Raw genomic sequence first — 56297 nt, 5'->3', positions numbered from 1 at the left:
CCCCCGGACCGGCCGCCGCCCCTACCAGGTGCCGGCCGCGAGCCATGTGGACGCGGTCTCCGTGGACACCACCGGCCGGGCGAGCGCCGTCTCCGTACGCGGCAGCCTGTACTGGCTGACCCACCGCGACGGCCCGGCGCGCACCATCGCGGACACGCCGGGGGTACGGGTGCGGCTGCCGGTGATGCTCGGGACGGGCGGGCAGGTGGCGTATGTGACGGACGCGGAGGGCGAGGACGCGGTCGAGATCGCCTATCTGCCCCGGGCGAGCGGGGACCGCGAGCCCCGGCGGCTGGCGTCGGGGCTGCTGGGCCGGGTGCAGGAGCTGGTCTCGGACCCGGAGGGCGAGCTGCTGGCCGCCGCCTCCCACGACGGACGGCTGCTGCTGCTGGACGCCCGCGAGGAGGACGCCACGCCGGAAGGCACGGCGGACGGCACGGCGGACGGCACGGCGGAGGGGACGGCGGAGGGGACGGCGGACGGCACGGGAGATACGGGAGATACGGGAGACACCGGCGGGACAGGAGGCGCGGGGGGCCCGGGCGGGCGGGTGGTCGAGCTGATCCGCTCGGCGAACGGCCCGGTCCGCGATCTCGCCTTCTCCCCCGACGGCTCCTGGCTCGCCTGGTCCCAGCCGGGCGTCGGCCGCTCGCTGCGCCAGATCAAGCTGGCCCGGATCGCGGACCGGACCACCGTCGACGTCACCGACGGCCGCTTCGAGGACGAGAACCCGGTCTTCACCGGCGACGGCCGCTATCTCGCCTTCCTCTCCTGGCGGGGCTTCGACCCGGTGTACGACGTCCACACCGGCGATCTGTCCTTCCCGCTGGGCTGCCGCCCCTATCTCGTACCGCTGTCGTCGGCGACCCCGTCCCCCTTCGCGCTGTCGCCGGACGGGCGGCCCGCGGCGGGCGGTCTCGATCCGCTGGAGGAGCCCGACGCGTCGCCCGAGGAGGGCGCGGCCCCGCCGGTGATGGTGGAGATCGAGGGCCTGGAGAGCCGGGTGACGCCGTTCCCGGTGGCGGCGTCCAAGTATTCGGCGATGTGCCCGGTCGGCGGCGGCGGGCTGGTCTGGCTGCGCTGGCCGATCTCCGGCGCGCTCGGGGAGACGTTCGCCAATCCGGCGGACATGTCCGGCCGCCCCACCCTGGAGCACTTCGACATCTCCAAGGCGAGCCGGACCGAACTCGTCGCCCATCTGGACTGGTTCGCGGTGAGCGGGGACGGCACCCGGCTGGTGGTCGTCGACGAGGACGAGCTGAGCGCCGTCCCGGCGACCGAGCCCGGCGACGGCGACTCGACGGTCCTGCTCGATCTCCGGCGCATCCTGCACGAGGTGGACCCGGCGTCCGAGTGGCGTCAGTCGTACGCCGAGGCGGGCCGGCTGATCCGGGCCTACTTCTGGGACCCGGGGCTGAGCGGCGTCGACTGGGACGCGGTGCTCGACCAGTACCGGCCGCTGGTGGAACGGGTGGCGTCGCCCGACGAGTTCGCGGATCTGCTCCGGGAGGTGCTGGGCGAGCTGGGCACCTCGCACGCCTATGTCTCCCCGGCCCGCCGGAACGAGGGCCCGCCGCACTACCAGCGGCCGATGGGCATGCTGGGCGCCAATCTGGTCTGCCGGGACGGGGAGTGGCTGGTGAGAAGGATCCTGCCGGGCGAGTCCTCGGACTCCAAGGCGCGCTCGCCGCTGGCGGGCGCGGGCATCCGCGAGGGCGCCGCGATCACCCATGTGGACGGCCGCCCGGTCGACCCGGTGGCGGGTCCCTTCCCGATGCTGTCGGCGGCGGGCGGCACCACGGTCGAGCTGACGTTCCGGCCCGCCGAGGGCGGCCCCGGCTCGCGGCGGGTCGCGGTGGTCCCGCTGGTGGACGAGCGCCCGCTGCGCTATCAGGACTGGGTGGCGAAACGGCGCGCGGTGGTGCGGGAGCTGAGCGGCGGCGCCTGCGGCTATCTCCACATCCCGGACCTGGGCGGCTCCGGCTGGGCGCAGTTCAACCGGGATCTGCGGCTGGAGGTGGACCGCCCGGCGCTGATCGTGGACGTCCGGGGCAACGCGGGCGGGCACATCAGCGAGCTGGTGGTGGAGAAGCTGAGCCGGCGGATCCTGGGCTGGGACCTGACCCGGGACGCCCAGCCGGTCTCGTACGCCTCCAACGCGCCGCGCGGCCCGGTCGTCGCGCTGGCGGACGAGGCGACCTCGTCCGACGGCGACATGATCACGGCGGCGTTCAAGCTGCTGGGGCTCGGGCCCGTGGTGGGGTGCCGGACCTGGGGCGGGGTGGTGGGGATGACCGGGCGGCACCGGCTGGGCGACGGCACGGTGATCACCGTGCCGATGAACGCGGCCTGGTTCGACGCCTACGGCTGGTCGGTGGAGAACCACGGCGTGGAGCCGGATCTGTACGCCCTGCGGACCCCGCTCGACTGGGCCGAGGGCCGCCACGCGGGACTGGACGACGCGGTGCGCCTCGCGCTGGAGATGCTCGCCGAGCGGCCCGCGGCGAGCCCTCCGGGGTACGACCGCGTACCGGACCGGCGACGGCCGGCACTGCCGCCCCGCTGACGGCGAACGGGCGGCGGCGGGCGGGAGACAGCGGGAGACGGCAGGCGGGCGATACCCGGCGCGCGTCCGCCCGAGCCGCGCGCCGGGTGCGCGAGCCGGGCACGCGAGCCGGGGCAGGGGCCGGGGCACGCGCCGGGTCCACACAGAGCCGCGCGCCGGGCGCACGCGCCGCCCGCCCGTCCCCCGTCCCCGTCCCCGGCCCCGGGTCAGCCGGACGACGCCCTGGACGCCTCGTCCGCCGCGCCGCCCGCGCCCACCAGACCGGTGTCCACGGCCTTGAGACGCGGCTCGTAGCGGGCCATCTCCCGGCGGCCCACCGCGGCGATCAGCGCCGGCAGGATCCCGCGCACCGACTGCGTCCCGCGCAGCCACCGCTGCGCGTACACATGCGCCGAACGGCGCTCGATCCCCGCCACGATCCGGTCGACGGCCGGGCCGAGCGGATAGGTGCGGCCGGCCGGCCAGGGCAGCCGTGCGCGCAGCTCGCGCATCACCTCGTCGCGGTCGGCCCCCCGGACCATGTCGGTGTCCGTCCAGGACAGATACGCCACACCGACCCGTACGCCCCGGTGGGCGACCTCGGCGCGCAGACTGTGCGCGAAGGCCTCGGCCCCGGACTTCGAGGCGCAGTACGCGGTCATCATCGGCGCGGGGCTGATCGCGGCGAGCGAGGCGATCTGGAGGAAGTAGCCCCGGCTCTCGGTCAGCACGGGCAGAAAGGCGCGTCCGGTGACGGCGCTCCCGATCAGATTGACCTCGATCACCCGCCGCCAGGCCGCCGGGTCGGAGTCGGCGAACGGGCCGCCCGCCGCCACCCCCGCGTTGGCCACGACGATGTCGACCTTGCCGAATCGCTCCTTGACCTCCGCCGCCACCCGGTCCATCGCCGCGTGGTCGGTCACATCGGCCGGCCACCAGTGGCTCTCGGAGTGCAGCCGGCCGCAGACCCGCTCCAGCTCCTCGGGCTCCAGGCCCACCAGCGCCACCCGGGCCCCGCGCGCGGAGAGCTTGCGGGCGAGGAGTTCGCCCACGCCCCGGGCCGCGCCGGTGACCACCGCGACCTGTCCGTCGAGTCCGCCTCCGCTCATACGGCGCCCTCCCGCGTCGAAGCGGACTCGGAGGCGGCCCCGGCGGCGGCGGGCGCGCGGAGGACGTCGTACTCCGCCAGATTCACTTCCCGGGTCACCCGCCGGAACTCGCCGGTCGTCCCCGGCCAGACCGTGGTGTTGCGCCCGGCCGCGTCCAGGTACCAGCTGGTGCAGCCGCCGGTGTTCCACACGGTCCGCCTCATCCGCTCCTGCACCCGGTGGTTCCAGGCGGCGACGGCCGCCGGGCGGGGGGTGAGCGCGGTGCGGCCCCCGAGGACGGTGAGCTGGCGCAGATAGTCGGCCATGTAGTTCAGCTGGGACTCGATCATGAGGATCATCGAGGAGTTCCCGAGGCCGGTGTTGGGTCCGATGATCGTCATCCAGTTGGGGAAGCCCTCGGCGGTCGCGCCGCGCAGCGACCGCATCCCGTCCTTCCACGCCTCGGCGAGGGTGATCCCGTCCGCGCCGACGACCCGGTCGGCGATCGGCATGTCGGTGACCCGGAATCCGGTGCCGAAGACGATCGCGTCGGCCTCGGTCTCGGTGCCGTCGGCGGCGACCAGCGTCGAGCCGCGGACCTCCGCGAGCCCGGAGGCCACCACCTTCACATTGGGCCGGGCGAGCGCCGGGTAGTAGTCGCTGGAGAGCAGGATCCGCTTGCAGCCGATGCGGTACGAGGGCGTCAGCGCGGCCCGCAGCGCCGGGTCCTTGATCGACTTGGCGAGATTGGCCCTGGCCAGCGCCTCCACCGGGCCGAGCCGCCCGGGCTGCTTGGTGAAGGCGGAGACCTGGAGTTCGCGCAGGCCCCAGAGCGCGCCGCGCCGCAGCGATCCGGTGAAGGGCAGCCGCCGGTGCAGCCAGCGCTCGGCCCCGGTGATCCGCCGGTCCATCCGGGCCATCACCCACGGCGGGGTCCGCTGGAAGAGGGTCAGCTCGGCCGCCTGGGGCTGGATGGCGGGCACGATCTGGATCGCGGAGGCCCCGGTGCCGATCATCGCGATCCGCTTGCCGCGCAGCTCGTAGTCGTGGTCCCAGCGGGCGGTGTGGAAGACCTTGCCGGGGAAGGAGGCGAGCCCCGGGATCTCGGGGATTCTCGGGTCGGAGAGCGGTCCGGTGGCGGAGACGACGACATCGGCCGTGTAGTCGCCCGCGCCGGTCTCGATCGTCCAGCGCAGCGCGTCGGCGTCCCAGGTCATCATCCGCACCTCGTGGCCCAGGCGCAGATGCGGGCGGAGCCCGAAGACGTCGGCGACGTGCTCCAGATAGGCGCGTATGTGGCGCTGGCCGGAGAAGGTGCGGGGCCAGTCGGGGTTGGGGGCGAAGGAGAACGAGTAGAGGTGCGAGGGCACGTCGCAGGCGCACCCCGGGTAGCTGTTGTCGCGCCAGGTCCCGCCGACGGAGTCGGCGCGCTCCAGGACGACGAAGTCGGTGATCCCCTCGCGGCGGAGCCGGACGGCGGCTCCGAGGCCGCCGAATCCGGATCCGATGACCGCGACTCGTACATGCTGTCGGTGCTCCTGCTTCCGTCGGCTCACGCCGCCTCCCACTGAACGCCACAACCTTGCCAGCGATCACTGGCACAGTTCGGAGCGTAGAGCAGCCGCACCGCCGAGCGGTAGAGGCAGGACCCGCCAAGTCACTGGCGGTACAACATAGGCTTCCCCCGTGGCAGAAGGACGCGAGTACCGCATGGAGGAGCTGGCCCGGGAGGCCGGCATCACGGTGCGCACCCTGCGCTTCTACCGCGAGCGCGGGCTGCTCCCGCCGCCCCGCCGCGAGGGCCGTATCGCCTGGTACGACGATCACCATCTGGCCCGGCTGCGCACCATCGCGGCGCTGCTGGAGCGCGGGCACACCCTGAACGGCATCGCCGATCTGGCGGCGGTGTTCGAGAGCGGCCGGGACGCGGGCGAGGCGCTGGGCCTGGGGCTGGGCGAGCCGACCGAGGAGACCCCGGTCCGGCTCACCCCCGAGCAGCTCGCGGACCGCTTCGCGGGCGAGGTCACCCCGGAGAATCTGGCGACCGCGCTGGAGCTGGGCTATCTCGCGACGGACGGCGACGAGATCGTGCACATCAGCCGCCGGCTGCTGGAGGTGTCGGCCGCGCTGGTACGGGAGGGGGTGCCGCTCTCGGCCGTGCTGGAGGCGGGCCGCAGGGTGCGGGTCCACGCGGACGCGCTGGCCGAGCTGTTCGTGGCGGTCGTCGGCGAGCACGGACCGGGGACGGCCGCCGAGCGGCTGCGCCCGCTGGCCAAAAGCGTGGTGGACGCGGAGCTGTCCATGGCCCTGGACCGCGCCCTCCGCCGGGACCCGCCCGAAGCGCCCGGAGCGCCCGCACCGGCGGGTCCGGCGGGACCCGCCGAACCTGTCTGACCGGCCGGATCCACCGAGCCGCCTGCCTGCCCCGCCGAGCCCGCGCCGGACCTCCGGGACCCGCCGGCCCTCCCGGCCCCGGCGGCCCCGAAGCCCCCCGGCCCCCGGCGCTACGGCTGCTCGTACACCACCGTCACCGGCGCGTGGTCGCTCCATCGCTCCGCGTGCGTCGCAGCCCGCTCGACCGTCGCCTTGAGCGCCCGCCCGGCGAGACCCGGCGAGGCGATCTGGTAGTCGATGCGCCAGCCCGTGTCGTTGTCGAAGGCGCGCCCCCGGTAGGACCACCAGCTGTAGGGGCCCTCCTGCTCGGGGTGGAGCGCCCGGACGACGTCCACGTACTCCGCCTCGCCGACCACGCGCGAGAACCAGGCGCGCTCCTCGGGGAGGAAGCCGGAGTTCTTCTTGTTGCCGCGCCAGTTCTTCAGATCGGCCTCCTGGTGGGCGATGTTCCAGTCGCCGCAGACCACGACCTCCCGGCCGGCCGCCGCCGAGCGCGCGGTCAGCTCGCGCAGATACGGCAGGAACTCGTCCATGAACCGGATCTTCTCGTCCTGGCGCTCGGTGCCCACCTCGCCGGAGGGCAGATAGAGGCTGGCGACGGTGACGCCCGGCAGATCCGCCTCGATGTACCGCCCGCTGCCGTCGAACTCGGCCGAGCCGAAGCCGACCCGCACCTCGTCGGGCTCGCGCCGGGTGTAGAGCGAGACGCCCGCGCGCCCCTTCGTCCCGGCCGGGGCGTGCGCCGTGAACCAGCCCTCCGGCCGCCGCACCCCCTCCGGCAGCTGCTCCGGTTCGGCGCGCACCTCCTGGAGACAGATCACATCGGCGTCGGTCCCGGCCAGCCACTCCACGAAGCCCTTCTTCGCGGCGGCGCGGAGACCATTCACATTCACGGATGTCACGGTGAGCATCCCGGCACGATACCCACGACCGACGCGAAGGCCCGCATTTCGCCGACCCGTACGATCGACCGCATGGATGTACGACCCACCCCGTTCGACCACCCCGACGCCGTCAAGCTCAACGACCAGGTACTGCTCGAATACATCGAGCGGTACGGGGACGGAGAGGGCGACGAGACCCCGCTCTCCCCGGCGATGTTCGCTCCGCCGAGTGGCCTGTATCTCATCGCCTACGACGACGAGGACCATCCGGTGGCGACCGGCGGCTGGCGCGCCCTGGACGAGAACCCCGAGGGGTACGCGGACGGCGACGCCGAGCTGAAGCGCATGTACGTGATCCCCGAGGCGCGCGGCCTCGGCCTCGCCCGCCGGATCCTCACCGCGCTGGAGCACGACGCCCGCTCGGCGGGCCGCACCCGGATGGTGCTGGAGACCGGCGATCAGCAGCCCGAGGCGATAGCGCTCTACACCTCGACCGGCTACGCCCCCGCCGAGAGGAAGTTCGGCCACTACCGCGAGTACGAGAACAGCCGCTGCTACGTCAAGCCGCTGGCCTGACGCCGTTCGGGCCCCGGCCGGGGCCCGTCGGGACAGCACCCTACGGCACAGGACGAACAGCCCCTGAAACGACGGAATCCCGCCCGATCTCTACGATCGGACGGGATTTCGTCAGCGATCCCCGGAGCTACCGGGAACCGTTGCAGGGTGGACCTGTGGGGATTTGAACCCCAGACCCCCTCGATGCGAACGAGGTGCGCTACCAGACTGCGCCACAGGCCCTTGCAACGAGTGAAACTCTAGCATCCCCTCCGGGGTGCTTGGAAATCCGTTCCTTCGCTGGTCACAAGAGCCGCCGGGGCCGGCGGAGCGCGTCACTCATTGGCGGCGCGCGGACGGTCGTCGCCGTCCGCGTACTGATCGAACAGCGGGGTGCGGCCCCGGTCCCGGGAGGAGCGGCGCTGGGGCGGCGTACGGCGGCCCTGGGCGGGCGGCTCGGCGGACTCCGGCTGCGCCCCGGACGGGTCGGCCGTGGAGGACCGGGCCGAACTCCAGGTCTCCGGGTCGTTCATGTCCACGCCGCCCGTCGCGCGCGGGGCGACCGGCGCGGTGACATAGGTCGGCAGCGGCACCGGCACCGGCTCCCAGCTGTCGCCCGAGGCGGGGCCCCGGTCGCGCTGCTGGTCGACCCACTCCGCGTGGTCCGTCTGCTCGACCAGCGCACGGCGGTCGGCGGCCTGCGGGGAGAGCTTCACCGGCTGCGGCTCGGGGAGCGGCTCCGGCTCGCCGGACGCCTCGGGGGTCCCGGCCGCCGGGTCCTGATGGCGGCGCGGGCGGTTCTCGCGCAGCCGCTGGGCCGCCTGCTCCGCGCGGCGGCGGTCCATCACCACCACGAAGCGCCGGCGCTCCTGGCCCCGCAGATGCACGATGTACACGCTCAGCAGCACGGCGGGCAGCGCGGGGGCCCAGAGGAATCCGAGACCGCCGACGGCCGCCACGACCGAGCCGAGGGTGAACGCCACGAAGAGCAACGTGGTCGTACGGCGGCGGCGGGCCAGCACCTTGCCGCGCCGGGCCCGCTCACCGGCCGCGCCGCCGGGGCGCGGACGGCGGCGCCGGGGCTCGGGACCGCTCTGCTGCGCCGGGACGGACGCCTGCGCCGGGACCTGCGGGCGGACCGGGGGACGGTCGCCCGCGGGCCGGACATCGGTCCGGGGCGCGGCGAAGGCCCGGACGTCCACGGTACTCAGGCGGTCCGTGGCGGCGTCCGGGTCGACGTCGGGTCCTGGCTGCTCCCCGGCGCGCTCGCGCAACTCCTTGGCGTACCGGCGCTCCATCGCCCCGCGTCCGGACAGCAGCCGGATGGCGGTGGAGAAGCGTTCCGTCGGACGAGCCTCGTTCAACTCGTCCTGCCTGCGGAGCCACATCGGCACCAGGTAGGCGGCCCAGGCCCCGACGATGACTGCGTAGATGAGGCCGCTGCTGCTCACGGTCACACCGTAGAGGGATTCCGGCGGCAGGATCCGCCAATTGGCCCGGTGTGTCGCACGATCCCGCTGATATCACTGACTTTTTTTCTGATTGTTCTGATCGGAGTATGGCCAGAATCACGCTCGATCGAACAAACATTTCATTTTACGGTGCCGGGCCCCTGGGCCCGGGGCGCGATCCGCTGCCAGCGGCGGAGCAGTCCCTCCGGGACCTCCTCGGCGGTGAGCGCGAAGACCAGATGGTCCCGCCACGCGCCGTCGATGTGGAGATAGCGGGGGCGCAGCCCCTCCTCGCGGAAGCCGAGCTTCTCCGCCACCCGGCGGCTGGGGACGTTCTCCGGGCGGATGCAGACCTCCATCCGGTGCAGTCCGACCGAGCGGAAGCAGTGGTCCACGGCGAGCGCGACGGCCGTGGGCATGACGCCCCGGCCGGCCACCTCCCGGTCGACCCAGTAGCCGACATGGCCCGAGCACATCGAGCCCCAGGTGATGCCGGCCACGGTCAGCTGGCCCACCAGCCGGCCCTCGTACTCGATGACGAAGGGCAGCATCCGGCCGGCGTTGGCCTCGGCGCGCAGATGACGGACCATCTGGCGGTAGGTGGGCCGCTGCGCGACGGGCGAGCCGGGGGCGGGCGGCGGGACGGTCGCCTCCCAGGGGCGCAGCCAGTCGCGGTTGCGGCGGTTGACCTCGCGCCAGGCGCGCTGGTCGCGGAGTTTTATCGGACGGAGGAGGATCTCGCCGTCGGTCAGCACCACCGGCCAGGGCGCGTTCAGCTCGGGCTCCCGGCGGCTCCTGGCAGCTCCTCGGCGGGCTCCGGGGCGTCGGCGGGGGCGGCTCCGCCGTCCGGGGCCGGGCGGCGGGCGGCCGGGGCGTCGGCGGCCGGGGCCGGGTGGTCGCCGCCGTGGATCTGGTCGACCGCGTGGAGCAGCAGCGGCTCCAGGACGGCGAGTCCGTCCCGTACCCCGCCGGTCGAGCCGGGCAGATTGACGATCAGGGTGCGGCCCGCGACGCCGGCCAGGCCCCGGGAGAGCGCGGCGGCGGGCACCTTGGCCAGGCCGTGGGCGCGGATCGCCTCGGGGATGCCGGGGATCTCGCGGTCCAGCACGGCCGAGGTCGCCTCGGGGGTGCGGTCGGTGGGCGAGAGCCCGGTGCCGCCGGTGGTGAGGATCACGTCGTACGCCGCCGCCACGCCCGCGCGCAGGGCGTGTTCGACGGGATCGCCGTCGGGGACGATCTGCGGCCCCTCGACGGCGAAGCCGAGGGCGGCGAGCCCCCGGGCCAGGATCGGGCCGCCCCGGTCCTCGTAGAGCCCCGCGGAGGCCCGGTTGGAGGCGGTGATCACCAGCGCGCGGCGGTCGGCGGTCATGACCGGCTCCAGCCGCCGGACCTGCCGCCCGTCTTCTCCTCGACGCGGACGTCGGTGATCACGGCCGCCTTGTCCACGGCCTTCACCATGTCCACGACGGTGAGCGCGGCGACGGTGACGGCGGTGAGCGCCTCCATCTCCACCCCGGTGCGGTCGGAGGTCTTCACGACGGCGGCGATCTCCACGGCGTCGTCGGCGACCGAGAGGTCGACCGTGACGCCGGAGACCGCCAGCGGATGGCAGAGCGGGATCAGCTCGGGGGTGCGCTTGGCGCCCATGATCCCGGCGATCCGGGCGGTGGCGAGCGCGTCCCCCTTGGGCACTCCGTCGCCGCGCAGCAGCTCCACCACCCGGGGCGAGACCAGGACCCGCCCGGTGGCCCGCGCGGTGCGTGCGGTGACGTCCTTCCCGGAGACATCGACCATACGGGCCGCCCCCGCATCGTCGATGTGCGTCAGCCTGCCGTCGGTGCTCATGTGGTGGTCGCCGCTCCCGGTCCGGGCCCTCGGGGCCCGAAGGGCCCGTGTGGGCAGACACGGTACCTTCCCGGCGACCCGGTCACCCGAGGAGGACCACTTCGACCTCCGCGCCGGGCTCGGCCGAGGTGTCCGGCTCCGGCAGCACGATCAGGCAGTCGGCGTGGGCGAGCGCCGCGACCAGATGGGAGCCCGCGCCGCCCACCGGGGTGACGGAGCCGGCGTCCGGGTCGTACGCCCCGCGGAGGAACTGCCGCCGGCCCGGGATCGAGCTGAGCGGCGCGTCGGTCTTGAGCACGGCCCGCACCCGGGGGCGGTGGATGTCGGCGTCCGCGAGGGCCATCAGGGTCCGGATCGCGGGGCGGACGAACAGCTCGAAGGAGACGTAGGACGAGACCGGATTGCCCGGCAGGGCGAGCAGCGGGGTGTGGTCGGGGCCGATGGTGCCGAAGCCCTGGGGCTTGCCGGGCTGCATGGCCACGGTGCGGAAGTCGATGCCGGGGCCCTCGGACTCCTCGTCGCCCGAGGGCGTCAGGGCCTCTTTGACGACGTCGTACGCGCCGACGCTCACCCCGCCCGTGGTGACCAGCAGATCGGCGCGGATCAGCTGGTCCTCGATGGTGGCGCGCAGGCTGTCGGCGTCGTCGGTGACCGCGCCGACCCGGTAGGCGATCGCGCCCGCGTCGCGCGCGGCGGCGGCCAGGGCGTAGCTGTTGGAGTCGTAGATCTGGCCCTCGCCGAGGCTCTCGCCGGGCTGCACCAGCTCGCTGCCGGTGGAGAGCACGACGACTCTCGGCCGGGGGCGCACCCGGACCGTGCCGCGGCCGATCGCCGCCAGCAGTCCGATCTGCGGCGGGCCGAGCACCGTGCCCCGGGCGAGGGCCAGCTCACCGGCCTTCACATCGCTGCCGCGCGAGCGGATGTGCGCGCCCTCGGCGACGGGCCGGTGGATCCGGACCTCGCCGCTCGCGCCCTCGGGGGACCGGCCGGCCGGGAGCATCGCGGTGGCCGCCCCGCCGCCGGAGCCGCCGTCGGTCCACTCGACGGGGACGACGGCGTCCGCGCCGGGCGGCAGCGGCGCGCCGGTCATGATCCGGGCGGTGTGGCCGGGGGCGACCGCGGGCGGCGGTCCGCCGCCCGCCGCCACATCGCCGATCACGGTGAGGACGGCGGGGAACTCCTCGCTCGCGCCCACGACATCGGCGACCCGGACCGCGTAGCCGTCCATGGAGCTGTTGTCGAAGGGCGGCAGGGCGACCGGGACGGTGACGTCCTCGACCAGGACGCAGCCCTGCGCGTCCAGCAGCTGCAGCTCGATCGGATCCAGCGGGCGGATCGCCGCGAGGATGTCCTCCAGGTGGTCGTCCACCGACCAGATCGCGCTGCTCACCGTTGCGGCATCTCCTCGGTCACATACGTCTGGAGCCAGCTCCGGAACTCGGGGCCCAGGTCCCCACGTTCGCACGCCAGCCGGACGATGGCCCGCAGATAGTCGCCCCGGTCGCCGGTGTCGTAGCGGCGGCCCTTGAAGACGACGCCGTGCACCGGGCCGCCGATCGACTCGTCGGCGGCGAGCTTCTCCAGGGCGTCGGTGAGCTGGATCTCGTTGCCCCGGCCGGGCTCGGTCTCGCGGAGTATGGCGAAGACGGCCGGGTCCAGCACATAGCGGCCGATGATCGCGAGATTGCTCGGCGCGTCGGCCGCGTCCGGCTTCTCGACCAGCTCGGTCACCCGGACCACGTCGGCCTCGCCGGTGGGCGCGACGGCGGCGCAGCCGTAGAGATGGATCTGCTCGGGCTCGACCTCCATGAGGGCGATGACGCTGCCGCCCTCGCGCTCCTGGATCTCCACCATGCGGGCCAGCAGCGGGTCGCGCGGGTCGATCAGGTCGTCGCCGAGGAGGACGGCGAAGGGCTGGTCGCCGACGTGCGGGGCGGCGCAGAGGACGGCGTGGCCGAGGCCGCGCGGGTCGCCCTGGCGCACATAGTGCATGGTGGCGAGGTCGCTGGACTCCTGGACCTTCTTGAGGCGCTCCTCGTCGCCCTTGCGGGTCAGCGCCTCCTCCAGCTCGTAGTTGCGGTCGAAGTGGTCCTCGAGGGGGCGCTTGTTGCGGCCCGTGACCATGAGGACGTCGGAGAGTCCGGCGGCGACCGCCTCCTCCACGACGTACTGGATCGCGGGCTTGTCGACGACAGGCAGCATCTCCTTGGGAGTGGCTTTGGTGGCAGGCAGGAAGCGCGTGCCGAGGCCGGCGGCGGGAATGACCGCCTTGCTGATCCTGGTGTTCGACTGATTCATGTTCAGCACAATATCCGGTGACCGGGGGTGCGGAACGGGCATCGGACCGCCCCGCGCCCCGAACCGCCGAGGAGAGGCACGCCGCCCGCCATGACCGAGGAAACGCCCGACAAACGGACCGTCCGCCGCCGGCTGCTCGACGCGCGCGCACGACTGACCGCCGCGGAGCTGCGGGCGGCCGCCGAGGCCCTCGCCCGGCAGTCGCTGCGGCTCCCGGAGCTGTCCGGGGCGGCCGTCGTCGCCGCCTATGTGTCGGTGGGGAGCGAGCCGGGCACCCGCGCGCTGCTCGACGCGCTGCGCGAGCGGGGCGTACGCGTCCTGCTGCCGGTTCTGATGGCCGACGACGATCTGGACTGGGGCGAGTACCGGGGCGCGGAGGGGCTGGCTCCGGCCCGGCGCGGGCTGCTGGAGCCGGACGGACCGCGACTGGGCCCCGCCGGGGTGCTCGCCGCCGACGCCGTGCTGCTGCCCGGGCTCGCGGTGGACGCCCGCGGGCTGCGGCTGGGCCGGGGCGGCGGCTCGTACGACCGGGTGCTCGCCCGGCTCGCCGCGCACGGCGCGCATCCGGCGCTGGTGGTGCTCCTGTACGCGAACGAGGTGGTCGCCCGGCTCCCGGAGGAGCCGCACGACCACCCCGTACAGGCTGTGGTCACACCCGAGGGGGTGCGCCGGTTTACGGCTTCGTGAGCGTGAGGGTGTCGACGGTGTTGGTCTCGACCGCCTTGTCGGTGAAGGACCAGTCGAGCAGTTCGCCCTTGGCCCACTTGTCGGTCTGATCCGTGTAGTGCGCGCTGTAGGCGTGGCCGGAGGCGCCGGTGAGATTGATCCAGTTGGACTTGTCCCAGTCGCCGACGTTCACCACCATGCGCATCGACGGCACCCAGACGACGTCGTAGCCCGCCGCCGCGTTCCATCCGGTGGCGTTGACGGTGGCCTCGCCGCCGCCCAGGTCCCAGGGACCGCGGTTGAGCAGGAACTGGAGCGCGCCGGGGCCCTCCGTGCCGAGGGTCTGGTTCTTCAGCTTCAGCTGGTGCAGCCGGCCCCAGCTCCAGCTGTCGATGTCCTTGCCCAGCTCGGCCGTCAGCTCCCAGCGGGCGTCCTCCATGGCCCGGGCGAACAGCTCGTCACGGGTGTCGGCGGCCTTGTCGGAGCGGCTGGCGGGCGCGCGCCACCAGGCGTTCTTCTCGTCCTTGAGGATGCCGCGCACCACCTCGAACCAGCGGTCGCCGCCGTCCGGCTGCGCCGAGTCCGCGTCGCGCTCGCCGCATTCGACGATCCGCTCGATCAGCTCGTCGTCGGGGCCGGTGCTGTCGGCCGGGCGGACGTTCAGGCACTCGCCCTCCACCCGCAGCTCCTTGGGCAGCTTGTTCCCGAAGGCCAGCTTGAGGATGTTGCGCCACACACCGTTGAAGTAGGCGGCGGCGGCCGAGTCCGGCTCCTGGGTGTAGTCCCAGGTCTCCAGCAGCTTCTGGGCCTCGCGGACATACGGGTCGTCGATGTCGATCTTCAGCAGATACGGGGTCAGCAGCTGCGCGATCTCGCTCGCGTTGTCCGTCTGCATGCTCCGCATGTCCTCGGTGGAGATCTTGCCGCCACCCTTGATCTTGGACTCGATCAGATTGTTGATCCGCTGGCTGCGCGCGCCGTATCCGTAGTCCTCGGTCAGCGGGTACGGGTAGGCGTCCTCGTCCACGACGGCCTGGTTGGCGGTGACGATGTAGCCGCGCTCGGGGTCCAGCTCGTAGGGCATCTCGTCGAAGGGGATGTACCCCTCCCACCGGTACTTCGGGTTCCAGCCGGGCACCGGGGCGGCGCCGTCGCCGGTCGCGCGCTTCGGGATCTTGCCGGGGGCCTGGTAGCCGATGTGGCCCTTGCTGTCCGCGTAGATCAGGTTCTGCGAGGGGACCTCGAAGTCCTTGGCCGCCTTACGGAAGGAGGTGAAGTCGTTCGCGCGGTTCAGCGCGAAGACGGCGTCCATCGACTTGCCGGGCTGGAGGGCGGTCCACTGGAGCGCGACGGCGTAGCCGGTGGCGCGGTCCGGGGCCGCGTTGGTGACGGGGGCCTTCTGGCCGACCTGCTCCAGCTCGGTGCTGCGGTCGGAGACCAGCGGGCCGTGCTCGGTGGCGCGGACCGTGATCGGCTTCGGCTTGCCGCCCGCGACCTCGATGACCTCCTTGCGGGTGATGAGCTTCTTCTGCTCGCCGCCGACCTGGTAGGTGTCGCCGGTGAGCTTCTCCAGATAGAGATCGGTCACATCGGCGCCGAGGTTGGTGAAGCCCCAGGCGATGTCCTGGTTGTGGCCGATGACCACGCCGGGCATTCCAGAGAAGGTGAAACCGGCGGTCCGGTACTGGCAGGACTCGCTGACCTTCCGGCAGTGCAGGCCCATCTGGTACCAGAGGGAGGGGAGCTGGGGGGCGAGGTGCGGGTCGTTCGCGAGCAGCGGCTTGCCGGTGGTCGTGTACTTGCCGGAGACGACCCAGGAGTTGGAGCCGATGCCGTTGCCGTTCGGGCCGAGCAGCGCGGGGATGGTGTCGAGGGTTTCGGAGAGCGCGGAGAGCTGGGTGCTGAGGCCCTGGGCGGCGTCGGCGGGGGTGCCGGTGGCTGTGCCTGTGCCGGTGCCTGTGCTCTGGCCGGTGCTCTGACCTGTGCCCTGGCCCGTGCCCTGGGCGGTGCCTGTGCCGGTTCCCGTGCCCGTGCCCGTGCCTGTGCCCGTACCGGTGCCTGTGCCCTGGCCGCCGATGTTGCCCGAGGGCTCGGCGTCGGGGTCGAACTTCCCGGTGACGGGGTCGATCCCGCCCCGCTCCATGATCGGCTTGTTCCGGTCGTACGGATACGGCGGGTACAGCTCCTTGATCTGCTTCGCGCTCAGCCTGCTGGTGAGCAGCGAGCGGTCGATCTCCTCCTGCATATTGCCGCGCAGGTCCCACGCCATGGCCTTGAGCCAGGCCACCGAGTCCACCGGCGTCCACGGCTCGGGCTTGTAGTCGTTGGTGAAGGCGAGCGCGGCGTACTCGACGGAGATCTCCTCCGCGCCCTTGCCCTCCAGATACGCGTTGACGCCCGCCGCGTACGCCTTGAGATACGTCTTCGTCTCGGGCGCGAGCTTCTCCTCGTACTCCTTCTGCGCGACCCCGCGCCAGTCGAGCGTGCGCAGGAACGCGTCCGTCTCGACCTGCCCCTCGCCGAACATCTCGGAGAGCCGGCCGGAGGTCATATGACGGCGTACGTCCATCTCCCAGAATCGGTCCTGGGCGTGGACGAAGCCCTGGGCGCGGAAGAGGTCCTCGTCGGTGTCGGCGTAGATCTGCGGAATTCCGTAGTCGTCGCGTTTCACCTCGACCTCGCCGCTGAGGCCCTCGATCTCTATCGTGCCGGTGGTCTGCGGGAAGGAGGCGCGTACGGTGCTGACACCCCAGTACCCGCCGTACCCGATGCCGCCGAGCAGCGCCAGCACCAGGAGGATCACGAGCAGGCGGGCGCGTCGCCCCTTCTTCTTCTTGGGGGAAGAGGCGGTTCTGTTGGAGGGCATCGCTGTCCTTCGAGGCGCAGGCTGGTCCAGAGTGCTGGAGCCAACCATAGGCGCAGCGCCCCGCCCTCCCTGACGCGGTATCCGAAAGCCGACTGCCGGACCGGGGGGCGGGACCGCCGCTCGCGGGGCGGACGCGGTGAAGATCCATGAGCCGCTCGGCGTCAAGGAAACGTTAAAGATTAGGTAAGGTAACGAAGTGTCGCCGCCCGGATCAGCGATCCGGCACGTAGAGGCGCGAGGGGAAGGATCGGCCACTGACTGTCCACCAGCTCAATGAACTCCTGCTCATCTGCTCGCTCGTGCTGCTCGTCGCCGTCGCGGCGGTGCGCATCTCCTCACGCAGCGGGCTCCCCAGCCTGCTGCTGTATCTCGGCATCGGGATCGCGATAGGGCAGGACGGGTTCTTCGACGTCGAGTTCAACAACGCCGAACTGACCCAGGTGATCGGCTATGCCGCGCTCGTGGTGATCCTCGCCGAGGGCGGGCTGGGCACCAAGTGGCAGGAGGTCAGGCCCGCGCTGCCCGCGGCGGTCGCGCTGTCGACCGCCGGTGTGGCGATCAGCGTGGGCATCACCGCCGCCGCCGCGCACTATCTGGTCGGCCTGGAGTGGCGGCAGGCGCTCATCATCGGCGCGGTGGTCTCCTCGACGGACGCGGCCGCGGTCTTCTCCGTGCTGCGCAAGGTGCCGCTGCCGTCCCGGGTGACCGGTGTGCTGGAGGCGGAGTCGGGCTTCAACGACGCCCCGGTGGTGATCCTCGTGGTGGCCTTCTCGGCGGCCGGACCGGTGGACCACTGGTACGTGCTGATCGGCACGATCGCCCTGGAGCTGGCCATCGGCGCGGCCGTGGGACTGGCGGCCGGATTCGTCGGCGCGTTCGGGCTGCGGCGTGTGGCGCTGCCCGCCTCGGGTCTGTACCCGATCGCCGTGATGGCGATCGCGGTGGTGGCGTACGCCGCGGGCGCCATGGCCCACGGCAGCGGGTTCCTTGCGGTCTACCTCGCCTCGATGGTGCTCGGGAACGCCAAGCTGCCGCACGCTCCCGCCAACCAGGGCTTCGCCGAGGGGCTGGGCTGGCTGGCGCAGATCGGGATGTTCGTCCTGCTCGGTCTGCTGGTGACCCCGCACGAGCTGCTCGACGACTTCTGGCCCGCGGTGACCGTGGGGCTGGTGCTGACCGTGGTGGCGAGACCACTGTCGGTGATCATCAGTCTGCTGCCGTTCCGCATCCCCCGGCGGGAGCAGGTGCTGCTCTCCTGGGCGGGTCTGCGCGGGGCCGTGCCCATCATTCTGGCCACCATTCCCATGGTGGGCGGGGTCGAGGGCAGCGGCCGGATCTTCAACATCGTCTTCGTCCTGGTCGTCGTCTACACCCTGATCCAGGGGCCGACGCTGCCCTGGCTGGCGAAGGCCCTGAAGATCGGTCCGGGGGATCCCTCCGACCTGGGGGTGGAATCCGCTCCGCTGGAGCGGCTGCGCGGGCATCTGCTGTCGGTCTCCATCCCCGACGAGTCCAAGATGCACGGGGTCGAGGTCGCCGAGCTGCGGCTGCCGCCGGGGGCCGCCGTGACCCTCGTCGTCCGCGACGAACGCAGCTTCGTCCCCCTGCCCTCCACCGTCCTCCGCCGGGGTGACGAACTCCTCGTCGTCGCCACCGACCCCGTCCGCGACTCCGCCGAGAAACGCCTCCGCGCCGTGGCCCAGGGCGGCAAACTCGCCACCTGGCTCGGCACCGGCTGACCCCGCGGGGGGCCACCCTCTCCGGGCCCCCCGCACCACCGCCGTGCGGCAGGCTGATGATCCAGCCCCTCCGGCGATTGAGAAGCGGGAGCCCGGGCCGCATATTTCAACCCCTCCGGCAGGCTGAAAACCCAGCCCCTCCGGCGATTGAGAAGCGGGAGCCCGGGCCGCATATTTCAGCCCCTCCGGCGATTGAGGAGCGGGGGCTCGGGGGCCGGCCCCCGACAACGGCCCGCACCCTCCAACCCTCCGGCACCCCGAAAATCCACCCCCTCCGGCGCTTGAGGAGCAGGAGCCCGGAGCCGGCGCCCCCGACCACGGCCCCGCCCCTGCCCAGGGGCCCCAGCCCCAACCCCCCTGTAACATGAACACGCACTTCATCGACCACCTCTGCCTGACGCAGAGCTGGCGCGACCGTATGGCGGCCGACTCGTCCCCCCGAGGACCCGGTATCTACCGCACCCGCGCGTAGAGGACAGCTCTCGGCCGCCCCCGTACCCCCGGGGTCCGCCACCAGGCGGCAGAAAGGCACGGACCGTGGAATCCACGGTCACGAAGGACCTCCGCCCCGGTTACGGACAACTGCTCCGCACCCCCGGCGCCTGGACCTTCCTCCTCCCGGGCTTCGCCGCCCGCCAGCCCTTCGCGATGCTCACCATCGGCATCGTCCTGCTGGTCCAGCACACCACCGGCTCCTACGGCAGCGCCGGCGCCGTCGCCGCCGCCACGGGCGTATCGATGGCCCTGTTCGCCCCCCAGAGCGGCAAGCTCGCCGACCGCTTCGGCCAGCGCGCCGTCCTGCTCCCGGGCGTCCTGATCCACACCGCCTCCGTATCGGCGCTGACCGCCCTCGCCCTCGCGGACGCCCCCCTGTGGGCCCTGTTCGCCGCGGCCGTGCCGACCGGCGCTTCCGTACCGCAGGTCGGCCCGATGGTGCGGGCCCGCTGGGCGGCGAAGCTGGACGGCTCGCCGCTGATGCAGACGGCCGCGGCCTTCGAATCGGTGACCGACGAGTTCACCTTCGTCGTCGGCCCCGTCCTCGCCACCGCCCTCTGCACCGGCGTCCACCCGGCCGCCGGTCTGATCGCCGAGGCCGCGCTGACCCTCGTCGGCGGACTGCTCTTCGCCGCCCAGAAGCGCACCCAGCCCCCCGTGATCCGCCACAGCGCGGCCGACGGCTCCGGCCCGCGCGTCTCCGCGCTCTCCATCCCGGGCGTACGCGTCCTGGTGGTCGCGTTCCTCGGCATCGGCTCGGTCTTCGGCGGCATGCAGGTCTCGCTGACCGCCTTCACCGAGGAGATCGGCAACCCGGGCGCCAACGGACTGCTGTACGGGATCTTCGCGGCGGGCAACATGCTCGCGGGCGTCGCCTGCGGCGCCATCGCCTGGAAGAGCAGCCCCCGCCGCCGCGTGATCATCGGCTATGTGGGACTGACCCTGGCCGCGTCCGGACTCTGGGCGGCGCACTCCGTCGCCCTGCTCGCGGCGCTCGGACTGCTCGTGGGCCTCTGCATCGCCCCCGCGCTGATCGGCGGCTACACCCTGGTGGAGCCGCTGGTGCCGGCCTCGGCCCGCACCGAGGCGTTCACCTGGCTGACGGGCGCGGTGGCGCTCGGCCAGGCCGGCGCGGTCACGGCGGCCGGACAGCTCGCCGACGCCAAGGGCGCGAGCGCCGGTTTCGTGGTCCCTCTGGTGGGTACCGCACTCGCCCTGATCACGCTGCTGACCTTGCGTTCTCGTCTCTCCCCACAGGGCGGCGGGGGCACGGGCGGGGGCCGGATCGCGGCCCGGGGCCCGAGTGGGATGGATCACCGAGCGCGGGTGACGGTGGACTGAAGCAGCGGAATACGTCACTATGGACCGTCGTTAGCACTCATTGAGTGAGAGTGCCAGGAGGAAGACACAGTGCCGACCTACCAGTATCAGTGCACCGAATGCGGCGAGGGCCTCGAGGCGGTGCAGAAGTTCACCGATGACGCCCTGACCGTATGCCCGAATTGCGAGGGACGCCTGAAGAAGGTGTTCTCGGCCGTCGGCATTGTCTTCAAGGGCTCCGGCTTCTACCGCAACGACAGCAGGGGCTCCTCTTCGAGCAGCACCCCGGCCGGGTCGTCCGCGTCGAAGTCGTCGGACGCGAAGTCCTCGTCGTCCGACGCGAAGACGTCCTCGTCGTCGTCCGCATCGTCCTCGACGTCGTCGTCCTCATCGTCTTCGTCGTCTTCTTCGTCGTCGTCGTCGAGTTCCAGCGGCAGCTCCGCCGCCTGACGCCGTCCAGCGTTCCCTTCTCCACCTCTTCACCTTCTTGACTTCTCGACCTGCTTCACCGAGGACCCCGCCGTGCCCGCGGCGGGGTCCTCGGCGTTTCCCCGGCGGCCCCTTCCCTCCGGCCCCGCCCCGCCGTGCGGGCGCGTCGATAGTGTGCTCGGCATGGCTAACGCGAACGCAGAAATCGGTGTGATCGGCGGCTCGGGCTTCTACTCCTTCCTGGAGGATGTGACCGAGGTCGAGGTCGACACCCCCTATGGCAGCCCCAGCGACTCTCTCTTCCTCGGCGAGGTGGCGGGCCGGAAGGTCGCCTTCCTCCCCCGGCACGGCCGCTCCCACCGCATCCCGCCGCACGGCATCAACTACCGCGCCAATCTCTGGGCCCTGCGCTCGGCAGGCGTCCGGCAGGTCCTCGCGCCGTGCGCCGTGGGCGGGCTGCGCCCCGAGTACGGGCCGGGGACGCTGCTCGTACCCGACCAGCTGGTGGACCGTACGAAGTCACGGGCCCAGACCTACTTCGACGGGGAGGCCCGGGCCGACGGGGTGATCCCCAATGTCGTGCACACCACCTTCGCCGATCCCTACTGCCCGGCCGGGCGGGCCGTCGCGCTGAAGGCGGCGCGCGGGCGGGCCTGGGAGGCGGTGGACGGCGGAACGATGGTCGTCATAGAGGGACCGAGGTTCTCCACCCGGGCGGAGTCGCGCTGGCACGCGGCGGCGGGCTGGTCGGTGGTCGGGATGACCGGGCACCCGGAGGCGGTGCTCGCCCGTGAGCTGGCGCTCTGCTACACCTCGCTCGCGCTGGTCACCGACCTGGACGCGGGGACGGAGACCGGCGAGGGGGTCTCGCACACCGAGGTGATGCGGGTCTTCGGCGAGAAGGTGGGACAGCTGCGGGAGGTGCTCTTCGACGCGGTGGGGGCGCTGCCGTCGAACGACGAGCGGGGCTGCCTGTGCACCAACGCCCACGACGGCTGGGACCTGGGGCTGGAACTGCCCTGACCTCACCCGCCGGGGTGAGGGAGTTGTCCACAGGTCGTGGGGTGTCCACAGGGCCCGGCGGGATCGGGGCCGGGAGCGCATCGTGAGAGACGTGCGGCGGGCCGGCCGAGCGGGACCGGCCCGCCGGGACGGCTTCTCGACGACAGGCGGTGTGCGGACAGATGTCTCTTCCTCCCTCGTGGTCCTCTCCTCCCTGCTGGTCCTCCCGGGGCTCGGGCCCGCCCGAGCCGGCGGGGGTGCCGCAGTTCGCCCCGGTCAGGGTGCGCGGCGGGGCGCACCGGCTGCGGCGGGCGGTCGGGCGCCGGCGGCGGGCGCTGGCCGCCGGGGTGGCCCTGACGGCGGCCGCGCTGGCCGCCGCCGCTCCCCGGGGCGCGGACGACCGGACGCGCCCGGGCGGACAGCGCGAGGGCGGCTCGTCCTCCGCGGGGCCGCCCTCAGCCCGACCGTCCGCCACCGGGTCTTCCTCCGCCGGGCCGCGGGCGTCCCCGCCCGCCGCTCCCCGGCTGGTCTCGGCCCCGGTGCGGATCGCGGACGCGGAGACGGTCCGGCTGCTCCGGCCGGGCGACCGGGTGGACGTGATCGCGATGCCGCCCTCCCCCTCGTCCGGCGCGAGGCGGGCGGATCAGCCCGGCGCGCGGGTGGTGGCCATGGGCGTCCGGGTGGCCGCTGTGCCGGGGCGGTCCGAGCCCGGCGAGGGCGGCGGCGGCGCGCTCGTGGTGCTCTCCGTCCCACGCCCGGTCGCCGCCGAGCTGGCCGCCGCGAGCGCGGCCGCCGGTCTGGCGGTGGTGCTGTGCTGACCCGCCGCCGGGGAGCCGCCGGGGCTCCCACTCGTACTGACGTACCGTCCCGTCACCTCTTCGCCGCCGTGGAGTGGACAGCGCGACCAGGCCTTGCCGTAGGTTTCGGAGGGTTTTATTCCGTCCCTCGTACATACGAAGAAAGGCTCACTGGTGAGCGAGAAGAAGGTCAGCGTCCTGGAGGGCTTCAAGGCTTTCCTGATGCGCGGCAATGTGATCGACCTGGCGGTGGCCGTCGTCATCGGCGCGGCGTTCACCCAGGTGGTGAACTCCGTGGTGAAGGGAGTCATCAACCCGCTGGTCGGCGCGTTCGGCACCAAGGATCTCGACGCCTACAGCTCCTGCCTCAAGGGCACCTGCAAGGTGGTGAACGGAGAGGTCGACGGCATCCAGATCCTGTGGGGCTCCGTCCTCGGCGCGATCCTGACCTTCCTGATCACCGCGGCCGTCGTCTACTTCCTGATGGTGCTGCCCATGTCGAAGTACCTGGCGCGCAAGGCCGCCAGGGAGGCCGCGAAGGAGGGCACGAAGGAGATCGTGGAGCTGTCCGAGCTGGAGGTCCTCAAGGAGATCCGGGACGCGCTCGTGGCCCAGTCGCGCGGTGGCTCCGGTCCCGGCTCGAGCGCCGGCCCCGGCTCCGGTCCCGGCTTCGGCTCCGGTCCGGACGCGGGCCCCGGCCGGCTGTAGCGGCGGGGCGGGGCGCGGGGAGCGCCCGCGCTCAGAGGTGGTGGGGCGGCTTCTCGTCGAGAAAGCGCGCCAGGTCGTCGGCTCCGCCGCCGCTCGCGGGAGTCCGCTCGCCCCATCCCCGGTCCGTATCGTCCGAGGACTGCTGGTCCAGCGGATCGTCGAAGTCGATCCTCGGCCGGGAAGACTGCGGCTGCCGGGGGCGCTTCGCGTCTCGCGGTCCGGGGGCGGGGGCGGTGCTCATGCCTCCAGGGTACGGCGCGGACGGCCGCCGGGCCCCGGCGCTCGGGCCCCGCGATCGGCGGCGGCCGTGCGGCGGTCCCGGCCGGACCCCGGAGGGCCGGACGGACGGGTCGTCACCCGGTGGGCGCGCGTCCCGTCGCCCGGCGGCGGGGTCTCTGCTGTTCTTGACCCATGACGCCCCCAGGAAGTCCGGCCCCGGGAGCCGCGGAGGGCCCGGGGGAGGCACCCGGGAGCGGCCCCTCCGAGGGCGCGGCCGCGGACGCGGGGACGAGCCGGGGCAGCGGCGCCGACGCCGGCACCGCCGACGAAGACAGCGACACCGGCACCAACAGCGGCAGCACCAGCACCAGCACCAGCACCAGCACCGACAACGTAGACACCGACAACGACACCGGCTCGGACAGCGAGGCCGACAGCTTCGAGCCGCTGCGGCGGATGACTCCCCGGAGCCGGGACGAGCAGCACCGCGCGGCCACCCCGCTGGAGCTGTTCTTCGATCTGTGCTTCGTCGTCGCGGTCACCCAGGCGGGGACCCAGCTGGTCCACTCCCTCGCCGAGGGCCACCCGGCCACCGGCTTCGTGGGCTACTGCTTCGTCTTCTTCGGCGTGTGGTGGGCCTGGATGAACTTCACCTGGTTCGCCTCGGCGTACGACTGCGACGACGTCCCCTACCGGATCGCGACCCTGGTCCAGATCGCCGGCGTCCTGGTCTACGCGGCCGGGGTCCCCCGGGCCTTCGGCGACAACGACTGGACCGTCGCCGTCGCCGGCTATCTGATCATGCGGCTCGCGCTGACCAGTCAGTGGCTGCGGGCCGCGGCGGCGGAGAGCGGCCCGGCCAGAAGGGTCGCGCTGACCTATGCCGTCGGCATCATGTTCTGCCAGGCGGGCTGGGTGGCCCTGCTGTTCGCGCCGCAGGCCTCGCGGCACTGGCTCTTCCCGATCGTGGTGGTGGCCGAGCTGCTGGTCCCGCCGTTCGCCGAGCGCCACCGGGAGACCCCGTGGCACGCGCACCACATCGTCGAGCGGTACGGGCTGTTCACCCTGATCGTGCTGGGCGAGACGATGGCCGCGAGCACCGTCGCCGTGCAGTCGGCGCTGGACGAGCACGAGGCGGTCGCCGAACTGCTCCCCATCGCCGCGGGCGGGCTGCTGATCGTCTTCTCCGCGTGGTGGATCTACTTCGCCGTGCCGGCCCATGAGCGGCTGATCTCCAACCGGCAGGCGCTCCCCTGGGGATACGGCCATGTGCTGATCTTCGGATCGGCCGCGGCGATCGGCGTGGGCATGGAGGTGGCGGTGGAGCGCGGGGTCGGCGTCGCGCACATCTCCTCGTTCGCGGCGGGAGCCTCCGTCACCGTGCCCACCGCCGTCTTCCTGCTGACGGTCTGGCTGCTGCACGCCCGCCACTTCAAGCACGGCACGGCGGAGCAGCTGACGCTGCCGCTGGCGGCGGCCGCCGTCCTCGGCTGCTCCTTCGCGGGCGGCTGGGCGGTGCTCGCGGCGGGACTGGTCACCGCGGCCGCCGTCACGGCCGGGGTGAGCCTCGGCAGACGGTCGCGGCCCGTACTGCCCGCCGTGGCGCGGCCGTGATACGCAGGGGACATGAGCGACAGGGCGACCCGGCCGACCGGGCACGACGGGCTGACGGATGTGGCCGGGCTGCGCGTCGGGCACGCGCGGGCGCCAGGCGAGCGGGCGCTGAGCGGCACCACGGTCGTCCTCGCGCCCCCGGGCGGGGCGGTCGCGGCCGTGGATGTGCGGGGCGGCGGTCCGGGCACCCGGGAGACGGACGCCCTGGACCCGCGGAATCTGGTGCGGCGGATCGACGCGGTGGTGCTGACCGGCGGCAGCGCGTACGGACTGGACGCGGCGAGCGGGGTGATGGCCTGGCTGGAGGAGCGGGGCCGGGGCGTGCCGGTCGGCGGGCCGGGGCAGGTCGTGCCGGTGGTGCCCGCCGCCTGCCTCTTCGACCTGGGGCGCGGCGGGGAGTGGCGGGCCCGGCCGGACGCCGCCACCGGGCGGGCCGCGGTCGAGGACGCGGCGCGCTCGGCGGCGGGAGCGCCGGTGGCGATGGGGAGCGTGGGCGCGGGGACCGGCGCGGTCGTCGGGGGGCTCAAGGGCGGGGTGGGGACGGCGAGCGCGTTCCTGCCGGACTCCGGCGTCACCGTGGCGGCCCTGGTGGTCGTCAACGCGGTCGGCTCGGCGGTCGACCCGCTCACGGGGGTGGTCTACGGGAGGTATCTGGAGGGAGCGGTCGAGCATCCGGCGGCCGGGACGCACGCGCGGGCGGTCCGGCGGCTGGAGGAGGCGCGGGCGGCGAGCGGGCCGCCGCCGCTGAACACCACGCTGGCGGTGGTCGGGACCGACGCCGATCTCACCCGGGCCCAGGCGCAGAAGCTCGCGGGCACGGCGCACGACGGCATCGCGCGCGCCGTGCGTCCGGTGCACCTGCTCAGCGACGGGGACACCGTCTTCACGCTGGCCACCGGAGCCGTGCCGCAGGACCCCGGAGACCCGCTGGGGCTCAACGAGGTGCTGGCCGCGGGCGCGGACTGCGTCACCCGCGCCATCGTGAAGGCCGTCCTCGCCGCCGAGACGGTGACGGGACCCGGTGGGGTCTTCCCGTCGTACCGGGAGCTGTACGACATCAACTGATCTGCGGTCTATGACCGTTGACCCGTGCTGGGGAACTTCACAAAGACTTGCTTCGTTTTTCGCAACGACTGGACGCGCCGTAATCCGGAGGGGCTACTTTTAGCAATCAACGAGTTACTTGTGGCGACGGCCTGGAGACCCATCTTGAACGATCCGTATGAGACACCCGAGACGCACCTCGAGCGACTCCTGGGTCGGGCGCTCAACTCCTTCGATCTGCCCGACGCCACGGTCGAAAGACTGGACTCGGCCCTGGCTCACGCGAGTTCGCTGCACTCCTCGCACCACAGCGGCTCGCTGGACCGCTCGATCCACCGGCACGCGTTCCTGCTGAGCGACGGGAGCGCGCTCACGCTCTGGGAGCTGGTCCACAGCACCGGCCCCCGGGCCGCCGAGCAGCACGAGCTGTACACGGAGGAGTCCGAGGTCAGGCTCGCCGCGTCCCGGCTGCCGGCCGGGTTCCCCGGATTCGCCGAGGCGGGCGAGCCGGGCGGCGTCACCCTGACCCCGTTCCGCACCGGCCCCGGCGAAGGACCCGAGTCCGCCGGTGCGGCGGACCGGGAGCGGCCGGGCGGCCAGTCCGGCCCGGCCGCGGGTCTCGACGCCGACTTCACGCTGCTCGCCGATCTGATGGCCGCGCCTCCCGCGGCGCTGCCCCGGATGTATGTCCCGGACAATTCCGCCGACCACGCCCGCCGGGTGCTCCGCCGCGCGGAGAACGCGAACCGGCCCGGCGAGGAGACGGCCAGGATGCTGCGCTCCTCGTTCGCGCACCACATCACCCAGGTCTCCGCCCGGCAGTGCCTGGTGGCGGGCAAGGACGCGGGCTTCACGCTCTACGAGCACGCGTTTCTGCTGCTGGACGGCGTCGAGACCAGTCTGTGGGAGGTCGAGCACACCGCCACCCCGGACGGCCGCCACATGTGCGAGGTGTACACGGCGGAGCACACCGCACGCGAGGCGATGGAGCTGCGCGCGCGGGTGCGGTGAGCCCCGTGGGCGGCGGTCAGCGCGTCAGCGTCGGCCGGTCCCCCGGTCCGTCCCCGACAGCTCCTTCGTCCCCGACAGCCCCCGCGTCCGCCGGGTCGCCCAGATCCGCCGAGCCCTGAACGGGCACGGTCTCCTCCGGGCACGGCTTCGTCCGGGCGGGCAGCCCGAAGATCACCAGGAAGATCACCACCAGGACCGCGGCCACCCACCACAGGGAGTTCTGGAAGGCGTCCACGAAGGCCGCGCCGATCTCCTCCCGCGCGCCTCCGTCCCCCCCGAGCCCCGAGTGCTCCGAGACGCCGTCGCCGACCGAGCCGCTCATCGAGCCGAAGAAGACGACCGAGACCAGCCCGAAGCCCAGCGCGACGCCGGTCTGCCCCACTGTGTTGACCAGCCCGGACGCCGATCCCGCGTGCTCACGCGGCACATCGGAGAGCACCGCGTCCGTCAGCGGAGTCACGATCAGCCCCATCCCGAGCCCCATGACCACCAGCGGACCGGCCATCTGCCAGGTGTGGATCCCGGCGCCGTAGTGCCCGGCCGCCCAGATGTAGAAGACCAGCCCCGAGGCCATGGTCAGCGCGCCCGCCTGGAGCACCTTCCGCCCGAAGCGCGGCACCAGCTTCTGCACGGACAGCGCGGCGGCCACCGACACCGCGAGGGAGAACGGGACGCCCGTCAGCCCGGCCCGCAGCGGGGTCCAGCCGAGCCCGATCTGCATGTACAGCGTCCACACCAGCAGGAACACCCCGAGGACGACACCGAAGATGAGCTGTACGGCGATCCCGGCGACGAAGCTCTTCACACGGAACAGCGAGAGTTCGACCAGCGGCGAGCCGTCCTTGCGGGTCTTGTACCGCTCGTACGCCACGAACACCGCCAGCACCAGCAGACTGCCCGCCATGCACAGATGACCCCAGAGCGGCCAGCCCAGCTCCCGGCCGCGGGTCAGCGGGTAGATCAGCATCAGCAGCGCCGCGGTGATCAGGAGGACGCCGACCAGATCCAGCCGGAGCGCCTTGGGCGCGCGGGACTCGGTGATGTACTTCCGGCCCAGGATCAGCGCGGCGACGCCCACCGGCAGATTGATCAGGAAGATGGGCCGCCATTCGAGCCCGAAGAGATTCCACTGGGTCAGCAGCGCTCCGAACAGCGGCCCGGAGACCGTGCCCAGCCCGAAGACCACCCCGAACAGCCCGAAGACCTTGCCGCGTTCATGCGCGGGGAAGGTGGTGTGGACGATCGCCAGGACCTGGGGCACCATCAGCGCCGCCATCGCGCCCAGGAGCAGCCGGGACGCGACCAGCATCTCCGGGTTCACGGCTAAGCCGGAGAGCGCGGAGGCGATCGTGAAGCCGGAGATGCCGACGAGGAAGAGTCTTTTACGGCCGTAGATGTCGCCGAGCCGGCCGCCCGTGATCAGACAGGCGGCGAAGGCGAGCGCGTATCCCCCGGTAATCCACTGGATCGCGCCCAGGGACGCGCCGAGGTCCCGTTCGATGCTGGGGATCGCGATATTGACGATGGTGACGTCGACCAGTTCCACGAAGGCGGCGGTCATGACGATGGCGAGGGCGATCCATCGCCGCCGGTCGGACGTAGTGCCGGGCTCCCCGCCCGGGGCGGTGCCGGATTCGGCGCCCGGGGCGGCGCCGGGAGCCGGATCGGACACTGCGGGCTGTTGGCTCTGTGGGCTCATAGGCAGGACAGTAGAGGCCGCCCAGTCCCAACGACATCCCTGATAGGGGGCGTTACGGCCGCCATGACGGACACCCCGGTACGGCTGCTGAGCCTGCTCTCCCTGCTCCAGACCCCGCGCGAATGGCCGGGCAGCGAACTGGCCCGACGCCTCGGGGTGAGCGCGCGGACCGTCCGGCGTGACATCGACCGGCTGCGCGAGCTGGGCTACCCGGTCGAGGCGAGCAAGGGCGCGACGGGCGGCTATCGGCTGGTGGCGGGCGCGGCGATGCCCCCGCTGCTGCTGGACGACGAGGAGGCCGTCGCGATCGCGGTGGGACTGCGGGCCGGCGCGGGCCACGCCGTCGACGGCGTCGAGGAGGCGTCGGTCCGGGCGCTCGCCAAGCTGGAGCGGGTGCTCCCGGCCCGGCTGCGGCACCGGGTGGCCTCGCTGCAGTCCGCGACGGTCGCCCTGACCCAGGGCGACGGCGCGAGCGTCGATCCCCGCACCCTGACCACGATCGCCGCCGCGGCGAGCGGGCGGGAGCGGCTGCGGTTCGGCTACCGGGCGGACGAGGGCGCGGCGAGCAGACGGCTGGTGGAGCCGTACCGGCTGCTGTCGACGGGCCGCCGGTGGTATCTGGCCGCGTACGACCTGGAGCGGGAGGACTGGCGGACGTTCCGCGTCGACCGGGTGTCGGAGCCCTTCGCGACGGGCGCGCGCTTCACGCCCAGGGAGCTGCCGGCCGTGGAGACGGAGCTGCTCGCCCATACGCTGACGCCTCCGCCGGAGCACGAGGTGGAGGTGAGCTTCGCGGCCCCGGCGGCGTTCGTGGCGGCGCGGCTTCCCGAGTCCCTCGGCGTGGTCGCGCCCACCGGTGAGGACAGCTGCCGGCTGCGGGCGCGGACGGGGGACTCGCTGGAGTGGCTGGCGCTGCGGCTGTCGCTGACGGAGTGCGCGTTCACCGTGCACGGGCCGCCCGCGCTGGTCGCGGCGGTCGAGGGGATGGGGCAACGGCTGATCCGCGCGGCCGCCGGGAGCGCGGGGACGGCGTCCGGGGCCCGGCCCGCCGAGGCCTGAGGCCGCCCGCGCTCCGGGACGGCCGCCGAAGCGCGAGGGCCACCGCTCCAGGACGGGCCGCCGAGAGGCGCCGCCCGGCCGCGGGACCCGGCGGGCGGATCACCGGGCGATGGGCCGAGGGGGCGACTGTCCGCCGAGGGGCTCGGCGGACAGGGGAAGGACCCCGAGGCCAGGGGGGGAAAGGCCTCGGGGTCCGGCTCTGTGCGCGGGCCGCGTACGAGTCCGGCGGACTCACCGCGCCCGCGGCGGGGCGGGCTAGGCGGCGGCGTCGAAGCCCGTGTCCCGCGCCATCCGCTTCAGCTCCAGCAGCGCGTGCTTCTCGATCTGCCGGATGCGCTCCCGGGTCAGACCGTGCTCCTTGCCGACCTCGGTCAGCGTCCGCTCGCGGCCGTCCACGATCCCGTACCGCATCCGGATGATCGACGCGGTGCGCTGGTCGAGCTGGCCGATCAGATCGTCCAGTCCCTCGCTGCGCAGCAGGGTGAGGACCGACTGCTCCGGCGAGACCGCGGAGGTGTCCTCCAGCAGATCGCCGAACTGGGTCTCGCCCGCGTCGTCCACCGGCATGTTCAGACTGACCGGGTCACGCGCCCAGTCCAGTACGTCGATCACCCGCGCGGGCGTCGACGCCAGCTCCTGGGCGATCTCCTCCGGCTCGGGCTCACGGCCCTTCTCCCGGTTGAACTCGCGCTGCACCCGGCGGATCCGGCCCAGCTCCTCCACCAGGTGGACGGGGAGCCTGATCGTGCGGGACTGGTCGGCTATGGAGCGGGTGATCGCCTGGCGGATCCACCAGGTCGCGTACGTGGAGAACTTGAAGCCCTTGGCGTAGTCGAACTTCTCGACCGCGCGCACCAGGCCCGCGTTCCCCTCCTGGATCAGGTCGAGCAGGGGCAGCCCGCTGCGCGGATAGCGCCGGGCGACCGCCACGACCAGCCGGAGATTCGACCGGATGAAGACGTCCTTGGCCCGCTCGCCCTCGGCGACCAGGGCTTCCAGCTCCTCGCGCGCCGCGCCACCGGCGTCGCTGTCGATCTCTTTCTCCAGGATCTGCCGGGCATAGACACCCGCCTCGATGGTCTGGGACAGCTCGACCTCCTTGGCGGCGTCGAGCAGCGGCGTACGCGCGATCTCGTCGAGGTACATGCCGACCAGGTCGCGGTCGGCGATCTCCCCGCCCACTGCGCGAACGCTGCTCGCCCGGTCGGTGGTCCTCTTGGTCTCGGACTGGCGACGGGCGACGGCACGGGTTGCCATGCGAGCTCCCTTGCTGAGTAGGTCGCGACACCCTTTCGGGTGCCCTGCATCCGATGGAAACAACGACTGGAATCCGGACAGAATTCCCAAGCCGCACCTCTACTTTTACGATCTTGCAGTACCCTGTCCGGCCATCAGCGGAGGAAACATGTCCACAGAAACACTCGAAGTGCAGGTCAGACCCGGCACGGAGGCGGATCTGGCGGCACTGACGGCGCTGTACAACCACTACATCCGTGAGACGCCCATCACGTTCGACACCACCGTCTTCACTCCAGAACAACGCAGGCCGTGGCTGCGTTCCCACCCTGAAGACGGCCCGCACCGCCTTCTGGTTGCTCGGGATGTCCGAAATGCCGAAGGCCGGGCGGGCGCCGCCCCCTGGGGCGATCTGCTCGGCTATGTCACCAGCAGCCCCCTGCGCCCCAAGGCCGCGTACGACACCTCCGTGGAGATCAGCGTCTACTGCGCCCCCGAGGCCGCCGGCCGGGGCGTCGGCACGCTGCTCTACGAGTCCCTCTTCACCGCCCTGAAGGGCGAGGACGTCCACCGCGTCTACGCCGGGATCACCCAGCCCAACGACGCCTCGGTCCGGCTCCACACCCGGTTCGGATTCCGCCCGCTCGGGACGTACCACGAGGTGGGCCGGAAGTTCGGCCGGTACTGGGACATCACCTGGTACGAGAAGCGGCTGGACGACCCGGCCTGACCCGTGCCGACGGCCCGGGCGGGACACCGGCCTAGGACTCCGGACCGAAGGGACCCGAGCGGGCCGCCCCGTACAGGCTCGGCCCTGAGGTGTAGGTCCCCAGCCCGTTACCGAGCGTGCGGGGCCGCCCCTACCGTCGGCGCATGGACACCACAGGCGCCCTCGACGAAGCACTCGACCGTATCCACGCCTCCGGACCGGAGCGACTCGGCTGGCTGACCAACCACGCCCCCATGGCCGTCGAGGCCCTGGTGCGGCACGGCCAGTCGGGGACCGTGCACCGCTGGCTCGACCGCTACCGCGACAACCTGGAGGAGATGCCCTCCCGGCACACCCCGGTGACCGGGGGCAACTGGCGCGAGGCGCTCGGCGACCCGGCGCGGATCGCCGACTGGGCCGATTACTTCGAGCGGGAGACCGCCGAGCGCCCCTGGCGGGAGGTCCTCGCCGAGTGGTGGCCCCGGCTGCTGCCCGGGATCGCGGGCGGGGCCACCCATCCGGTGATCCGGACGGGTCACGCCGTACGCACCCTGCTGACCACCGAGGAGACCGTCCCCCGGAACGTCGAGCTGGCCCACGCGCTCGGCTACTGGGCGGCCCGGCACGCCCCGCTCGGCGAGCTGCGGACGCTGGCGGCCGAGCCGAGCGCCGCCGCCGCGCTGGACGCCGTCGCGGCGGTGCCGGACCAGTCCGGCGGCATCGAGTACCGGCTGGAGCAGCTGACCGCCTTCCCCGGCTGGCCCCCGGGGCCCGGCGCGGACGCCGCCGCCGGCCCCGACGAGGCCCGCGACCGGCTGCGCGAGCTGGTCGCCGCCGCGACCCACCGCTACGCCACCCACGGCCACGGGGAGCCGGTGATGCTGGTGCACGCGGCGACCGCTCCCAACGCGGTCCTGCGGGTGCTGCCCGCGCTGCCGCGCGAGCTGTGGCCGGCGAGCCTGGGCGCGGCGTGGGCCGCGAGCGCGGCGGTGACCGCCGCGTACGCCCCGGCCGCCCCGGCGGCGTACACCCCGGTCCGTTCGACCCCGGAGGAGATCTTCGAGCGGGCGGCGGCGCACGGCGACGACCACACCATCAAGTTCACGGACACCGCGCTCGACGTGGGGGACGGGATCGCGCTGGCGGCGGCCGTCCGCTCGATCGAGCTGAACACCCCGTTCCTGTCCTGACCGGGCCCGCCGGCTCCGGGGCGCGCCCGCCCCGGGCGCGCCCGCCCCGGGGGCGGCGGGCCCGGGGGCGGCGGGCCCGGGGGCGGCGGCTCGGCCGCTCAGCCGAACTGCACCGAGCGCTTCGCCAGCCCCATCCAGAACCCGTCGATCACACTCCGCGCGCTCCCCAGCTCGTCCTCCGACGCCCCCAGGGCGACGAAGAGCGGGGCGAAGTGCTCGGTCCTCGGATGGGCCAGCCGCCCCGCCGGGGAGGTGTTCTCGAAGTCGATCAGGGCGTCCACATCGGCCGCCGCCAGGGCCTCGCGTCCCCAGTCGTCGAACTCCGCGGACCAGCCGGGGATCCCGCCGTGCCGCAGCGCCGCCAGATTGTGGGTGAAGAATCCGCTGCCGACGATCAGCACGCCCTCGTCCCGCAGCGGGGCGAGTCTGCGGCCGATCTCCATCAGCTCCCCCGGGTCGAGCGTGGGCATCGAGATCTGGAGCACGGGGAGGTCGGCCTCCGGGAACATCTCCACCAGCGGCACATACGCGCCGTGGTCGAGCCCCCGGTCGGGGATGTCCTGGACCGGCCGGCCCGGTCCGCGCAGCATCTTGCGCACCGAGTCGGCCAGCTCCGGCGCGCCCGGGGCCTCGTACCGCACCCGGTAGTAGTGCTCGGGGAAGCCCCAGAAGTCGTGGACGAGGGGGACGGTGCGGGTGGCGCCGAGGGCGAGCGGGGCCTCCTCCCAGTGGGCGGAGACCACCAGGAGCGCCTTCGGGCGGGGCAGCCCGGCCGACCAGGCGGCGAGCTGTCCGGGCCAGACGGGGTCGTCGGCGAGCGGCGGCGCGCCGTGCGAGAGATAGATCGCGGGCATCCGCCCGGCGGTGGGGGTGGCGGTCATCGTGGCTCTCCTGTCCCTGGCACAAAACGTCCGGTGCTGTGGTCACGTCGGACGGAACGGCCCTGACGTCGGGTTTCCCTTACGGGACGCCATACGGACTCTTCGGTTCCGTCGAGTTCTTTACTTGAAACTTCAAGTCAATCCGAACAGTAGACCTATATAGTTCAACTTTCAAGAAGTGGTCGTACAGTGGTCTCATGACGACGGCATCCACCGGCGGAGGCGAGCGCGCGCCGCGCTGGCTCACCGATGACGAACAGCGCGTCTGGCGCGCCTATCTCCACGCCACCACCCTCTTCGACGACCATCTCGACCGCCAGCTCCAGCGGGACGCCGGCATGCCGCACGTCTACTACGGGCTGCTGGTGCAGCTCTCGCAGGCTCCCCACCGCCGCAAGCGGATGACCGAGCTGGCCATCGACGCCAAGATCACCCGCTCCCGGCTCTCGCACGCCGTCGCCCGGCTGGAGAAGAACGGCTGGGTGCGCCGCGAGGAGTGCAGCTCCGACAAGCGCGGTCAGAACGCGATCCTGACGGACGAGGGCTACGCGGTGCTGGCGAAGGCCGCTCCCGGGCATGTGGCGACCGTACGGCAGGCGATGTTCGACCGGCTCAGCGCCGAGCAGGTGGGGCAGCTCGGCGAGATCATGCGCGTTCTGGCGGAGGGGCTCCAGCCGCCGGACTCCGGCGCGGATCTGCCCTGGCTCCGCTGACGGCCGCGATGCCCCGTGTCCGGGGGCGGTACGAATCCGGTCCGCCGGGGCCGCCCGGCGACCGCCGCCCGCGGGCGCACACCCCGGGCGCTCACCCCGGGCGGGCGTGCCCGGGCCCGTGCGTGTCAGACCTGCACGTCCCGCGCCCGTACGCCCCGGGCCCGTACGCCCCGGGCCCGTACGTCTCAACCCGTACGCTCAGCCCCCGTACATCCCGCGCCCGTACGCCTCAGACCCGTACGCCCCTGGCCCGGCACGGCGAAGGCCCCGCCCGGAGCGCCGAAGCGTCCGGGCGGGGCCCGCGAGACGACCGGTCGGCCGGTCGGCGCGCCGTGGTCAGTGCGCGATCACCGGGACCCTGACCTCGCCGTCCGCGCCCTCGCCGTCGGTCCCGGACGCGGACATGTCCGGCTTCCCGCTGTTGATGAGCGCGAAGGCGATCGCCGCCGAGACCACCAGGATGCCGACCGCCCACCAGATGGCGGAGGTGAAGCCGTGCACCATGCCCTGGAGTTCCAGCAGCTTCGGGTCGGCCGCGCCCGCCGCCCGCGCGGAGACGTACGACGTGGTCGCCGACGCGGCGATCGTGTTCAGCAGCGCCGTACCGATCGCGCCGCCGACCTGCTGCGAGGTGTTGACCATCGCGGAGGCGACACCGGAGTCGGCCGGGTTCACCCCGTAGGTGGCCAGGGACATCGCCGGCATGAACGCCGTGCCCATGCCGAGGCCGAGCAGCAGCTGCGCGGGCATGATCAGACCGGCGAACGAGCTGTTCAGGTCGAGCTGGGTGAGCAGCAGCATGCCCGCCGCCGCGACCAGGAAGCCGGGCGCCATCAGCATCCGGGGCGGCACCCGGGTCATCAGCCGGGTGCCGATCTGGGTCGAGCCCACGATCATGCCCACGACCATCGGCATAAAGGCGAAACCGGTCTTGACCGGCGAGTATCCCCGTACGACCTGGAGGTAGAAGGTCAGGAAGAGGAAGAGCCCGAACATCGAGATGACGGCGAGACCCAGCGAGAGGTAGACGCCGCCGCGATTGCGCTCGGTCAGCACCCGCAGCGGCAGCAGCGGGGCCTTGACCTTCGACTCGACGAGGACGAAGGCGGCCAGCAGCACGGCGGAGGCGATGAACATGCCCACCGTCAGACCGTCCGACCAGCCCGAGTGCTCGGCGCGGGTGAAGCCGTAGACCAGCGCCACCAGACCCACCGTCGACAGCACGACGCCGGGGATGTCGAGCGGCGAGCGGTTGCGCGCGCCCTTCGGCTCACGGATGACGAGGTACGCGCCGGCCGCGGCCGCGATCGCGAACGGGATGTTGACGTAGAAGGTCCAGCGCCAGTTCAGGTACTCGGTGAGGAAGCCGCCCAGCAGCAGACCGACCGCGCCGCCGCCTCCGGCGATCGCGCCGTAGATGCCGAACGCCTTGGCGCGCTCCTTGGCGTCGGTGAACATCACCGCGAGGAGGGAGAGCGCGGCGGGCGCGAGCAGCGCGCCGAACGCGCCCTGGAGACCGCGGGCCCCCAGCATCATGGCCTCGGTGGTGGCGGCGCCGCCGAGCGCGGAGGCCACGGCGAAACCGATCAGACCGACGATGAAGGTGCGCCGGCGTCCCCAGAGGTCGGCGATGCGGCCTCCGAAGAGCAGCAGTCCGCCGAAGGCCAGGGCGTAGGCCGTGATGACCCACTGGCGGTTGCCGTCGGATATCCCCAGGTCCTGCTGGGCGGTGGGGAGCGCGATGTTCACGATCGTCGCGTCCAGCACCACCATCAGCTGGGCCAGGGCGATGAAGATCAGCGCTTTCCAGCGCTTGGGGTCCGAACCGGCGTCGGTGCCGGTATCGGGGAGAGACGTTTCAGATGTTTTCGGCATGGGTCGAGCCACCTCAGGGTGCGGATCGGTCATAAGAAGTCAGAGGGTGTCGGGCCGGCGCGTTCACAACCCCGGTGTCTCTAGGGGGCCATGGGAGCTCGCAGATCCTCCAGGGTGGCCGCCCGGCCGGAGAGTTCGGAGCGGGCGGGCGCTTCGAGCCCGTCCACGAAGACATCCAGATGACGGTGGACGAAGCGGTCCATGCCCAGGCACTCGGTGCCCGGGAGCGGCCTGGTGAGCTGGGAGAGGGCGATCAGGATGTCCCCGGCGGCGACGTCGGAGCGCATCCGGCCCGCCGACTGGGACCGGTCGATCAGATCGTCCACGGCCCGCTCCAGACGCTCGCGTACGGCGTTCAGTTCGGGATGGTCGTGGTCGAAGGTGTCGGAGAGCATCGGGCAGAGCGCCCCGATGCGCTCGTCGGCCGCCGCGTGCACGAAGACGCGCAGCGCGACGAAGGGATCGGCCTCCCGGGCCGCGGCCCGCTCGGCGCGGTCGGTGATGCGCGACACCACCGAGAGCACGACCTCGTGGACGAGGACGGAGCGGTCGGCGAAGTGCCGGTAGAGCGTGGCGTTGCCGACGCCCGCGCGGCGGGCGATCTCGTCCAGCGGGACCAGCGGTCCGTACTCGACGAACATCTCGCGCGCGGCCGTCACGATCCGCTCATGGTTCCGCAGGGCGTCCGCCCTGGGCCGCGGCGCGTGGCGGGCGCCCGCGCCGCATCCCCCGGTGGTGTCCAGGACGCAGACGCCGTCCTTCGCCTCGGTCTCGACGGGCCTCACGGCTCCGCCCCCTCTCCCACATCTCCATCGGCTCTCGCCGCTTCGGAAACGGGGAACTGTTCCCCGCTTCTCCGCGACACGTGTGCAAACGGGGAGTCGGTCCCCGGTTATTTCCCGCCAGTCCTGTGACCCGTGTCACTCGCCGCCGTGGCCGGATCCACGCGCCTCTCCCTCGCCTCTCCTTCGCCTCTCCCTCGCCTCCCCTTCGCCCCCTCGCGCCCGCGTCGCCCCCGCGCCCTCCGCGCCCTCATCGCCCCCCGCCCCCTCATCGCCCTCGTCCCCCGAACGGATCACCCCGCGCGCGCCCGGCCGCCGCCCGTCACAGGCTGATCGCACAGAGCGCAGCCAGGGCCCGGCCTGCTGCCGCGGACCCGAGGCGGTTGTATGCGGCCCATACGCCACCGGATACGCCGGACCGGCCGGATACCGCGGCGGGGCCGGGCCCGCCGGATCGGCTTCGTCGCCGCCCTCACGACCCTCTCGCTCGCCGCCCTCACCACCGCCGGCGGCGAACCGCCCACCGCCCGCCGCGCCTCGGCCGGCCCGGTGTCCGCCGCCGACGCGACCGGACTGGGCCCCTGCCGGATCCCGGCCACCCGCGACATCCAGATGTCCGAGGGCATACCCACCCCGCCCGGCTACGCCCGCTCAACCGGCGAGGTCCACGCCCTCAATCTGATGATCGACTTCTCGGACGCACAGGGCGAGGGGAAGGCCCTGGACCGGCTCGGCGAGTTCTTCCCGCAGACCGCGGAGTGGTTCAGAACCAGCTCGTACGGGCGTCTCGCCTACCGGCCGCACGCGCCCGTCACCGAGTGGATCCGGATGCCGCTGCCGTTCGAGGCGTACGGGATCGAGCGCGGCTCCCCGTACGAGCCCGGCTACCGCACCCTCGTGGAGGACCTGGTCACGGTCGCGGACGCCCAGGTCGACTTCAGCGTGTACGACCTGGTCAATGTGCTCGTCACCCCCAACGCCGGGCCCTCGGCGCTGGACACCGTGCTCTCCGTGACCTTCTCCGGCAACGCGGAGGCGCCGGTCGCCGACGGCGTCCCGCTGGCCAACACGTCCTTCGTCTACAGCCGCCAGGACGACGGCTCGGGGTCGTACGCCGAGACCGGGTTCCGGGTGCTGCCGCACGAGAACGGCCATGTCTTCGGGCTGCCCGACCTCTACACCTCCGACGGCGGCGGCGCGGTGGGCCACTGGGACATCATGTCCGAGGACTGGGGGGCCAACAACGATCTGCTGGGCTGGCACAAGTGGAAGCTCGGCTGGCTCGACGCCGACCAGCTCGCCTGCGCCTTCGTCCCCGGCACCGCCGAGTACGTCCTCACCCCGCTCGCCGCCCGGGGCGGCGCGAAGATGGCGATCATTCCGCTCACCCCGGACTCGGGGTACGCCGTCGAGGTGCGCACCCGCGCGGGCAACGACGAGGCGATCTGCCGGCCGGGCGTGCTGATCTACCGCGTGCACGGCGACGTCGACACCGGACAGGGTCCGGTCACGGTCGCCGACAGCGAGAAGGACAGCGGCGGATGCACCCGCCGGCCCAATGTCCACGCGGAACTGTCGGACGCGCCGTACCAGCCGGGTCAGACGTTCACCGACAAGAAGGCCGGGGTCAGGATCTCGGTCGTGGGGGAGGAGAAGGGGGGCGGGGGGTATCGGGTGCGGGTGACGCGGTCTTGAGGTTTCGGGGCTCGGGCGTCTGGGCGCGGTCCGGGCTTGAGGCTGTACGGGCTTGAGGCCGTCCGGGCCTGTCCGGACAGGCGGTGGGGCGCGGGGCGGCAGGACGCAGGGCGCGGGGCGCGGGGCGGCGGGGCTCACTCCCCCGCCGCGAACCCCCGGCGCAGCTCCCGCTTGAGGAGCTTCCCCGTCGGGCCCCTGGGCACCTCCCCCAGCGACACCCGGGCCGGCACCTTGAAGGGCGCGAGCCGCTTCCCCGCGTACTCCCTGAGCTGCTCCCCGGTGACGGCGGCCCCCGGCCGCACCCGCACGACGGCGGCGACCTCCTCCCCCAGCACCGGATGCGGTACGCCGAACACCGCCGCGTCCTCGACCTCGGGATGGTCGTGGAGGGCGGACTCGACCTCGGCGCAGTACACGTTCTCGCCGCCGCGGATCACCAGATCCTTGATCCGGTCGACGACGGTGACCCGGCCGTCCCGGACGACGGCGAGGTCACCGGTCCGGAACCAGCCGTCCCGGAACGCCTCGGCGGTGGCCCGCTCGTCGCGCCAGTACCCGCGTACCAGCGACTGTCCGCGCAGCCACAGCTCGCCGATCGCGCCCTCGGCCGCCTCCCGGCCGTCGGGCCCGGCGATCCGGATCTCCACGGCGGGCGCGGGCCGCCCCACGCCGCCGGGGTCCGCGCGGCACTCGTCGCCGAAGCTCGCGAGCACCCCGCCGCTGGTCTCGGTGAGGCCGTAGCCGTTACGGGGTTCGATCCGGCGGCCGTGGCGGGCGGTCAGCCGGCCGACGAGATCGGCCGGGGCGGCGGCCCCGCCGGTGCTGAGATGGGTGAGCGAGGCAGGCAGGCCGCCGAGGCGCTCGGCGGCGGCCAGCAGCTGAAGAGCGGTGGCGGGCACCCCCGCGTAGTGGGTGACGCGGTGCTCGTCGATGAGCGCCAGCGCCCGTTCGGCGTCCCACTTCCGCATCAGGACCAGCGTGCCGCCGACGGACATCGCCGAGTAGAACGCGGTGAACGCGGCGACGTGGAAGAAGGGGTACGTCATCAGCGTCACCGGCGCGGGCCCGGTGCCGGGGAGCGCGCCGCGCGCGAGGGCGGCGGCCGCGGCGTGGAACCGCGGATGCGTCGCCGCCCCGGCCTGCGCCAGCTGGGTGGCGACGGCGCCCTTGGGCCGCCCGGTGGTGCCGGAGGTGTAGATGATCGTCGCGTCGTCCTCGGCGCGCACCTCGACGGCGGGCGGCGCGCCGTACGGATCGGGCGTCCCGAAGTCCTCGTACCGCTCGATCCCGTCGCCGGCCGCCCCGGGCTCCGCGTGGAAGACCACGGCGCGCGCGCCGGTCCGCCGCCGCCAGCCGTCGACGCGCGGCAGCCGCTCCCCGTCCACGAGGAGGACCGAGGGAGCGCAGTCGTCGAGGGCGTACGTCAGCTCCTCCTCCGTCCACCACGCGTTGAGCGGGACCGCGACGAGCCCCGCCAGCTGGGCGGCCCAGAAGGCGATCTGCCACTCGGGGTGGTTCCGCATCACGATCCCGGCGCGCTCGCCCGGCCGCAGTCCGTACGCGTCCGCGAACCGCCGGGCGAGGGCGGACGCGGCGGCGAAGAACTCCCGGTACGTGCAGGTCGCGCTCTCCCCGATCAGGAAGACCCGGTCGCCGAAGGCCCAGGTGGTCTCCACGAACTCCGTGAGCGTCCGCGGGCCGTGCGCGTACCGCAGCGCCCCGTCCTCGTCCCGCTCCACGGCGAACGGCGCCCCGGGCCCCGTGAGCATCCCGTCCCCTCGCACCCCGGCCACCCTTCGCCCGCGCCCGTACCCGTACCTCGGCCTCGCGACGCTATGCGGGGCGTCCGGCGCCGTCAAGGAGCCGCCGGGGCAGGCAGTACGGTCGGCGTCGAGCGTTCGGCCCGGTGATCGCATCCGTGATCGTCCCTGGCGGCCGAACCGTCGAAGGAGTAGGTGAAGGCGATGTCCGCGAGCGGCGAAGCGCCCGAGATCCTGAGCGATGAACCCGGTTCCTTCGCCCACAGCGTCCTGGCGGACCGTCACCCGGCACTCGTCCGACGGGTACGGGACGCCTTCCCCTGGGGCCCCGCACAGCACCGGGCCCTCGACGCGCTGCTCGCAGAGATCACCGCCGGGGTGATCGAGCCGCTGGGGCCGGGGGCGCACGACCGGGCCGAGTGGGAGCGCTGGGGCCGGAGGGACGGTGCCGACGCGTCGCACTCGGGGGCGTCGCGCTCCGGGGCGTCCGGCTCGGACTCGCCCGGCTCCGGCCCGTCCTGGTTCGGCACGTCCTGGTTCGAGGCGCCGTTCCTGTGGGCCGAGAGCTACTTCTACCGCAGGCTGCTCGGCGCCCTGGACCACTTCACACCCGGTCCGTGGCAGGGCGTCGACCCGTTCGGCCCCTTCAAACAGGCCGAGCTGCACGCCCCCGCCGTCGACGGCGAGCTGGCCGCGCTGGACGCCCTCCCCGGGCGGCCGGCCGACGAGCAGGCGCACGCCCTGCTGCACGCCTCCCTCTGGGGCAACCGGGCCGACCTGGGCTTCCGTCTCGACTCGGGCGGCGGCGCACCGGCCGGCCCCCAGGAGTCGCCCGCCCCCGACGATCCGCGCCTGGTCGCGGACGACAGCGCCGTCCTGTGGTCCCTGCTGCCCCCGGACGCCTCGGCCGCCGTCCACCTGATCGCCGACAACGCGGGCCAGGAGCTGATCCCCGACCTCGTCCTCCTGGACCACCTCCTGCACACCGGCCGTGCCGGGCGGGCCGCCCTGCACATCAAGCCCCACCCGTACTACGTCTCCGACGCGACCATGACGGACGTCCTCGACGCCCTCCGCCGGCTGCGCCGCGCCCCCGGGTACGCCGCCGGGATCGGCGACCGCCTCTGGTCCGCCCTCACGGACGGCCGGCTCGACGTGCGCGCCCACCCCTTCTTCTGCGCACCCCTCCCCTACAGCGCGATGCCCGCCGACCTCCGCGCCGACCTCTCCGGAGCCGCCGTCACCATCCTCAAGGGCGACCTCAACTACCGCCGCCTCGTGGGCGACCGCCACTGGCCCGCCACCGACTCCTTCCACGACCGCACGGCCCACTTCCCCGGAGCCGTGGCCGCCCTCCGCACCCTCAAGTCCGACGTCCTCGTCGGCCTCCACCCCCAAACCCTCACCACCCTCGACCACACCCCCACCCCCTGGCGCACCACCGGCACCCACGCCCTCGTCCAGGCCCGCCCCTGACCCCTGTCCGCCCTCCGGCGGAACACCACCCGCTACACTGACTCCGGTGGCCGGGCCCTCACCAGGCACGCCACCGGGTTCGCGAGAGCCCCGCCTTCGTAGCTCAGGGGATAGAGCACCGCTCTCCTAAAGCGGGTGTCGCAGGTTCGAATCCTGCCGGGGGCACAGCAGTTGACCAGCATGGTTGACACTGAGGGCCCAGGTCAGAGCGCATTTGACCTGGGCCCTCAGTGCGTCTCGGCCGCTGTGCCTACAACCTGCCTACAGCCTCAAAACAGCCCTACTACGCGAGATGATCTCCTAAATTTCTCCTAAATGATCATGGAGAAATCGCAGCTCAGGGGCCACGAAAAGCAGCACCCCTCCCCGGCGCGGGGAGGGGTGCTGCGGCGCCGGATTCCACGAGGGGGCCACCTGTGTCGATCCGGCGCGATCACGGTCCGCCATCAAAAGCGGAAGGGGCGACTCATGCTCTCTCGCTCACCTTGATCACACAATGCCTGATCTATCCTGCATACAAACGATCATGAAGCGGCAACCGTGGCCGAGTGCCACGCGTCATCCCGCCCGACTCCCGCATCCTCGCCCGCCGACAACGCATCGCCGAGCGGATCCGGGCCGCCCGCCTCCACGCCAATCTGACGCAGCGGGCCCTTGCTGAGCGCACCGGCATGGATCGTTCCTCGTACCAGATGGTCGAGTACGGCACCGTCAGCCCTCCGCTTGACTCCCTCCTCCGCATCTCCGATGCCATCGGCGTACCCCTCTCCGACCTGGTGCGCGAGGACGAGTAGGGCTCCGCTACTTCGGGTCGGTGTCCGGTGCGGACGAGGGCGCTGGGGCCGGCGGCTCGGCGCGCAGCTGCTCCCCGATGCTCCAGAGGTGTCCGAGCAGGGCGAGGCTGCCGAGAGAGGCGACGACCATGGCCTGCGCATCCCGCGCCCTCGCTCCGTCGCCGAGGTGCTGGGCCAGCCGCCGGCGCATACCCGTCACGGCGGGCCGCCGGATGGGCTCCCAGGCGCGGGCGTGTGGCACCGGTGGGCGCAGCGGATCGTGAGCAGCGGCGTCTCGGCCAGGGCCTGGCCGGGGAGCCGTATCTCCTGCGGGCCGGAGCACAGCCCGCACTCGCCGAGGTCGCACTCCGGGGTGAGCGGCACGGCCGGGGCGCTCATCGGGCGGGCCGCCGGAACTCCCGCACGCCCGGGTCCGCAGGGCTGGGCGCCGCCCGGTGCAGGGCGGCCGCGATCTGCTCGACCAGGGCGGCGCTCGGGGCTCCGAGGGAGACGTAGGCGCCGCCGCCGCGGGTGACCACGGGCTCGATCTGGGACCAGACGGTCTCGGGGACGCCGTGCGCGGCGAGGGCGGCCTGCATCGCGCGGGCCGCCTCTTCTGCTGCGGCCTGGCTGGCGTGCCTCGTCTCCGTGCCCATCAGCGGCCGCCTTCCGGCTCGCTGCATTTGGGGCAGCGGCAGGGCGGGTACTCGGAGGAGAGCGTCGGGGCCAGGGGCGCGGGCGGCCCTCCGAGGCCGCCGACCACCACCGCCGGTGAGACGGGGCTGCGCTCGCCGCTCCGGCTCATCCGGTACACCCTCATCGTCATCACCGGGGGGGGATCCCTTCGTATAGCGGTCAGGATGTCCCTATCGAACCTGGAATGCCCATGGGTGAAAGGAGCCCGCCGGCGGGCCGTTCAGGGGGCCAGAATGGGGGCCGGAACGGGAGGCACCATGGAAGTGGAGAGCATCGGTGAGCTACTTGTCCGGCTGCGCACGGCGCGCGGCTGGACGCAGCAGCAGGTGGCGGACGCGTACTGCCGCGAGTCGGGGACCGTCGCCAAGGACGCGCGGGAGGTGGGCCGGTGGGAGAGGGGCGTGAGAATCCCTGTGCCCTTCGCGCGGGGCCACCTGGCCGCGGTCTTCGGTGTGCCGCTCACCGTGCTGGACCGCGCTGCCGCCGTGAGCAGGAGAGACCGAGGTGCTGTACCGGTCCGGCCCGTTGAGGACGCCCCCCGTCCCAGCGCCGTGACCTTTCCGCCTCTCCCGCCGGCCACCCGGCACGTCGACCCTGCCCTCGTCCCGTACTTTCAGACGCAGCTCGAAGGCCACTACGCGGCGGACATGATGCTCGGTCCCCGCGCCCTGCTGGGCACGGTTGAGGCACAGTGCCGTCTCATCGGAGAGCTGGTCGATCAGGCCGACGCGCCGATCCGGCGGTCCATGGCCGAGGTGGGCGTCGCCTACGCGACCTTCGCGGCCTGGCTGCACCTGGACGCCGGGGATCCTGCGGCGGCCCTGCGATGGCACGATTCGGCTCAGGAGCTGGCACACCGCTCCCGCAGTCGAGCGGCCGTGGCGTGCGCGCTGGTCGACCGGGCCATGGCCCGTACGGACCAGGGGGCGGGCGCCGCCGTGGTCGACCTCTGCGAGAGCGCCCTCATGGACGCCGCCCACCTGTCCCCCGAGATCCAGGTCTTCGCACTCCAGCAACAGGCCCATGGTGCCTCCCTTCTCGGTGAGCGCCGAGAGGTGGACCACCTGCTCGACACCGCTGGCCGGGTCCTTGACCGGGTGGACGTCGAAGAGTGGGGCACAGCCTGCCTGCGCACTCCCAACTACGTAGAGGTGCAGCGCGCCACCTGCTACGGGCGGCTGGGCCTGGCGACCGAGGCGCACCGGCTGTGGCAGCAGATCATCCCGGCGGCCCCGGCAACGTCCCGGCGGGACGTGGGTGTGTGGTCCGCCCGGCAGGCAGCCGCCGCAGCCTCGCTCGGCGAGCCGGACCGCGCGGTCGACCTGGCGCGTCACGCCGCCGGCGTCGTACTGGACACCGGATCCGCGCGTGCCGTCGCCGAGCTGCGGGCCGTAGCGATCGCGATGTCGCCGTGGCAGGCTGAGCCGGTCGGCCAGGATCTCGCCGAGGTGCTGGCACCCATCGGCATAGGGAGATGACCATGGCTCAGGCGCTGTCCAAGGAGCAGATCGAGGAGCGGATCCGGGATCTTGACGGATGGTCGACGGACGGCCGGAAGATCGAGCGGACGTACCAGATCCCGCACATCCCGGGTGCTGCGTTCGTCGTGCACATCGCGGCGATCCAGGACGATCTGGGCCATCACTCGGACGCGACCCTGAGCTATCGGGGTGTGCATGTCTCGATCAGCTCCAGCGACCTCGGCGGCTATGTCGCGGAGCACGACATCGAGCTGGCTCGCCGCATCGAGGCTGCGGCGAGCGGCCACAGCGCGGTATAGCCCGCCTCTCCTGCCGGACCCGGACGTGCCCCACCGCCTGGAGCGGGCGGCGGGGCGGGCGTGCGGTACCAGCGGTCTACGTCCGGGTGGTGAGCACGACGACGGTGGCGTCGTCGTGCTCGCTTTTCTGATGGAGGTACACGGCGCGGGCCTCGGCAGTCCGGATCACCCCGTCCGCGAGTTGCTGCGACCACTGGGGGCCACATGCATGGTCCCCGGGTCGCGGCTACGCGGGCACCGACCTCCGCGAGCAGCGCGGCCCGCGCGGTGATCCGCGGCTCGTGCCCGATGCCGTCGACCAGGCAGGCGGCTGTGGTGCCGTCGGCGAGGGTGTGCACGTACGCGGCATCGCCGGTGCCTTCCCCGCCGCTCTCGACCCGGTGGTCTGGGGCACTGAGACCTCCATGACCGCCGAAGCCTCCCCGCTCCGCACCCCACCCGTCCGCCGTGACGACGGCGAACAGCGGGCTTTCACGTGGATCACGACCACACCCGCACTGCACGCTCGGTACCGTTTGGAGTGGCGGTTCCGAGCACGACCCGAACACGAGACGGACCAAGTGGAGTTCAGTTGACGGACGTTCGGCCCAGCCAGCAGATGCGCGACCTCGGCGTCGTCCAGGAGGGCGCCGCCATCCTCACCACACCTGCCCGCCCCTTCGACCTGCCCAGCGAGCGCGACGAGGCCGAGCGCATCGTGGACGAACTGTTCGCCGCCCTGAACCGCATCGGTCAGGTCCACCCCTTCGCCAAGGGCATGGGCATCGCGGCCCCACAGATCGGCATCGGCCGCGCCGCTGCTGTCGTCCAGCCGCCGGGGGACGCGCCGGCGATCATCCTGCTCAACCCACGGATCACCACCCGCTCCGAGGAGATCGACGAGCAGTACGAGGGCTGTCTGAGCTTCTTCGACGTGCGCGGCCTCGTACCCCGCCCCCTGAAGCTCGTGGTGGAGACCACTGCCCTGACCGGCGAGACCACGACCACCGTCTACGAACGCGGCCTCGCCCGCCTCATTCACCACGAGATCGACCACCTCGATGGGCTCCTGTATACCTCCCGGGTTCTGCCAGGAGTCGAACCGATCCCCTTGGACGAATACCGGCAAACGGGCCGGGAATGGACGTACGAGGAAGCCTGATCATCCTGTCCTCATGCACTGGCCCTGGGCCTGTCGTTTACTTGAGGAGCGCAGGCTGAACTGCTCAACGGTTCACCAAGTAGAAGACGAAGGCCGCGCCAATTCCGAGGCCCCAGAAGAATGCGACGGCTCGCGCCCGACAGTCGGGAAGGATCCGCGGTGGAGGTGGCGTCACCGTGGCCTCGATCCGCTCGGCCACGCCATTAAGCGCGTTCCCTATCTCCTCCATCCTGCCAAAAGGTTTTTCCCTGCTCTGCAGTCTGTCCACGCCCCTGACCAATTGGTCCAAAGAACTTGGACTGCCCTCCAGGCGCGTGACCAACCCGCCCAGGCCCGGATACGGCGTCAGCCTTCGTGGGGCGCCTTCGGACGGGTGACCGGTACGACGGTGAGCAGCTCGTCCAGCCCTTTGAAGTCGTCGGGATTGGTGGTGAAGAGGGGAAGGTCCTCGGCCACGGCGATGGCGGCGATCATCAGGTCGGCCACCCGGCGGCGCGGCTTGCGGCCGGCACTGATCACGGCGGCGCAGATGCGGCCGTAGATGCGGGCCGCTTCGGCATCGAAGGGGATGGGATCGAACTCGTTCTCGGCACGCTGGAGGACATCAAGTCTGCGGGCTCGTTCGGCGTGCTCGTCATAGTCACTCTGTTCGTCATCGCGACGAACCTCGTGCGGCCCTGCCGACAGCTCGGCCAGAGTGATGGCAGTGATCGCCATTTGGTCCGGAAGCTCCTCGGGCTCCACCCACCGGCGCAGGATCATGATGTTGGTGTCGAGGAGTCCCTGCTCGTACGTCGAACGCTCAGTGGGCACAGGAGTCGTCCAGGTAAGTGTCGGCCGTGGCGTCCTGGTCGGCGCGGAAGGTGTCCAGGCGGATATCGGGAGCGGCCCGAGACATCGTGGCGAACTCCTGGCGGGAGACGAACCGCCGACGTCGCCGCAGGGGGACGAGTTGGCCGACCGGGTGTCCGTCGCGAGTGACGGTGAACGACTGACCACCCTGTATCGCGTCCATGATCTCTCGGGACCGATTGCGCAGATCCCGCTGGGTGATTTCAGGCTGAACGCTCATATCAACCACGGTAGCACCAGGTGCTACCACGTGCTACGTCACTGTTACGGCTGCGCCGCAACCCTTCCCCATTCGACGCCTTGCCTTCGTCGGCCATGACGCAGCCGGAACTGGGCAGCGCGGACGACGGGCGTCTATCGGCGCACGGCACACTCTTCCTCGCCGGGGCGATGGCGGAGGATCGAGCGACAGCACAGACCTTTCTCCGGGAAGCCGACGAATCCGCATCATCACAGGCGGTACGAGTCCACCCTGTGAACGAGCACGAGGCGAAGATGGCCCACCCCCGTATGGCAGCCGGCGCTCTCTTCTTCTCTTCGACGAAGCCGATCGTGTTTTGCTCGTCGAACCGTCCTACAAGGACTATCTCGCTGCTTCGTACTCCCTCGTGCGGGATGTACGGCGGCTCCGCGTGAAGCCGGTGGTCCGACAGCAGCGCCGGAGGCCGCGTCCGCGGCTCGGGGCGGTGTCGTCCGCTCCGAGACGTCCTGATCGCCGGGACCGAGAGTCCCGTTTCCGCCGGCCCGCGCGGAGGGCCGCCGAGAGCGGTGCGGCCTTCCGGGCCGATGTCGGCCGCCCTCGGCCCAGCCCCCGGCCCCCGGCCCCCGGCCCCCCTCAACGCGTACCCCGGTCGCGGCAGCACCCCCACCCCCGGCGCCTCCCCACGCCCCCTCCCCCAAACCTCCGGGCGAGCAGCCCGAGGGAGCGCGGAGGCCCAGGCCAGAGACTCAAGGTCCAGAGGCCAGGGCCCGAAGCCCAAGAACCCCCGAAGCCCAAGCCCGCCAACCAACGGCAGGCCCCCTTCCACAGCCCCGACCACCACCACCCCACCCGGCTATACACGCCATGTATACCCCCTGTGTATAGTCCTCCTCATGTCCATGGGTCACACCCTGCTCGGGCTCCTGGAGTCCGGGCCGCGCCACGGCTACGACCTGAAGCGCGCCTTCGACGAGAAGTTCGGCCACGACCGGCCCGCCCACTACGGGCAGATCTACGCGACCATGTCCCGGCTGCTCAAAAGCGGCCTGGTGGTGGTCGACGGAGTGGAGTCCGACGGTGGGCCGGAACGCAAGCGCTACGCCATAACCGAGGCGGGCACCTCCAATGTCGCCCAGTGGCTGGCACGGCCCGAGAAGCCGCAGCCGTATCTTCAGTCGACGCTCTACACCAAGGTCGTCCTCGCCCTGCTCACCGGCCGCAGCGCCGCCGGGCTGCTGGATCTCCAGCGGGCCGAGCATCTGCGGCTGATGCGGATCCTCACCGACCGCAAGCGCGGCGGCGACCTCGCCGATCAGCTCATCTGTGACCACGCCCTGTTCCACATGGAAGCCGATCTGCGCTGGCTGGAGCTGACAGCCGCGCGTCTGGACCGGCTCGCTAAGGAGGTCGGCGCGTGAGCGCGTACCCCGGTTCCCTTCTCTCCGCCCACGATCTGCGCAAGGTCTACGGCCCCACCCCCGCCCTCGACGGGGCCTCCTTCGCCGTGCGTGCGGGAGAGGTCGTCGCCGTGATGGGCCCCTCGGGGTCGGGAAAGTCGACCCTGCTGCACTGTCTGGCCGGGATCGTCCGCCCGGACTCGGGAACGATCAGTTACGGCGGGCAGGATCTCGCCGCGATGACGGACGGTGGTCGGAGCGCGCTGCGCCGGTCCGAGTTCGGGTTCGTGTTCCAGTTCGGCCAGCTCGTCCCCGAGCTGAGCTGTGTGGAGAACGTCGCCCTGCCGCTGCGGCTCGCCGGCGCCCGGCGCAAGGCCGCCCATCAGACCGCCCTCGCGTGGATGGAGCGGCTGGAGGTCGCCGACATCGGTCACAAACGGCCCGGTGAGGTCTCCGGCGGTCAGGGCCAGCGGGTCGCGGTCGCCCGTGCGCTGGTCACCTCGCCGCGGGTGATCTTCGCCGACGAGCCGACCGGCGCGCTGGACTCCCTCAACGGGGAGCGGGTCATGCAGCTGCTGACGGACGCGTCCCGGGAGACCGACGCGGCGGTCGTCCTGGTGACGCACGAGGCCCGGGTGGCCGCGTACTCGGACCGGGAAGTCGTCGTCCGCGACGGCAAGGTGCGGGACATGGCGGCCTCGGTATGAGCGAGCCGACGAACACCCCGGCGGTTCCACACGCCAAGGCCGCGACCACCGGCCGCCCGCAGGGACCCGAAGAGCCCGGCCACCGCCAGGGACCCGGGAAGCCCGGCAGCCCTCAGCCGCCCGGGAAGCCCGGCAGCCGCCGAGCCACCGAAGGCGCGGGCGTACGCGGCTGGGTCCGCGACCTGGCCCTCGGGCTCCGCTTCGCCGTCACCGGCGGCCGGCGCGGCTGGGTCCGTACCCTCCTCACCGCCGTCGGCGTCGGCCTGGGCGTCGCCATGCTGCTGATCGCCTCGTCCATTCCGCAGATGCTCCAGAACCGCGACGACCGCGCCGACGACCGCAGGATCGCCCAGCAGGCCTTCGACAAGCGCTCGGACAGCACCTTCCTCTTCGCGAAGAGCGACACCATCTACCGCGAAGACGCGATCTCCGGCGTACTGGTCCAGCCCGACGGCGACAGCGCGCCCGCCCCGCCCGGTCTGGCGAAGCTGCCGGGCCCGGGCGAGATGGGCGTCTCCCCCGGCCTCGCCGAGCTGCTGTCCTCCCCCGAGGGCGCGCTGCTCAAGGAGCGGCTGCCGTACCGGATCTCGGCCACCATCGGCGATTCGGGCCTCACCGGCCCGAACGAGCTGCTCTACTACGCGGGCAGCGCCGATCTCGCCTCCTCGGACGCGGCCGGCCGCGCCGACGGCTTCGGCGCGATCAAGATCAAGGAGCCGCTCGACGGAGTGCTGCTGCTGATCGTCCTGATCGCCTTCATCGCCCTCCTGCTGCCGGTCGCCGTCTTCATCTCCACCGCCGTGCGCTTCGGCGGCGAGCAGCGCGACCGCCGGCTGGCGGCGCTGCGGCTGGTCGGCGCGGACCGGTCGATGGCCGCCCGGATCGCGGCCGGCGAATCGCTGGGCGGCGCGCTGCTGGGACTGGCCGCGGGCGCCGGATTCTTCGTGCTGGGGCGGCGGTGGGCGAGTACGGTGACGGTCTGGGACATCGCCGCGTTCTCCGACGACCTCTCCCCGCACCCGGCCCTGACGCTGCTGATCGGCGCGGCCGTGCCGACGGCGGCGGTCCTGGTCACCCTCTTCGCCCTGCGCGGAGTGGTGATCGAGCCGCTCGGCGTCGTACGGAACTCCACGCCGCGCACCCGCACGGTGTGGTGGCGGGTGCTGATGCCGCTCGTCGGTCTCGCGCTGCTGATGACCCAGATGGGCGCGGTGTCGGTGGGCAGCGGTCCGATCGACTCCCTGCTGATCGGCGCGGGCGCGCTGATGGTGCTGGTGGGGATCACCCTGCTGCTGCCCTGGCTGGTCGAGGCGGTGGTCCGGCGGCTGGACGGCGGACCGGTGTCGTGGCAGCTGGCCGTGCGCCGGCTCCAGCTGAGCAGCGGCACGGCGGCCCGCGCGATCAGCGGCATCGTGGTGGCCGCGGCGGGCGCCATCGCGCTCCAGGTGCTCTTCAGCTCCGTGGAGGGCAACTACATCTCCCCGACGGGCGCGGACACGAAGCGGGCCGATCTGCAGGTGAGCGCCGCGGCCCGGAACGGGGCCGAGGCATGGACCAGGCTCGACGCGTACGACGAGGTCAGGGGCGTCTCCGACGTCATCGCGACCGTCGAGACGCATATCGTCCCGCACGGTTCGAAGAGCGCGGGCGCGGACGGCGCCCCGTTGACGGCGCTCACGGTCGGCGACTGCGCCTCGCTGCGGCAGCTGGCGAAGCTGCCGTCCTGCGAGGACGGCGACGTCTTCACCATCCGCAAGTACGGGGACGACGACCGCTACTCCTACTATCCGCGCGCCGGTGAGTCGCTCACGCTGGGCGACGGCGATGACGCGGCCGCGCATCAGCGGTGGCGGATCCCCGGCGACGCCCGGCAGGTGCAGGCCCTCACCAACCCGACGGGCGAGCGGAGCGCCGGCGTGCTGGCCACCCGCTCCGCCGTCGATGTGTCGAAGCTGGCCGGGGCCAATCCCGAGGCCATGGTCAGGCTCGACCGCGGGGTCCCGGACGCGGAGGAGCACGTACGGAACGCGGCGGCCCGGCAGGACCCGCTGACCCGGGTGCAGCGGCTGGAGCTGAACGAGGAGGACTCGCGGCTCGCCGGCATCCGGACCGGGCTGTTCGTGGGCGCGACGGCGACGATGGCGCTGATCGCGGTGTCGCTGCTGGTCTCGACGCTCGAACAGCTCCGGGAGCGCAGGCAGCTGCTGGCCGCGCTGATCGCCTTCGGCACCCGGCGGTCCACGCTGTGCTGGTCGGTGCTCTGGCAGACGGCGATCCCGATCGCGCTGGGTCTGACGCTCGCGGTCGTGGGCGGCATGATCTTCGGTCAGGTGCTGCTGCTGATGGTCGGCACCTCGCCGGTCGACTGGCTGGTGTGGCTGCCGATCGCGGGGGTGGGAGCCGGTCTGATCGCTCTGATCACGCTGCTGAGCCTGCCGTCGCTGTGGCGGATGATGCGGCCGGACGGACTCCGCGCGGAGTAGCGCCCGGACGCGGGAGCGCGGGGGTACGGGGGTGCGCGGGACGCGCGCCCCCGTACCCCCGTAGAGCTGTGGCGGTACGGGTCCGTCAGGCGCCGGCCTCGGCCCGGGCCGCGTCCTGGATGATCCTCGTCACCAGATCCGGATGGGACATCATCGCCACGTGCGAGGAGTCGACCTCGACGGTGCGCGAGCCGGCCCGCCGGGCCTCGAAGCGCTCCAGATCGGGCGCGATGGCCTTGTCGTTCTTGGCGACGACGAACCAGGACGGGATGGTCTTCCAGGCCGCCGCGGTCGCCTCCTCGGCGAATCCGGCCGCCGCGACCGGCCGCTGCTCGACCGCCATCACCCGGGTCTGCTCCTCGGGCAGATCGGCGGCGAAGACGGCGTGGAACTTGTCGTTCTTGATGTACAGGTCCGAGCCGCTGCCGTGGGCGTCGGTGTACGGGACGGGCCGCAGGGCGGGCTGGAGTTCGCTGCCGGGGAACTTGCCGGAGAGCCCGGCGGGCGACTCGCCCACGTCGGGCATGAAGGCGGAGATGTAGACCAGCGCCTTGACGTCGGGATTCCCGGCGGCGGCCTGGCTGATGACCGCACCGCCGTAGGAGTGTCCGGCGAGGACGATCGGGCCCTCGATGGACTCCAGGACGGACGCCACATAGGTCGAGTCATTGCCGACGCCCCGCAGCGGGTTCGGCGGGGCCACCACGGGATAGCCGCGGTGCTGGAGGCGTTCGACGACGTCGTTCCAGCCGGACGCGTCCGCGAACGCGCCGTGCACGAGGACGACGGTCGGCTTGGGGCCGCCGCCTTCCTCGCCGCCGCCTTCGGGGCCCGCGACGGCCGGACCGGCCGCGAACACGACGGCGGTGGCGACGAGCACGAGCGCGCCCGTGCGGGAGAGACGGCGGCGGCGCGGCGCCGGGGAGGAGGGCACGGCCATACTGGGCTCTCTTCTCTGCTGAGGGAGGGGTGTCGCTCCTCAGCGTTCGCGCGCCGGGGCTCGGCCGCGCGCCCGGCGGGGCGGGCGGGTGAAGCGGGGGCCGCGTCCGGGTGACGGCGGGCGGTCACTCCGGCGGATGCGGCGTACGGAGGCGGCGTACGGGGGCCGGGGCGGCGGCCGTCTCCGTCCGGGGTCCGGGAAACGCCGACGGCCGGGGCCACCGGGCCCCGGCCGTCTCCATGTCCGTCTGCCGTGTGTGCGCGCCGCCGTGTCAGGGGCCGCGCAGCTCCTCCGGGCAGGGGGTGCCGCGCTTCATCCCGTACGGGGCCGACAACCGGTACACGCCCGACTCGGGCGCGAGAAGCTCCGTCCACTCGTCGCCCTCGGCGTCCTCCTCGGCCTTCATGAGGCAGCCGTCCAGATTCACGAAGGACTTCGCCTCGCCGTCCTGGCGCAGCTTCGACGCCTCGGTCTCCTCCGGGACGCGCACCTTCTCGCCGTTCTCGTCCACCAGGCTCAGCCAGGGCGAGTACGGGACCCGGATCGTGACCCGGCCGGGCTCCTTCACCTTGATCCGGACCTCGTTCGCGCCCGCGCGCTCCACCTTCGCGGGCGGCTCGGCCAGCGGCGTCGGATTGCGGACCGCGTACAGCTGCCAGTTCGCGTCGCCCCAGATCCGTTCCAGATAGGGCAGACCCTCTCGTACCAGCTCCGCCTCCTCCCGGCCGCCGGTGTCGGGCGCGCCTTCCGGGAGGACGACGTAGTGGACCGCCCACCGGTCCAGCCAGGAGCGGTAGTCCATGGCGTTGAGCGGCTGCTCCTTGTCGTAGAAGAGCGGGTTCCGCTCCATGTCGGCCTGGCGGTTCCAGCCGCGGGCCAGATGGAAGTGCGGCGCGAGGGCGGAGGCCTCGCGGTGGCTGCTGGCGGGGACCACCTCGACCCGGCCGCGCTCGGCCTTGACGTCCTGAAGCTTGTCGATCAGCGGCGCCAGCTCGAAGTTCCAGGACGCCGTCGGCGCGGTCCGGACGACGTCGTCCACGCCCTTGAAACCGATCCAGACGTTGAGCCCGACGAAGGCCAGCACCAGCGCGTACCACGTGCGGGAGCGCCGGACGGTGTACGGAAGGGCGGCCAGCAGCACGACGCCCGCGAAGAGCATCGGCAGCCGGGTCACATTCGACCCTATCTGGGAGTCGATCGCCCAGGTCAGCAGCGTGCCGACGCTGTAGACGGCCGCCGCGACGCGGACGGTGCGCCACTCCTTGGGTACGAGGACGAAGACCAGGATCCCGTAGATGAAGGGGAGCGAGGTCGACCCGAGCGACATCGGCTGGGTGCCGGAGAAGGGGAACAGCCAGGAGGAGAGCGCCACGACCACGACGGGCGGCAGGCCGAGGGCGTACGCGCCGGGCCGTCGCCGGTTGAGGAAGAGCGCCGCGGCCACCACGCCGAGGAAGAGTCCTGCGACCGGGCTGGCCGCCGTGGCGAGCGCCGCGAAGGGCGCGGCGGCCGACGCCTTGGCCCAGCGCCGCTCCCGCCAGCGGTGGGGCCAGCAGAAGACGGCCGCGACCGCGCCGAGCGCGAACATCATGCCGAGGCCGAAGGTCACCCGGCCGGAGAGCGCGTTGCAGAGGAAGGCGAAGACTCCGGCGAACGAGCAGGCCAGCGGATTCCGCACGGCCCGCACCCGGACCAGGATCAGCGCGGTCAGCGCCGCCGAGACCGTGCCGGCGACCATCATCGTCGGGCGGACGCCGATCGCGGACATCAGATACGGCGAGACGACGCTGTACGAGACCGGGTGCATCCCGCCGTACCAGGCGAGGTTGTACGCCGAGTCGGGGTGGCGGCCGACGAACTCCGTCCAGGCGTCCTGGGCCGCCAGGTCTCCCCCGCTGTTGGCGATGAGGAGGAACCAGAGCAGATGCAGGAACGCGGCGACCGCGGTCGTGACCAGCACGGGACGGCGGGACATCCGGTCCCAGACGTCGGCGAGGACCGCTCCGGCCCGGTCACGCGGTCCCGGGCCGGAGCCCCCGCCGGAGTCCGGTATGCCGGCGCGCGGCCCCGTACGTGTGCTGTGGCCGTCCGTCCGGACCGGCTCAGCGGTGCTCACTGCGGCTCTCTCCCCGTCTCCCCGTCCAGGCGGCCGGGTCATGGCCGTGTCCCTGGGTGGGGGTCGGTGTGGGTCGTGGTCTGTGCGCCGCGTCACGGCTCGCGCCGCCACGGTCTAGGACGCCGTCCGGACGCTGTTCAGTTGCCCGGACGCTAACACGAGGGCGTCCCGTGGTACTGGGACGCCCTCGTGATGGGCGAGGGGCGGGCGGGGGTACGGGGCGGGCGGGAGGGCCCGCCGCCCGGGCCCGGGGAGGTCGCCCGGCGGTCCGGCGGACCGGTCGCCCGGCGGGCGGGAGGGCCCGTCAGCCGACGCGGGTCAGCTTGTCCGTGACGCCCGGCTCCGCCATGTCCCGCTGGAGCGCGACCGGCGCGGAGACCCGGCCCGGGCCGGTGCCGACGGAGACCCGCCCGACCTCGTCCCCCGCCGTGCCGCTGCCCGGCACGGACCCGCCGCCGGAGTCGAGTGTGATCTCGACCTTGTGTCCCGCCCAGCCGATCGCCTTCAGATCCTTCGTGGCGACGACGGGGGTGAGACCGCCGAGACCGTCCTCGACCCGGCCGACCACATCGCCCTTCTTCACCACGATCGCCGAGGTGACCGCGTCCTGGGCCGCCTCGATGACCCGGATGCTGTGGGTGACGGCCAGCTCCGTCTTCGCCTTGAGGTTCGGAGCGTCCTTGACGCCCAGGGTGACCCCGAGAATGCGGTGGATCTTGCCGTCGACCGGCACCTGGGCCGCCCAGAGGAGATTGCCGCCCGCCGGGGTGGAGGAACCGGTCTTGATGCCGCCGATGCCCTCCTTCAGCAGGGCCCGGCCGTTGCCGTTGTAAATGGTCTTGCCGAGGGTGGGGATCTCGATGTGCGGGGTGTCGACGATCTCCCGGAAGACATCGCTCTTCATGGCGACCCTGGCCAGCTTGAGCTGGTCCTGCGGGGTCGACACGGTGGCCTTGGAGAGCCCGCTCGGGTCGGTGTAGACGGTGTCCGTCATACCGAGTTCCTTCGCGGTGTCGTTCATCTTCCGCACGAACGCCTTCTCGGATCCGGCGTCCCAGCGGGCGAGCAGCCGCGCCACGTTGTTGGCGGAGGAGATCATCAGCATCTGCAGCATCTCGCGCTGCGTGTACTCCTGGCCCTCCTCGACGGGCTCGACGGACTCGGA

At 72.6% G+C, this 56297-nt stretch carries 50 protein-coding genes and 2 tRNA genes (2 of these 52 only partly in view); 27 read left to right on the top strand and 25 right to left on the bottom strand.

Annotated elements, in window-relative coordinates:
- On the top strand, nt 1-2566 hold the 3' portion of the coding sequence (locus tag ACF089_RS24385; protein ID WP_392030160.1) for a S41 family peptidase. The gene continues 833 nt to the left of window position 1, outside the view; only the last 2566 of its 3399 coding nucleotides appear in the window; the start codon falls outside the window, past its left edge; its stop codon occupies nt 2564-2566.
- Nucleotides 2567-2772: 206 nt separating this feature from the next.
- On the opposite strand, the gene ACF089_RS24380 is transcribed toward ACF089_RS24385, so the two are convergent.
- Both ACF089_RS24380 and ACF089_RS24375 read right to left on the bottom strand, forming a co-directional pair.
- Complete coding sequence (locus tag ACF089_RS24380) at nt 2773-3654, bottom strand: SDR family oxidoreductase (protein ID WP_392030157.1); 882 nt, start codon at nt 3652-3654, stop codon at nt 2773-2775.
- Complete coding sequence (locus ACF089_RS24375) at nt 3651-5189, bottom strand: flavin-containing monooxygenase (RefSeq protein ID WP_392030154.1); 1539 nt, start codon at nt 5187-5189, stop codon at nt 3651-3653. The genes ACF089_RS24380 and ACF089_RS24375 overlap by 4 nt, the downstream gene beginning before the upstream one ends.
- A 154-nt stretch (nt 5190-5343) precedes the next feature.
- On the opposite strand from ACF089_RS24375, the gene ACF089_RS24370 reads away from it, so the two are divergent.
- A complete protein-coding gene (locus ACF089_RS24370; protein ID WP_392030577.1) occupies nt 5344-6027 on the top strand; it encodes a MerR family transcriptional regulator in 684 nt (227 codons plus the stop codon).
- Between the two features lie 110 nt (nt 6028-6137).
- Here the strand turns inward: ACF089_RS24370 and ACF089_RS24365 are convergent, their stop codons facing one another.
- Nucleotides 6138-6938 (bottom strand): exodeoxyribonuclease III, encoded by an 801-nt coding sequence (locus ACF089_RS24365; protein ID WP_392030151.1) that lies wholly within the window; start codon nt 6936-6938, stop codon nt 6138-6140.
- Nucleotides 6939-7001: 63 nt separating this feature from the next.
- Here ACF089_RS24365 and ACF089_RS24360 point away from each other — a divergent pair, with 63 nt between their 5' ends.
- Nucleotides 7002-7487 carry a GNAT family N-acetyltransferase gene (locus ACF089_RS24360; RefSeq protein ID WP_392030148.1) on the top strand — a complete coding sequence of 162 codons (486 nt, stop codon included), beginning with the start codon at nt 7002-7004 and terminating at the stop codon, nt 7485-7487.
- A 148-nt stretch (nt 7488-7635) separates the two neighbouring features.
- On the opposite strand, the gene ACF089_RS24355 is transcribed toward ACF089_RS24360, so the two are convergent.
- The 7 genes from ACF089_RS24355 to galU form a co-directional block, all read right to left on the bottom strand.
- Nucleotides 7636-7709, bottom strand: a tRNA-Ala gene (locus ACF089_RS24355).
- 92 nt (nt 7710-7801) lie between these two features.
- Nucleotides 7802-8917, bottom strand: coding sequence for a gephyrin-like molybdotransferase receptor GlpR (gene glpR / locus ACF089_RS24350; protein ID WP_392030145.1), 1116 nt, complete (start codon nt 8915-8917; stop codon nt 7802-7804).
- 140 nt (nt 8918-9057) lie between these two features.
- Nucleotides 9058-9675, bottom strand: a complete 618-nt coding sequence (locus tag ACF089_RS24345; RefSeq protein ID WP_392030142.1) for a GNAT family N-acetyltransferase — start codon at nt 9673-9675, stop codon at nt 9058-9060.
- A gap of 14 nt (nt 9676-9689) precedes the next feature.
- Nucleotides 9690-10286, bottom strand: coding sequence for a molybdenum cofactor biosynthesis protein B (locus ACF089_RS24340; protein WP_392030140.1), 597 nt, complete (start codon nt 10284-10286; stop codon nt 9690-9692).
- A complete protein-coding gene (gene moaC, locus ACF089_RS24335) occupies nt 10283-10762 on the bottom strand; it encodes a cyclic pyranopterin monophosphate synthase MoaC (protein ID WP_392030137.1) in 480 nt (159 codons plus the stop codon). The genes ACF089_RS24340 and moaC overlap by 4 nt, the downstream gene beginning before the upstream one ends.
- A gap of 82 nt (nt 10763-10844) precedes the next feature.
- Entirely contained in the window at nt 10845-12152 is a 1308-nt protein-coding gene (gene glp, locus ACF089_RS24330) for a gephyrin-like molybdotransferase Glp (protein ID WP_392030134.1), read from the bottom strand.
- Nucleotides 12149-13060: a UTP--glucose-1-phosphate uridylyltransferase GalU gene (gene galU / locus ACF089_RS24325; protein ID WP_392030131.1), complete on the bottom strand. Its 912-nt coding sequence runs from the start codon at nt 13058-13060 to the stop codon at nt 12149-12151. The genes glp and galU overlap by 4 nt, the downstream gene beginning before the upstream one ends.
- Nucleotides 13061-13150: 90 nt before the next feature.
- Here galU and ACF089_RS24320 point away from each other — a divergent pair, with 90 nt between their 5' ends.
- A complete protein-coding gene (locus tag ACF089_RS24320) occupies nt 13151-13747 on the top strand; it encodes a 5-formyltetrahydrofolate cyclo-ligase (protein ID WP_392030128.1) in 597 nt (198 codons plus the stop codon).
- Here ACF089_RS24320 and ACF089_RS24315 read toward each other — a convergent pair.
- Nucleotides 13734-16592, bottom strand: a complete 2859-nt coding sequence (locus ACF089_RS24315) for a penicillin acylase family protein (RefSeq protein WP_392030125.1) — start codon at nt 16590-16592, stop codon at nt 13734-13736. The genes ACF089_RS24320 and ACF089_RS24315 overlap by 14 nt on opposite strands.
- 299 nt (nt 16593-16891) lie before the next feature.
- Here ACF089_RS24315 and ACF089_RS24310 point away from each other — a divergent pair, with 299 nt between their 5' ends.
- From ACF089_RS24310 to mscL, 6 genes are all read left to right on the top strand, one after another.
- On the top strand, nt 16892-18331 hold the full coding sequence (locus tag ACF089_RS24310) for a potassium/proton antiporter (RefSeq protein ID WP_392030122.1): 1440 nt from the start codon (nt 16892-16894) through the stop codon (nt 18329-18331).
- A 537-nt stretch (nt 18332-18868) separates the two neighbouring features.
- Nucleotides 18869-20167: an MFS transporter gene (locus ACF089_RS24305; RefSeq protein WP_392030119.1), complete on the top strand. Its 1299-nt coding sequence runs from the start codon at nt 18869-18871 to the stop codon at nt 20165-20167.
- A gap of 69 nt (nt 20168-20236) precedes the next feature.
- A complete protein-coding gene (locus ACF089_RS24300) occupies nt 20237-20596 on the top strand; it encodes an FmdB family zinc ribbon protein (protein ID WP_392030116.1) in 360 nt (119 codons plus the stop codon).
- A 162-nt stretch (nt 20597-20758) separates the two neighbouring features.
- A complete protein-coding gene (locus ACF089_RS24295) occupies nt 20759-21598 on the top strand; it encodes an S-methyl-5'-thioadenosine phosphorylase (RefSeq protein ID WP_392030113.1) in 840 nt (279 codons plus the stop codon).
- Between the two features lie 161 nt (nt 21599-21759).
- Nucleotides 21760-22395, top strand: a complete 636-nt coding sequence (locus ACF089_RS24290; RefSeq protein WP_392030110.1) for an RcpC/CpaB family pilus assembly protein — start codon at nt 21760-21762, stop codon at nt 22393-22395.
- A 153-nt stretch (nt 22396-22548) separates the two neighbouring features.
- The gene (gene mscL / locus ACF089_RS24285; protein ID WP_392030108.1) at nt 22549-23082 is read left to right on the top strand and encodes a large conductance mechanosensitive channel protein MscL; all 534 of its coding nucleotides are present in this window, start codon (nt 22549-22551) and stop codon (nt 23080-23082) included.
- Nucleotides 23083-23113: 31 nt separating this feature from the next.
- Here mscL and ACF089_RS24280 read toward each other — a convergent pair whose 3' ends face one another.
- Nucleotides 23114-23323: a hypothetical protein gene (locus ACF089_RS24280; RefSeq protein ID WP_392030105.1), complete on the bottom strand. Its 210-nt coding sequence runs from the start codon at nt 23321-23323 to the stop codon at nt 23114-23116.
- 434 nt (nt 23324-23757) lie between these two features.
- Between ACF089_RS24280 and ACF089_RS24275 the strand changes: the two genes are divergently transcribed.
- The 3 genes from ACF089_RS24275 (at nt 23758) to ACF089_RS24265 (ending at nt 26970) form a co-directional block, all read left to right on the top strand.
- Entirely contained in the window at nt 23758-24915 is a 1158-nt protein-coding gene (locus tag ACF089_RS24275) for a low temperature requirement protein A (RefSeq protein WP_392030574.1), read from the top strand.
- A gap of 12 nt (nt 24916-24927) precedes the next feature.
- Nucleotides 24928-25980 (top strand): P1 family peptidase, encoded by a 1053-nt coding sequence (locus ACF089_RS24270; protein WP_392030102.1) that lies wholly within the window; start codon nt 24928-24930, stop codon nt 25978-25980.
- Nucleotides 25981-26124: 144 nt separating this feature from the next.
- Nucleotides 26125-26970 (top strand): DUF6227 family protein, encoded by an 846-nt coding sequence (locus ACF089_RS24265; protein ID WP_392030100.1) that lies wholly within the window; start codon nt 26125-26127, stop codon nt 26968-26970.
- Nucleotides 26971-26986: 16 nt separating this feature from the next.
- On the opposite strand, the gene ACF089_RS24260 is transcribed toward ACF089_RS24265, so the two are convergent.
- On the bottom strand, nt 26987-28669 hold the full coding sequence (locus ACF089_RS24260) for an MFS transporter (RefSeq protein ID WP_392030097.1): 1683 nt from the start codon (nt 28667-28669) through the stop codon (nt 26987-26989).
- A gap of 63 nt (nt 28670-28732) precedes the next feature.
- On the opposite strand from ACF089_RS24260, the gene ACF089_RS24255 reads away from it, so the two are divergent.
- A complete protein-coding gene (locus tag ACF089_RS24255) occupies nt 28733-29728 on the top strand; it encodes a helix-turn-helix transcriptional regulator (protein WP_392030094.1) in 996 nt (331 codons plus the stop codon).
- Nucleotides 29729-29983: 255 nt separating this feature from the next.
- On the opposite strand, the gene ACF089_RS24250 is transcribed toward ACF089_RS24255, so the two are convergent.
- Nucleotides 29984-30985, bottom strand: a complete 1002-nt coding sequence (locus ACF089_RS24250) for an RNA polymerase sigma factor RpoD/SigA (RefSeq protein WP_392030091.1) — start codon at nt 30983-30985, stop codon at nt 29984-29986.
- 148 nt (nt 30986-31133) lie between these two features.
- Here ACF089_RS24250 and ACF089_RS24245 point away from each other — a divergent pair, with 148 nt between their 5' ends.
- A complete protein-coding gene (locus tag ACF089_RS24245; protein WP_392030088.1) occupies nt 31134-31694 on the top strand; it encodes a GNAT family N-acetyltransferase in 561 nt (186 codons plus the stop codon).
- Nucleotides 31695-31837: 143 nt separating this feature from the next.
- Nucleotides 31838-32863: a questin oxidase family protein gene (locus ACF089_RS24240; protein WP_392030086.1), complete on the top strand. Its 1026-nt coding sequence runs from the start codon at nt 31838-31840 to the stop codon at nt 32861-32863.
- A 98-nt stretch (nt 32864-32961) separates the two neighbouring features.
- On the opposite strand, the gene ACF089_RS24235 is transcribed toward ACF089_RS24240, so the two are convergent.
- On the bottom strand, nt 32962-33717 hold the full coding sequence (locus tag ACF089_RS24235) for a dioxygenase (RefSeq protein ID WP_392030571.1): 756 nt from the start codon (nt 33715-33717) through the stop codon (nt 32962-32964).
- Nucleotides 33718-33941: 224 nt separating this feature from the next.
- On the opposite strand from ACF089_RS24235, the gene ACF089_RS24230 reads away from it, so the two are divergent.
- Complete coding sequence (locus tag ACF089_RS24230; protein WP_392030083.1) at nt 33942-34457, top strand: MarR family winged helix-turn-helix transcriptional regulator; 516 nt, start codon at nt 33942-33944, stop codon at nt 34455-34457.
- Between the two features lie 336 nt (nt 34458-34793).
- Here the strand turns inward: ACF089_RS24230 and ACF089_RS24225 are convergent, their stop codons facing one another.
- Nucleotides 34794-36332, bottom strand: coding sequence for an MFS transporter (locus ACF089_RS24225; RefSeq protein WP_392030080.1), 1539 nt, complete (start codon nt 36330-36332; stop codon nt 34794-34796).
- 80 nt (nt 36333-36412) lie between these two features.
- Complete coding sequence (locus tag ACF089_RS24220) at nt 36413-37075, bottom strand: TetR/AcrR family transcriptional regulator (protein WP_392030569.1); 663 nt, start codon at nt 37073-37075, stop codon at nt 36413-36415.
- Between the two features lie 426 nt (nt 37076-37501).
- Between ACF089_RS24220 and ACF089_RS24215 the strand changes: the two genes are divergently transcribed.
- Complete coding sequence (locus tag ACF089_RS24215) at nt 37502-38809, top strand: M6 family metalloprotease domain-containing protein (protein ID WP_392030077.1); 1308 nt, start codon at nt 37502-37504, stop codon at nt 38807-38809.
- 134 nt (nt 38810-38943) lie between these two features.
- Here ACF089_RS24215 and ACF089_RS24210 read toward each other — a convergent pair whose 3' ends face one another.
- Nucleotides 38944-40578, bottom strand: coding sequence for a class I adenylate-forming enzyme family protein (locus tag ACF089_RS24210; RefSeq protein ID WP_392030074.1), 1635 nt, complete (start codon nt 40576-40578; stop codon nt 38944-38946).
- 195 nt (nt 40579-40773) lie between these two features.
- On the opposite strand from ACF089_RS24210, the gene ACF089_RS24205 reads away from it, so the two are divergent.
- The 3 genes from ACF089_RS24205 (at nt 40774) to ACF089_RS24195 (ending at nt 42839) form a co-directional block, all read left to right on the top strand.
- Entirely contained in the window at nt 40774-42045 is a 1272-nt protein-coding gene (locus tag ACF089_RS24205) for a damage-control phosphatase ARMT1 family protein (protein WP_392030566.1), read from the top strand.
- A 92-nt stretch (nt 42046-42137) separates the two neighbouring features.
- Nucleotides 42138-42210, top strand: a tRNA-Arg gene (locus tag ACF089_RS24200).
- A gap of 383 nt (nt 42211-42593) precedes the next feature.
- Complete coding sequence (locus ACF089_RS24195) at nt 42594-42839, top strand: helix-turn-helix domain-containing protein (protein ID WP_392030071.1); 246 nt, start codon at nt 42594-42596, stop codon at nt 42837-42839.
- A gap of 7 nt (nt 42840-42846) precedes the next feature.
- Here the strand turns inward: ACF089_RS24195 and ACF089_RS24190 are convergent, their stop codons facing one another.
- Nucleotides 42847-43029, bottom strand: a complete 183-nt coding sequence (locus ACF089_RS24190; protein WP_392030068.1) for a hypothetical protein — start codon at nt 43027-43029, stop codon at nt 42847-42849.
- Nucleotides 43030-43213: 184 nt separating this feature from the next.
- Complete coding sequence (locus ACF089_RS24185) at nt 43214-43474, bottom strand: hypothetical protein (RefSeq protein ID WP_392030066.1); 261 nt, start codon at nt 43472-43474, stop codon at nt 43214-43216.
- 297 nt (nt 43475-43771) lie between these two features.
- Here ACF089_RS24185 and ACF089_RS24180 point away from each other — a divergent pair, with 297 nt between their 5' ends.
- From ACF089_RS24180 to ACF089_RS24170, 3 genes are all read left to right on the top strand, one after another.
- Nucleotides 43772-44992 (top strand): multiprotein-bridging factor 1 family protein, encoded by a 1221-nt coding sequence (locus tag ACF089_RS24180; protein ID WP_392030064.1) that lies wholly within the window; start codon nt 43772-43774, stop codon nt 44990-44992.
- Nucleotides 44993-44994: 2 nt separating this feature from the next.
- Nucleotides 44995-45294: a 4a-hydroxytetrahydrobiopterin dehydratase gene (locus ACF089_RS24175; RefSeq protein WP_392030061.1), complete on the top strand. Its 300-nt coding sequence runs from the start codon at nt 44995-44997 to the stop codon at nt 45292-45294.
- Nucleotides 45295-45865: 571 nt separating this feature from the next.
- Nucleotides 45866-46435: a peptide deformylase gene (locus ACF089_RS24170; RefSeq protein WP_392030058.1), complete on the top strand. Its 570-nt coding sequence runs from the start codon at nt 45866-45868 to the stop codon at nt 46433-46435.
- A 345-nt stretch (nt 46436-46780) separates the two neighbouring features.
- Here ACF089_RS24170 and ACF089_RS24165 read toward each other — a convergent pair whose 3' ends face one another.
- Nucleotides 46781-47248, bottom strand: coding sequence for a type II toxin-antitoxin system VapC family toxin (locus ACF089_RS24165; RefSeq protein ID WP_392030056.1), 468 nt, complete (start codon nt 47246-47248; stop codon nt 46781-46783).
- Complete coding sequence (locus tag ACF089_RS24160) at nt 47238-47507, bottom strand: type II toxin-antitoxin system Phd/YefM family antitoxin (RefSeq protein WP_392030053.1); 270 nt, start codon at nt 47505-47507, stop codon at nt 47238-47240. The genes ACF089_RS24165 and ACF089_RS24160 overlap by 11 nt, the downstream gene beginning before the upstream one ends.
- A gap of 875 nt (nt 47508-48382) precedes the next feature.
- Here ACF089_RS24160 and ACF089_RS24155 point away from each other — a divergent pair.
- From ACF089_RS24155 to ACF089_RS24145, 3 genes are read left to right on the top strand one after another with little or no spacing between them, the layout of a single operon-like run.
- Entirely contained in the window at nt 48383-48907 is a 525-nt protein-coding gene (locus ACF089_RS24155; protein ID WP_392030051.1) for a PadR family transcriptional regulator, read from the top strand.
- Nucleotides 48904-49593, top strand: a complete 690-nt coding sequence (locus tag ACF089_RS24150; RefSeq protein ID WP_392030048.1) for an ABC transporter ATP-binding protein — start codon at nt 48904-48906, stop codon at nt 49591-49593. The genes ACF089_RS24155 and ACF089_RS24150 overlap by 4 nt, the downstream gene beginning before the upstream one ends.
- Complete coding sequence (locus ACF089_RS24145; protein ID WP_392030045.1) at nt 49590-52076, top strand: FtsX-like permease family protein; 2487 nt, start codon at nt 49590-49592, stop codon at nt 52074-52076. The genes ACF089_RS24150 and ACF089_RS24145 overlap by 4 nt, the downstream gene beginning before the upstream one ends.
- Nucleotides 52077-52161: 85 nt before the next feature.
- Here ACF089_RS24145 and ACF089_RS24140 read toward each other — a convergent pair whose 3' ends face one another.
- The 3 genes from ACF089_RS24140 to ACF089_RS24130 form a co-directional block, all read right to left on the bottom strand.
- On the bottom strand, nt 52162-53016 hold the full coding sequence (locus tag ACF089_RS24140) for an alpha/beta fold hydrolase (RefSeq protein ID WP_392030042.1): 855 nt from the start codon (nt 53014-53016) through the stop codon (nt 52162-52164).
- A 271-nt stretch (nt 53017-53287) separates the two neighbouring features.
- Nucleotides 53288-55132 carry an MFS transporter gene (locus tag ACF089_RS24135; RefSeq protein WP_392030039.1) on the bottom strand — a complete coding sequence of 615 codons (1845 nt, stop codon included), beginning with the start codon at nt 55130-55132 and terminating at the stop codon, nt 53288-53290.
- 304 nt (nt 55133-55436) lie between these two features.
- Nucleotides 55437-56297, bottom strand: the 3' end of a protein-coding gene (locus ACF089_RS24130; RefSeq protein WP_392030036.1) for a serine hydrolase. 1527 nt of this gene lie beyond the right edge of the window; the window shows 861 of its 2388 coding nt (coding positions 1528-2388); the start codon falls outside the window, past its right edge; it ends in the stop codon at nt 55437-55439.

This window comes from Streptomyces sp. NPDC014894 (assembly GCF_043080985.1).
Classification (GTDB): domain Bacteria; phylum Actinomycetota; class Actinomycetes; order Streptomycetales; family Streptomycetaceae; genus Streptomyces.
The sequence above is the reverse complement of the archived record's forward strand: the minus strand, read 5'-3'. Positions and strand labels throughout refer to the sequence as shown.

What these genes read in the sequence shown, in the direction of transcription:
- ACF089_RS24380 (WP_392030157.1), bottom strand. Translation starts at nt 3,654, where the DNA reads ATGAGCGGAGGCGGACTCGACGGACAGGTCGCGGTGGTCACCGGCGCG.
- ACF089_RS24370 (WP_392030577.1), top strand. Translation starts at nt 5,344, where the DNA reads ATGGAGGAGCTGGCCCGGGAGGCCGGCATCACGGTGCGCACCCTGCGC.
- ACF089_RS24365 (WP_392030151.1), bottom strand. Translation starts at nt 6,938, where the DNA reads ATGCTCACCGTGACATCCGTGAATGTGAATGGTCTCCGCGCCGCCGCG.
- ACF089_RS24360 (WP_392030148.1), top strand. Translation starts at nt 7,002, where the DNA reads ATGGATGTACGACCCACCCCGTTCGACCACCCCGACGCCGTCAAGCTC.
- ACF089_RS24340 (WP_392030140.1), bottom strand. Translation starts at nt 10,286, where the DNA reads ATGACCGCCGACCGCCGCGCGCTGGTGATCACCGCCTCCAACCGGGCC.
- moaC (WP_392030137.1), bottom strand. Translation starts at nt 10,762, where the DNA reads ATGAGCACCGACGGCAGGCTGACGCACATCGACGATGCGGGGGCGGCC.
- galU (WP_392030131.1), bottom strand. Translation starts at nt 13,060, where the DNA reads ATGAATCAGTCGAACACCAGGATCAGCAAGGCGGTCATTCCCGCCGCC.
- ACF089_RS24320 (WP_392030128.1), top strand. Translation starts at nt 13,151, where the DNA reads ATGACCGAGGAAACGCCCGACAAACGGACCGTCCGCCGCCGGCTGCTC.
- ACF089_RS24315 (WP_392030125.1), bottom strand. Translation starts at nt 16,592, where the DNA reads ATGCCCTCCAACAGAACCGCCTCTTCCCCCAAGAAGAAGAAGGGGCGA.
- ACF089_RS24295 (WP_392030113.1), top strand. Translation starts at nt 20,759, where the DNA reads ATGGCTAACGCGAACGCAGAAATCGGTGTGATCGGCGGCTCGGGCTTC.
- ACF089_RS24290 (WP_392030110.1), top strand. Translation starts at nt 21,760, where the DNA reads ATGTCTCTTCCTCCCTCGTGGTCCTCTCCTCCCTGCTGGTCCTCCCGG.
- ACF089_RS24280 (WP_392030105.1), bottom strand. Translation starts at nt 23,323, where the DNA reads ATGAGCACCGCCCCCGCCCCCGGACCGCGAGACGCGAAGCGCCCCCGG.
- ACF089_RS24275 (WP_392030574.1), top strand. Translation starts at nt 23,758, where the DNA reads ATGACTCCCCGGAGCCGGGACGAGCAGCACCGCGCGGCCACCCCGCTG.
- ACF089_RS24270 (WP_392030102.1), top strand. Translation starts at nt 24,928, where the DNA reads ATGAGCGACAGGGCGACCCGGCCGACCGGGCACGACGGGCTGACGGAT.
- ACF089_RS24260 (WP_392030097.1), bottom strand. Translation starts at nt 28,669, where the DNA reads ATGAGCCCACAGAGCCAACAGCCCGCAGTGTCCGATCCGGCTCCCGGC.
- ACF089_RS24255 (WP_392030094.1), top strand. Translation starts at nt 28,733, where the DNA reads ATGACGGACACCCCGGTACGGCTGCTGAGCCTGCTCTCCCTGCTCCAG.
- ACF089_RS24250 (WP_392030091.1), bottom strand. Translation starts at nt 30,985, where the DNA reads ATGGCAACCCGTGCCGTCGCCCGTCGCCAGTCCGAGACCAAGAGGACC.
- ACF089_RS24245 (WP_392030088.1), top strand. Translation starts at nt 31,134, where the DNA reads ATGTCCACAGAAACACTCGAAGTGCAGGTCAGACCCGGCACGGAGGCG.
- ACF089_RS24240 (WP_392030086.1), top strand. Translation starts at nt 31,838, where the DNA reads ATGGACACCACAGGCGCCCTCGACGAAGCACTCGACCGTATCCACGCC.
- ACF089_RS24235 (WP_392030571.1), bottom strand. Translation starts at nt 33,717, where the DNA reads ATGCCCGCGATCTATCTCTCGCACGGCGCGCCGCCGCTCGCCGACGAC.
- ACF089_RS24230 (WP_392030083.1), top strand. Translation starts at nt 33,942, where the DNA reads ATGACGACGGCATCCACCGGCGGAGGCGAGCGCGCGCCGCGCTGGCTC.
- ACF089_RS24225 (WP_392030080.1), bottom strand. Translation starts at nt 36,332, where the DNA reads ATGCCGAAAACATCTGAAACGTCTCTCCCCGATACCGGCACCGACGCC.
- ACF089_RS24215 (WP_392030077.1), top strand. Translation starts at nt 37,502, where the DNA reads ATGCGGCCCATACGCCACCGGATACGCCGGACCGGCCGGATACCGCGG.
- ACF089_RS24210 (WP_392030074.1), bottom strand. Translation starts at nt 40,578, where the DNA reads ATGCTCACGGGGCCCGGGGCGCCGTTCGCCGTGGAGCGGGACGAGGAC.
- ACF089_RS24205 (WP_392030566.1), top strand. Translation starts at nt 40,774, where the DNA reads ATGTCCGCGAGCGGCGAAGCGCCCGAGATCCTGAGCGATGAACCCGGT.
- ACF089_RS24190 (WP_392030068.1), bottom strand. Translation starts at nt 43,029, where the DNA reads ATGCGCCGGCGGCTGGCCCAGCACCTCGGCGACGGAGCGAGGGCGCGG.
- ACF089_RS24185 (WP_392030066.1), bottom strand. Translation starts at nt 43,474, where the DNA reads ATGGGCACGGAGACGAGGCACGCCAGCCAGGCCGCAGCAGAAGAGGCG.
- ACF089_RS24180 (WP_392030064.1), top strand. Translation starts at nt 43,772, where the DNA reads ATGGAAGTGGAGAGCATCGGTGAGCTACTTGTCCGGCTGCGCACGGCG.
- ACF089_RS24175 (WP_392030061.1), top strand. Translation starts at nt 44,995, where the DNA reads ATGGCTCAGGCGCTGTCCAAGGAGCAGATCGAGGAGCGGATCCGGGAT.
- ACF089_RS24160 (WP_392030053.1), bottom strand. Translation starts at nt 47,507, where the DNA reads ATGAGCGTTCAGCCTGAAATCACCCAGCGGGATCTGCGCAATCGGTCC.
- ACF089_RS24155 (WP_392030051.1), top strand. Translation starts at nt 48,383, where the DNA reads ATGTCCATGGGTCACACCCTGCTCGGGCTCCTGGAGTCCGGGCCGCGC.
- ACF089_RS24145 (WP_392030045.1), top strand. Translation starts at nt 49,590, where the DNA reads ATGAGCGAGCCGACGAACACCCCGGCGGTTCCACACGCCAAGGCCGCG.
- ACF089_RS24140 (WP_392030042.1), bottom strand. Translation starts at nt 53,016, where the DNA reads ATGGCCGTGCCCTCCTCCCCGGCGCCGCGCCGCCGCCGTCTCTCCCGC.